General features: G+C 60.5%; 51 protein-coding genes and 1 pseudogene (2 of these 52 only partly in view). 27 read left to right on the forward strand and 25 right to left on the reverse strand.

Annotation, left to right across the window (positions count from 1 at the left end; genetic code table 11):
* Positions 1-1429, forward strand: the 3' portion of a protein-coding gene (locus tag ACA062_RS25025) for a TrkH family potassium uptake protein (protein ID WP_497453461.1). The gene continues 26 nt to the left of window position 1, outside the view; 1429 of the gene's 1455 nt are visible here — the last part of the coding sequence; the start codon falls outside the window, past its left edge; its stop codon occupies positions 1427-1429.
* On the opposite strand, the gene ACA062_RS25030 is transcribed toward ACA062_RS25025, so the two are convergent.
* Positions 1386-2447 (reverse strand): AraC family transcriptional regulator, encoded by a 1062-nt coding sequence (locus tag ACA062_RS25030; protein ID WP_497453462.1) that lies wholly within the window; start codon positions 2445-2447, stop codon positions 1386-1388. The genes ACA062_RS25025 and ACA062_RS25030 overlap by 44 nt on opposite strands.
* Positions 2448-2607: 160 nt before the next feature.
* Here ACA062_RS25030 and ACA062_RS25035 point away from each other — a divergent pair, with 160 nt between their 5' ends.
* The gene (locus ACA062_RS25035) at positions 2608-2919 is read left to right on the forward strand and encodes an Mpo1-like protein (RefSeq protein ID WP_128871755.1); all 312 of its coding nucleotides are present in this window, start codon (positions 2608-2610) and stop codon (positions 2917-2919) included.
* Between the two features lie 27 nt (positions 2920-2946).
* Positions 2947-3537, forward strand: coding sequence for an HD domain-containing protein (locus ACA062_RS25040; protein WP_497453463.1), 591 nt, complete (start codon positions 2947-2949; stop codon positions 3535-3537).
* 142 nt (positions 3538-3679) lie between these two features.
* On the opposite strand, the gene ACA062_RS25045 is transcribed toward ACA062_RS25040, so the two are convergent.
* Entirely contained in the window at positions 3680-4495 is an 816-nt protein-coding gene (locus ACA062_RS25045) for a UDP-2,3-diacylglucosamine diphosphatase (protein WP_497453464.1), read from the reverse strand.
* Between the two features lie 135 nt (positions 4496-4630).
* Between ACA062_RS25045 and ACA062_RS25050 the strand changes: the two genes are divergently transcribed.
* A complete protein-coding gene (locus tag ACA062_RS25050) occupies positions 4631-5395 on the forward strand; it encodes a helix-turn-helix transcriptional regulator (RefSeq protein WP_497453465.1) in 765 nt (254 codons plus the stop codon).
* Between the two features lie 208 nt (positions 5396-5603).
* Positions 5604-6497, forward strand: a complete 894-nt coding sequence (locus tag ACA062_RS25055; protein WP_497453466.1) for a DMT family transporter — start codon at positions 5604-5606, stop codon at positions 6495-6497.
* Here ACA062_RS25055 and ACA062_RS25060 read toward each other — a convergent pair.
* The 4 genes from ACA062_RS25060 to recQ form a co-directional block, all read right to left on the reverse strand.
* Positions 6491-6778, reverse strand: coding sequence for an Rdx family protein (locus ACA062_RS25060; RefSeq protein WP_150749203.1), 288 nt, complete (start codon positions 6776-6778; stop codon positions 6491-6493). The genes ACA062_RS25055 and ACA062_RS25060 overlap by 7 nt on opposite strands.
* A 160-nt stretch (positions 6779-6938) precedes the next feature.
* A complete protein-coding gene (locus tag ACA062_RS25065; protein ID WP_497453467.1) occupies positions 6939-8732 on the reverse strand; it encodes a motility hub landmark protein FimV in 1794 nt (597 codons plus the stop codon).
* 129 nt (positions 8733-8861) lie between these two features.
* Positions 8862-9296 (reverse strand): MarR family transcriptional regulator, encoded by a 435-nt coding sequence (locus ACA062_RS25070; RefSeq protein WP_497453468.1) that lies wholly within the window; start codon positions 9294-9296, stop codon positions 8862-8864.
* Positions 9297-9415: 119 nt separating this feature from the next.
* Positions 9416-11542, reverse strand: a complete 2127-nt coding sequence (gene recQ, locus ACA062_RS25075) for a DNA helicase RecQ (RefSeq protein WP_497453469.1) — start codon at positions 11540-11542, stop codon at positions 9416-9418.
* Between the two features lie 434 nt (positions 11543-11976).
* Between recQ and ACA062_RS25080 the strand changes: the two genes are divergently transcribed.
* From ACA062_RS25080 to lapD, 3 genes are all read left to right on the forward strand, one after another.
* Entirely contained in the window at positions 11977-12564 is a 588-nt protein-coding gene (locus tag ACA062_RS25080; RefSeq protein ID WP_497437953.1) for a UPF0149 family protein, read from the forward strand.
* A 10-nt stretch (positions 12565-12574) separates the two neighbouring features.
* On the forward strand, positions 12575-12970 hold the full coding sequence (locus tag ACA062_RS25085; protein WP_150799481.1) for a YbaN family protein: 396 nt from the start codon (positions 12575-12577) through the stop codon (positions 12968-12970).
* Between the two features lie 218 nt (positions 12971-13188).
* Entirely contained in the window at positions 13189-15129 is a 1941-nt protein-coding gene (gene lapD, locus ACA062_RS25090; protein WP_497453470.1) for a cyclic di-GMP receptor LapD, read from the forward strand.
* Between the two features lie 148 nt (positions 15130-15277).
* Here the strand turns inward: lapD and ACA062_RS25095 are convergent, their stop codons facing one another.
* The gene (locus ACA062_RS25095; protein WP_497453471.1) at positions 15278-15874 is read right to left on the reverse strand and encodes a tRNA-uridine aminocarboxypropyltransferase; all 597 of its coding nucleotides are present in this window, start codon (positions 15872-15874) and stop codon (positions 15278-15280) included.
* Positions 15875-15878: 4 nt separating this feature from the next.
* Positions 15879-16772, reverse strand: a complete 894-nt coding sequence (locus ACA062_RS25100; RefSeq protein WP_064679167.1) for a LysR family transcriptional regulator — start codon at positions 16770-16772, stop codon at positions 15879-15881.
* Positions 16773-17119: 347 nt separating this feature from the next.
* Here ACA062_RS25100 and speB point away from each other — a divergent pair, with 347 nt between their 5' ends.
* The 6 genes from speB (at position 17120) to ACA062_RS25130 (ending at position 22749) form a co-directional block, all read left to right on the forward strand.
* Positions 17120-18070 carry an agmatinase gene (gene speB / locus ACA062_RS25105; protein WP_128871766.1) on the forward strand — a complete coding sequence of 317 codons (951 nt, stop codon included), beginning with the start codon at positions 17120-17122 and terminating at the stop codon, positions 18068-18070.
* Between the two features lie 9 nt (positions 18071-18079).
* Positions 18080-18487, forward strand: a complete 408-nt coding sequence (locus tag ACA062_RS25110) for a YybH family protein (RefSeq protein WP_497453472.1) — start codon at positions 18080-18082, stop codon at positions 18485-18487.
* Between the two features lie 54 nt (positions 18488-18541).
* Entirely contained in the window at positions 18542-20053 is a 1512-nt protein-coding gene (locus ACA062_RS25115; protein WP_497453473.1) for a purine-cytosine permease family protein, read from the forward strand.
* Between the two features lie 192 nt (positions 20054-20245).
* Complete coding sequence (locus ACA062_RS25120; RefSeq protein WP_497453474.1) at positions 20246-21631, forward strand: sodium:solute symporter family protein; 1386 nt, start codon at positions 20246-20248, stop codon at positions 21629-21631.
* 86 nt (positions 21632-21717) lie between these two features.
* Positions 21718-22443 carry an MBL fold metallo-hydrolase gene (locus ACA062_RS25125; RefSeq protein WP_497453475.1) on the forward strand — a complete coding sequence of 242 codons (726 nt, stop codon included), beginning with the start codon at positions 21718-21720 and terminating at the stop codon, positions 22441-22443.
* 54 nt (positions 22444-22497) lie between these two features.
* Positions 22498-22749, forward strand: coding sequence for an acyl carrier protein (locus ACA062_RS25130; protein ID WP_497453476.1), 252 nt, complete (start codon positions 22498-22500; stop codon positions 22747-22749).
* A gap of 224 nt (positions 22750-22973) precedes the next feature.
* Here the strand turns inward: ACA062_RS25130 and ACA062_RS25135 are convergent, their stop codons facing one another.
* From ACA062_RS25135 to ACA062_RS25145, 3 genes are all read right to left on the reverse strand, one after another.
* Positions 22974-23102 (reverse strand): PA1414 family protein, encoded by a 129-nt coding sequence (locus ACA062_RS25135; RefSeq protein WP_007914492.1) that lies wholly within the window; start codon positions 23100-23102, stop codon positions 22974-22976.
* Between the two features lie 242 nt (positions 23103-23344).
* Entirely contained in the window at positions 23345-24277 is a 933-nt protein-coding gene (locus ACA062_RS25140; protein WP_497453477.1) for a DMT family transporter, read from the reverse strand.
* A 350-nt stretch (positions 24278-24627) separates the two neighbouring features.
* Positions 24628-25464: a CvfB family protein gene (locus ACA062_RS25145; RefSeq protein ID WP_497453478.1), complete on the reverse strand. Its 837-nt coding sequence runs from the start codon at positions 25462-25464 to the stop codon at positions 24628-24630.
* Between ACA062_RS25145 and ACA062_RS25150 the strand changes: the two genes are divergently transcribed.
* From ACA062_RS25150 to ACA062_RS25165, 4 genes are all read left to right on the forward strand, one after another.
* On the forward strand, positions 25463-25687 hold the full coding sequence (locus ACA062_RS25150; RefSeq protein WP_497453479.1) for a hypothetical protein: 225 nt from the start codon (positions 25463-25465) through the stop codon (positions 25685-25687). The genes ACA062_RS25145 and ACA062_RS25150 overlap by 2 nt on opposite strands.
* A gap of 127 nt (positions 25688-25814) precedes the next feature.
* Complete coding sequence (locus tag ACA062_RS25155) at positions 25815-26003, forward strand: PFL_1563 family small protein (protein ID WP_017337097.1); 189 nt, start codon at positions 25815-25817, stop codon at positions 26001-26003.
* Positions 26004-26216: 213 nt separating this feature from the next.
* Positions 26217-26933: a TorF family putative porin gene (locus tag ACA062_RS25160; protein ID WP_497453480.1), complete on the forward strand. Its 717-nt coding sequence runs from the start codon at positions 26217-26219 to the stop codon at positions 26931-26933.
* 65 nt (positions 26934-26998) lie between these two features.
* The gene (locus tag ACA062_RS25165; RefSeq protein WP_497453481.1) at positions 26999-27868 is read left to right on the forward strand and encodes a DUF6279 family lipoprotein; all 870 of its coding nucleotides are present in this window, start codon (positions 26999-27001) and stop codon (positions 27866-27868) included.
* Positions 27869-28027: 159 nt separating this feature from the next.
* Here ACA062_RS25165 and ACA062_RS25170 read toward each other — a convergent pair whose 3' ends face one another.
* On the reverse strand, positions 28028-28417 hold the full coding sequence (locus ACA062_RS25170) for a transcriptional regulator (protein ID WP_497453482.1): 390 nt from the start codon (positions 28415-28417) through the stop codon (positions 28028-28030).
* A 185-nt stretch (positions 28418-28602) separates the two neighbouring features.
* Here ACA062_RS25170 and ACA062_RS25175 point away from each other — a divergent pair, with 185 nt between their 5' ends.
* Positions 28603-29337: a DUF899 domain-containing protein gene (locus tag ACA062_RS25175; protein ID WP_497453483.1), complete on the forward strand. Its 735-nt coding sequence runs from the start codon at positions 28603-28605 to the stop codon at positions 29335-29337.
* A 157-nt stretch (positions 29338-29494) separates the two neighbouring features.
* Positions 29495-29770, forward strand: coding sequence for a hypothetical protein (locus tag ACA062_RS25180; RefSeq protein ID WP_497453484.1), 276 nt, complete (start codon positions 29495-29497; stop codon positions 29768-29770).
* Positions 29771-30075: 305 nt separating this feature from the next.
* Here the strand turns inward: ACA062_RS25180 and ACA062_RS25185 are convergent, their stop codons facing one another.
* Complete coding sequence (locus ACA062_RS25185; protein ID WP_128871778.1) at positions 30076-31422, reverse strand: DEAD/DEAH box helicase; 1347 nt, start codon at positions 31420-31422, stop codon at positions 30076-30078.
* A 193-nt stretch (positions 31423-31615) separates the two neighbouring features.
* On the opposite strand from ACA062_RS25185, the gene ACA062_RS25190 reads away from it, so the two are divergent.
* On the forward strand, positions 31616-32914 hold the full coding sequence (locus ACA062_RS25190; protein WP_497453485.1) for a mechanosensitive ion channel family protein: 1299 nt from the start codon (positions 31616-31618) through the stop codon (positions 32912-32914).
* Between the two features lie 82 nt (positions 32915-32996).
* Here ACA062_RS25190 and ACA062_RS25195 read toward each other — a convergent pair whose 3' ends face one another.
* The 3 genes from ACA062_RS25195 to ACA062_RS25205 all read right to left on the reverse strand — a co-directional run bounded on the left by ACA062_RS25195 (position 32997) and on the right by ACA062_RS25205 (position 35269).
* Complete coding sequence (locus ACA062_RS25195; RefSeq protein ID WP_497453486.1) at positions 32997-33863, reverse strand: carboxylate/amino acid/amine transporter; 867 nt, start codon at positions 33861-33863, stop codon at positions 32997-32999.
* A gap of 335 nt (positions 33864-34198) precedes the next feature.
* Entirely contained in the window at positions 34199-34798 is a 600-nt protein-coding gene (locus ACA062_RS25200; protein ID WP_497453487.1) for an FMN-dependent NADH-azoreductase, read from the reverse strand.
* Positions 34799-34939: 141 nt separating this feature from the next.
* Entirely contained in the window at positions 34940-35269 is a 330-nt protein-coding gene (locus tag ACA062_RS25205; protein WP_497453488.1) for a 3-phosphoglycerate kinase, read from the reverse strand.
* Between the two features lie 48 nt (positions 35270-35317).
* On the opposite strand from ACA062_RS25205, the gene ACA062_RS25210 reads away from it, so the two are divergent.
* From ACA062_RS25210 to ACA062_RS25225, 4 genes and pseudogenes are all read left to right on the forward strand, one after another.
* The gene (locus ACA062_RS25210; protein ID WP_497453489.1) at positions 35318-36241 is read left to right on the forward strand and encodes a PA3225 family LysR-type transcriptional regulator; all 924 of its coding nucleotides are present in this window, start codon (positions 35318-35320) and stop codon (positions 36239-36241) included.
* Between the two features lie 14 nt (positions 36242-36255).
* Positions 36256-37061, forward strand: a pseudogene (locus tag ACA062_RS25215) (alpha/beta fold hydrolase).
* Positions 37062-37064: 3 nt separating this feature from the next.
* Positions 37065-37625 (forward strand): peptidylprolyl isomerase, encoded by a 561-nt coding sequence (locus ACA062_RS25220; RefSeq protein WP_128872056.1) that lies wholly within the window; start codon positions 37065-37067, stop codon positions 37623-37625.
* 82 nt (positions 37626-37707) lie between these two features.
* Complete coding sequence (locus tag ACA062_RS25225) at positions 37708-39540, forward strand: ABC transporter ATP-binding protein (protein ID WP_497453490.1); 1833 nt, start codon at positions 37708-37710, stop codon at positions 39538-39540.
* Between the two features lie 94 nt (positions 39541-39634).
* On the opposite strand, the gene ACA062_RS25230 is transcribed toward ACA062_RS25225, so the two are convergent.
* A complete protein-coding gene (locus ACA062_RS25230) occupies positions 39635-40759 on the reverse strand; it encodes a GNAT family N-acetyltransferase (RefSeq protein ID WP_497453491.1) in 1125 nt (374 codons plus the stop codon).
* A 280-nt stretch (positions 40760-41039) separates the two neighbouring features.
* Here ACA062_RS25230 and ACA062_RS25235 point away from each other — a divergent pair, with 280 nt between their 5' ends.
* A complete protein-coding gene (locus tag ACA062_RS25235; protein WP_497453492.1) occupies positions 41040-42332 on the forward strand; it encodes a putative porin in 1293 nt (430 codons plus the stop codon).
* 160 nt (positions 42333-42492) lie between these two features.
* Here the strand turns inward: ACA062_RS25235 and ACA062_RS25240 are convergent, their stop codons facing one another.
* The 3 genes from ACA062_RS25240 to aceK all read right to left on the reverse strand — a co-directional run bounded on the left by ACA062_RS25240 (position 42493) and on the right by aceK (position 49825).
* Complete coding sequence (locus ACA062_RS25240; protein WP_497453493.1) at positions 42493-43614, reverse strand: beta-ketoacyl-ACP synthase III; 1122 nt, start codon at positions 43612-43614, stop codon at positions 42493-42495.
* Positions 43615-43954: 340 nt separating this feature from the next.
* Entirely contained in the window at positions 43955-47866 is a 3912-nt protein-coding gene (gene hrpA, locus ACA062_RS25245) for an ATP-dependent RNA helicase HrpA (protein WP_497453494.1), read from the reverse strand.
* 237 nt (positions 47867-48103) lie between these two features.
* Positions 48104-49825 (reverse strand): bifunctional isocitrate dehydrogenase kinase/phosphatase, encoded by a 1722-nt coding sequence (gene aceK, locus ACA062_RS25250; protein ID WP_497453495.1) that lies wholly within the window; start codon positions 49823-49825, stop codon positions 48104-48106.
* A gap of 130 nt (positions 49826-49955) precedes the next feature.
* Between aceK and ACA062_RS25255 the strand changes: the two genes are divergently transcribed.
* Positions 49956-50864, forward strand: a complete 909-nt coding sequence (locus ACA062_RS25255) for a DMT family transporter (RefSeq protein WP_497453496.1) — start codon at positions 49956-49958, stop codon at positions 50862-50864.
* Positions 50865-51026: 162 nt separating this feature from the next.
* On the opposite strand, the gene ACA062_RS25260 is transcribed toward ACA062_RS25255, so the two are convergent.
* The 5 genes from ACA062_RS25260 to ACA062_RS25280 all read right to left on the reverse strand — a co-directional run.
* Positions 51027-52607 carry an aldehyde dehydrogenase (NADP(+)) gene (locus tag ACA062_RS25260; protein ID WP_497453497.1) on the reverse strand — a complete coding sequence of 527 codons (1581 nt, stop codon included), beginning with the start codon at positions 52605-52607 and terminating at the stop codon, positions 51027-51029.
* 153 nt (positions 52608-52760) lie between these two features.
* Positions 52761-53756, reverse strand: a complete 996-nt coding sequence (gene araD1 / locus ACA062_RS25265) for an AraD1 family protein (protein WP_497453498.1) — start codon at positions 53754-53756, stop codon at positions 52761-52763.
* Between the two features lie 34 nt (positions 53757-53790).
* On the reverse strand, positions 53791-54966 hold the full coding sequence (locus ACA062_RS25270) for an L-rhamnonate dehydratase (protein WP_497453499.1): 1176 nt from the start codon (positions 54964-54966) through the stop codon (positions 53791-53793).
* Positions 54967-56236: 1270 nt separating this feature from the next.
* A complete protein-coding gene (locus ACA062_RS25275) occupies positions 56237-57241 on the reverse strand; it encodes a 4-hydroxythreonine-4-phosphate dehydrogenase PdxA (protein WP_497453500.1) in 1005 nt (334 codons plus the stop codon).
* Positions 57238-57671, reverse strand: partial view of an amidohydrolase family protein gene (locus ACA062_RS25280; protein ID WP_497453501.1) — the final stretch only. The gene runs 523 nt beyond the window's last position; 434 of the gene's 957 nt are visible here — the last part of the coding sequence; its start codon lies beyond the right edge, outside the window; it ends in the stop codon at positions 57238-57240. The genes ACA062_RS25275 and ACA062_RS25280 overlap by 4 nt, the downstream gene beginning before the upstream one ends.

Genomic DNA, 57671 nt, shown 5'->3' on the forward strand with positions numbered 1-57671 from the left:
TGGTTTCATCATCGGCATCTTCCTGATCACGCTGGCCATCGCCATGGTCGTGCCCATGGCCACACTGGTGATCTTCGAGCGCACCGGCGACCTGCCATCGTTCCTCTGGGCGAGCATGATCACCTTTGTCGCAGGTCTGGCCCTGGTCATCCCCGGGCGTCCCGAACACGTGCACCTGCGCCCGCGGGACATGTACCTGCTGACCGTCAGCAGCTGGCTGGTGGTCTGTATCTTCGCCGCGCTGCCGTTCCTGCTGACCCAGCACATCAGCTACACCGACTCGTTCTTCGAAAGCATGTCCGGCATCACTGCCACCGGCTCGACGGTGCTCAACCACTTGGACGACATGTCCCCCGGCATCCTGATGTGGCGCTCGTTGCTGCACTGGATCGGCGGCATCGGGTTTATCGGCATGGCGGTAGCGATTCTGCCACTGCTGCGCATCGGTGGCATGCGCCTGTTCCAGACCGAGTCGTCGGACCGTTCCGAAAAGATCATGCCGCGCTCGCACATGGTGGCGCGCCTGATCGTCGCGGCCTACGTCGGCATCACCATTTTCGGCAGCCTGGCGTTCTGGTGGGCCGGGATGAGCCCGTTCGATGCGATCAACCACGCAATGTCGGCGATCTCCACCGGTGGTTTCTCCACCTCCGACCAGTCCCTGGCCAAGTGGACGCAACCGGCAGTGCACTGGGTAGCCATCGTCATCATGATTCTTGGCAGCCTGCCGTTCACCCTGTACGTGGCGACCTTGCGCGGCAATCGCCGGGCCCTGATCAAGGATCAGCAGGTGCAAGGCTTGCTCGGCATGTTGCTGGTGACCTGGCTGGTGCTCGGCACCTGGTACTGGTGGACCACCCAGCTGCATTGGCTCGAGGCGTTGCGGCACGTGGCGCTGAACGTGACCTCGGTGGTAACGACGACAGGCTTCGCGCTTGGGGACTACAGCCTGTGGGGAAATTTCTCGCTGATGCTGTTCTTCTACCTGGGCTTTATCGGCGGCTGCTCGGGATCGACCGCTGGCGGGATCAAGATTTTCCGCTTCCAGGTCGCCTATATCCTGCTCAAGGCCAACCTTAACCAATTGATTCACCCGCGTGCGGTGATCAAGCAGAAGTACAACGGTCACCGTCTCGACGAAGAGATCGTGCGCTCGATCCTGACCTTTTCGTTCTTCTTCGCCATCACCATCTGCGTGATCGCCCTGCTGCTGTCGCTGCTCGGCGTGGACTGGATGACCGCCCTTACCGGCGCGGCCAGTACCGTGTCCGGTGTCGGTCCGGGACTGGGCGAGACCATCGGCCCGGCAGGTAACTTCGCGTCCCTGCCGGACGCCGCCAAATGGATTCTCTCGTTCGGCATGCTGCTCGGCCGACTGGAGATCATTACGGTATTTGTCCTGTGCATACCGGCGTTCTGGCGTCACTGACCGGGTTCGGCCTTTCCATCAGCCGCACCCGGTACTCGCCGGGGGTGGCATCGAACCAGCGTCGAAAAGCGCGGAAGAAGTTGCTCGGATCGGCGAAACCCAACAGGTAGGCAATCTCCAGCAGGGTCATGCCCGGTTGCGCCAGGTACTGCTCCGCCAGTTCGCGCCGGGTGTCGTCCAACAGCGTCTGAAAACTCGTGCCCTCTTCCTGCAGGCGTCGCTGCAAGGTCCGTTGCGACAGGTGCAGCGTCTGCGCCACGGTATCGCGCTTGGGTTCGCCCTGGGGCAGCAACCGGCACAACACCTGCCGCGCCTTGTGGGTCACCCGGCTTTCGGAGAACCGCGCCAGGTATTCGCCGGCAAACCGGTCATGCAGCAGCGCCATCGCCTCGTTGGCCGTAGGCAGCGGCGCTTCCATATCGGCGCGCTCGAAGATCAACGCGTCATACGGCGCGTTGAATGCCATCGGCGCGTGGAAGGCTTGTTTATAGGGTTCGAGATTGATGGGCTCATCGCCCTGCAACAACACCTTGCGCGGCTGCAGGACACGCCCGGTCAACCAGCCACACAGCGCCAGGGCACAGGCCAATGAAGCTTCGGCGCTCTGCCGGGTGGGCGGCAGATGGTCGCCATGGACCGTCAGAATCAGCGCGTAGCCTTCATCCAGCAACCGGAAACTCAGGTCGGCGCTTTCGGCGATGATCCGCTGATAACGCACCAGCCGCTGAAAACCTTCGGCCAGGGTCTGGCTGGACATCAGGGCATAGCCCGCCACATGGAAGGAGGCCGGCCGCACCACCTTGCCCATGTTCAGGCCAATCGCCGGGTTGCCGGACAGCTCGACCGCACGCTGCCACAGGCGTGTCATGGAATCTTGCGGGAAGCGCGCGTCCGGATCATCCAGCGCCGCGTAGTCGAGTCCCAGTTGCCTGAACAGAACCCGGCAATCCAGGCCATCCATTTCCAGTGCCTTGACAATCCCCATTGCCCAGCTTGCAGATGTCGTTCGTTCGCTCATGGCGTGTTCTTAAATGATGAGCCGCATGCTGCGGCCAATTTCCGAAGGATACTAAAGTGGCGCCCATAGTCACTGGCTGATGCCATTGTTCACTCTAGACTTAAATAAGCTACCCGCAGAACAACTTGCAGTCAGAACAATAACCACAGAGATCGCGGTCGTGGAAAACATCAGACGTTTCAACAGTTTCGCTGAGTTTTACCCGTATTACCTCAGCGAACACAGCAACAGTACCTGCCGACGACTGCACTTTATCGGCACGACGCTGGTGATCTTCATCCTGGCCCTGACCCTCGGCAAAGGCGCCTGGCTGATGTTGCTGACCTTGCCGCTGGCGGGTTACAGCTTCGCCTGGATCGGGCATTTCTTCTTCGAAAAAAACCGTCCCGCGACCTTCCAGCACCCGCTTTACAGCCTGCTCGGCGATTTCGTCATGTACCGGGACATGATCCTGGGTCGCGTGCCGTTCTAGGGGCAATCAGTCAACAGAGGACAGTCGATGAATGCCAACGCCCGTTTCACCCACATGAAGGACGGCACGCAGGAAGACTGGGCGATCATCGCCGCCGATTTCAGTGCCTACGCCCGACAACTGCCGACGCGGATTGTGGCGCACCTGAAATTGCTGGAGGGTGACTTCGGCGGCTTCCCGGTGGATCGCCTGACCCACTCCCTGCAAACCGCCACCCGCGCCTGGCGCGATGGTCGCGACGAAGAATACGTGGTCTGCGCCCTGCTTCACGACATCGGTGACACCCTGGGATCCTACAACCATCCGGACATCGCCGCGGCGATCCTCAAGCCGTTCGTCAGCGCCGAGAATCTGTGGATGGTGGAAAAGCACGGGATTTTCCAGGGTTATTACTTCTTTCATTACTTGGGCATGGATCGGCATTTGCGCGAGCAATTCAGCGGGCATCCGCAGTATCAGGCGACGATCGAATTCTGCGCCAAATATGATGCGGCGGCGTTTGATCCGGCGTACGACACACTGCCGTTGAGCTTCTTCGAGCCGATGATGGAGCGGTTGTTTGCGCAGCCGAAGCATTCGATTTACAAGGCGGCGATGCAAGAGCATTCGCCAGCCTGATGGATCTGGAGTGTTCGGGCTGGCCCCATCGCGAGCAAGCTCGCTCCCACAGTGAGCGAGGTGAACTCAAAATTTGTGAACGCCAGAAAACCCTGTGGGAGCGAGCTTGCTCGCGATGGGGCCAGCCTGGACACCCTGACTTTCAGGCCGGCTCCGCGATCTTCACCGCCTTCAACTGCGCCTCCCGCGCCTGGGCATCCGCCAACCGATACAACTCGATCGAGCCGTCCCAATGCTCGATCAACGCCGTGCACGACTCTACCCAATCCCCGCAATTGAGGTAATCCACCTCGCCCACCTTGCGGATCTCGGCATGGTGAATGTGCCCGCACACCACGCCATGCAGTCCGCGTTTAACGCATTCGTGGGCAATGGCTTCTTCAAAATCGCTGATGAAGCTGACCGCTGTCTTCACCTTGTGCTTGAGATACGCCGACAACGACCAGTAGCCATAGCCATAACGGGCGCGCCAATGATTGAGCCAGCGGTTGAGGGTCAGGGTGAGTTCGTAGGCGGAGTCGCCAAGAAAGGCCAGCCAGCGGTGGTAACGGGTGATCACATCGAACTGGTCGCCATGGATCACCAGCAAATGACGGCCATCGGCGGTGACGTGCACGGCTTCGTCCACCAACTGGATGTTGCCCAGGATCAGCTTCGAGTAACGGCGCAGAAACTCGTCATGGTTGCCGGTGACGTAAATCACCTCGGTCCCGCGTTTGCTCATGGTCAACAAACGACGAATCACGTTGGTGTGCGCCTGGGGCCAGTACATGCCGCCGCGCAGTTTCCAGCCGTCGATGATGTCGCCGACCAGGTAGATCTTGTCCGGATGGTAGCCCTTGAGAAACTGCGACAGGTGTTCGGCCTGGCAATCCCGGGTGCCCAGATGCACATCGGAAATCCACAGGGTCCGCACACGTTGCTTGCGACTGGGTTTGGCGAACTCGGCGCTGGTCATGGGCAACCCTCTGCGATTGTTTGGGCAAGCTTGCGCCGGCCGGATTAATGGCCCATGACAGTGGCAAGTCAGTCCCGTGACAGCGCTCGCGTACGCCCTCGGTGTAGAATGGCGACCTTATTCGGGAGACCTGCGATGAGACCGATCCTCACGCTACGCCAGTACAGCGACGAGCTGATCGTCCACAGCCACGACCACGCGCAACTGGTGTTCGGACTGTCTGGCGCGCTGGATTTCGAGGTCGACGGACGCGGCAGCCAGGTAGTCCAGCAGAGTTTCGTGGTGGTGCCGTCCGGTTTTCACCATGCCTGCGGCAGCGCCAATGGCAGCCGTTGCCTGGTGCTGGATGTGCCAGGCGATGAGTGGGTCTTGCAGTCACTGGGCGATCACGCGCAAGCCAGCCGTCGTTTGCTCGACAACGCCGGGCGCCTGCCGCTGGATGCCGGGCAAAGCCAACTGGTGAACTGGCTGGCGGCCAGTCAGGTCAGTGATCCTCTCATCGCGCAACAGGGTGCGGTGCTGTTGCTGGCCAGCCTCAACCATGCCAAACCGCAGGTCATGGGCGGTCGGCGCCTGCCCTATGCGGCGCTCAATGCACATATTGATCAGCATGCAGCCTACCCGCTGCAAGTCGCCGACCTGGCGCGTATCGCCGGATTGTCCAGCGCCCGGTTGCATGCGCGGTTCGTTGCCGAATGCGGTCAGACCCCGATGGACTATATCCGTAGCCGACGATTGCACATGGCCGTGGGTATGCTGCGGGATTCGGCGCTGCCCATCGGCGAGATTGCCAGTCGGGTCGGCTACAGCTCGCAGAGTGCCTTCGCGGCCGCGGTGTTGCGCGAATTTGGCGCCTCGCCCGGCACATTGCGGCGCGAGGCTGGCGACAAACAACGATAGTTTGCCGACAGACATACTGGGGTTATCACGGTTCAATGTAGGAGCTGCCGAAGGCTGCGATCTTTTGATCTTGATCTTGATCTTGATCTATTCGAGATCGCTGAGAAGCAAGATCAAAAGATCGCAGCCTGCGGCAGCTCCTACCGGGGACCGTGCTCACGTTGGTGAGCGTTGTCCGGCAGATTCGATACGCTCATCAAGGATTGCAATGACTCCCCGTACCGCCCTTGGCGCCCTGCATATCGGCGCACTGATGTTTGGCCTGACCGGCGTGTTCGGCAAACTCGCCGCCGCCTCCCCCGCCGTCATCGTTTTCGGGCGTGCCGCGTTTGCCGTGCTGGCGTTGGCGTTTTTTGCGCGGTTCGCCAGCTCTACGCGCTGGCGCAAGCTCGAGGCCGTGGACTGGCGCCGGTTGTTGCTCAGCGGCTTGCTGCTGGCCGGGCATTGGGTCAGTTTTTTCATTGCAGTGAAGGTGGCCGGCGTGGCGATCGCGACCCTGGGCTTTGCCAGTTTCCCGGCGTTTACCGTGATCCTCGAAGGGTTGATCTTCCGCGAGCGGATTCGCGCCAACGAAATCCTGCTGGTGGTGCTGGTGAGCGTCGGGCTGGTGCTGGTCACGCCGGACTTCGATCTGGCCAGTGGCGCCACCACCGGCCTGCTTTGGGCGGTGGCTTCCGGCTTGCTGTTCGCCCTGCTGTCGTTGACCAACCGCGCCAGCTCCGGGCGCATCCCGCCGGTGCAGGCGGCGCTGTGTCAGAACGTGGTGGTCGCGCTGTGCCTGCTGCCGGTGGCGGCACCGCAATTGAGCGAGGTGCGCGCCCTCGATTGGCTGTGGATCGGCCTGCTCGGGGTGTTCTGCACCGGCGTCGCTCACAGCCTGTTCGTCGCCAGCCTGGCGGTGATCAAGGCGCGAACCGCCGCGGTGGTGTTCGCCCTGGAGCCGGTTTACGGGATCACCATGGCCTGGCTGCTGTTCGATGAAAACCCGACGCTGCGCATGCTGTTCGGCGGTGCGCTGATCATCGTTGCGATTGTGGTGTCCAACTGGCTCTCGGGCGGTTCAAGCAACAAGACCGTTGCGGCACAAGCCCCGTCTCACTGAGTGCGGTCGTTGTGCCCCAGGTCACGGTCCGGATCGATCCGGTCGCGGACCCGCTGCTTGAGCACCTTGGCCTCGGGGAAACCGCCGTCGGTCTTGCGTTCCCAGATTTGCACCTCGTCACAAAAAATGTGAAAGACCCCGCCGGTGCCGGGCACCAGGGACACTTTGCCGAGGTCGTCGCCAAAGGTACTGAGCAGTTCCTGGGCCAGCCAGGCCGCACGCAACAGCCATTGGCATTGCGTGCAATAAGTGATGACGATTTCCGGTTTATGCGCGGTCATGATGGGTGGGATTCCTGAGTCGGCGGGCGTCGCTATCATAGCCGGCTTTATCGCGCGTCCTGTAGGAGCCGGCTTGCTGGCGATGGGATCACTGCGGTCTTTCAGATAGACCGCAGCGATGCCATCGCCAGCAAGCCGGCTCCTACAGATCTTTTGATCTTCAGCGGATGCCGGCCAATAAACTCCGGGCGGTTTGTTTGAGTGGCTCGTCGCCGTCCTTGAGCAGCTCGTTGAGCAGTTCGATGGCGCTGTCCAGGTCGCCGTCATCGATGCAGGTCTGGGCCTGTTCCAGTTTGCCTGCATGGCTCGATTCGGACAGCTCAAGATCCTCGGCACTCAACGGTTCAAGCTCCAATGACAAGCCGGCATCAGCGAATCCGTCGAGAAAGTCGTCATCCAGAGGCTGTGCGTCAGGTTCGGCCACCCACTCGAACGCGGGTTCGTCCAGCGTCGGTTCGTCAGGCATTTCGAACACATCGGGCAAGACGTGCAGATTCGAGGTGAATGCAGGCTCGTGGCTGCGTGATGCCTCATTTGGGGGGGCGGCGGGCGGTGACGTGTCGAAGGGGCTGATCAAGTCCCAGTTCGAATCCATCGACAGGTCATCCAGGTTCAACTGGAACTCATCGCTGGCGGCTGCCTGGGGCTGCGCAACCAAGGGCGGCGTGATGTTCGGTGCGATGCTCGGTGCGATGGCCAAGGCGGCGACAGTGCCCAGTTTCGGATAACGGTCACGCATCTCCTGAAGCTTGTGCGGGTCGAACCCCGCGTCACGCAGGCTGTTTTCCTGCGCGTCATAGGCGGACACGTCACCCTGCCTGCCCAGGACTTCCAGCAGCTGCACGGCCAGATCGGTGCGGTTCGGCTCCTTGACCAACGCCTCCCTCAACACACCGGCCGCTTCGGAAAAACGGCCATAGGCCAGATAAATGCCGACCCCTTCGAGCACATCGCCCGCCGACGACTCTTCGCCCTGGCCGGATGCCGGAGCAGGCGGCTGCGCTTGCCGACTCAGCACCGGCTCATGCCGTGACGGCAAAACGGCTAACGGTTCAGGGACTGCCTGAACCTGCTGCCGCTGACGGCGAATGAACACTCCGAGCAACGCCAGGGCCACCAGCAACAGCACGCCGTAGATCAGCAGCCAGTGAGTCGTCTCGATTTTTTCAACAGCAACCGGCGCTGGCGCCGCGACGTCTGGCGCAACAGGCTCCACCGCAGCCTGGGTGAGTTGCGCCAATTGAGCCTGCAATTCTGTGACCTGTTTTTTCTGACCGGCTATGTGCTCGTTTTGAGCCTGCAATTTTGCATTCAGCTCATCGATCGTGGTTTGCAACGCCTGGTTCTTCAGGACGCTGACGGCCAGTTGCTCGGCAACAGGATCAGTGACCGGCGCGGCAGCCGGTTGCTCGACAGGCGGGGTGAGCGGCTTTTTGCTCTTCACCGCAGGTGGCACTGCTACGGCCGGCTCGACGCTCGGGAATGCGGACGATTGCGTGCTGGCAACCGGTTCGTCAGCCACCGGCACAATCCCCGGTGAGCCCGGCGGGTCGATCAATACCGTGTACTCGCGCAGCACGCGTCCGTTGGGCTGATTGAGCTGCACCAGGAAATTGAGGAAGGGCTCATTGACCGGCTTGTTGGAGCTCACCCGGATCAGCCGGCGGTCGCCGCGCAGGATCGGCGTGAACTTCAGGTCGTTGAGAAAGAACGCCCGATCAACGCCGGCGCGGCTGAACTCTTCTGCCGTTGCCAGGCTGACCGACAACTCGCCCTCCTCCAGACCCGCGGCGTCCATCAGGGCGATGTCGGCACGCAGCGGTTGATTCAGTGCCGAATGCAGGGTGATTTCACCCAAGCCCAGCGCGGGGGCCAATGCCGAGTAGGCAACAGCACCACCGACCAGAAGCAGCCTGGCGCCACACCGCAATACCACGTGCAAACTCTCGAGCATGAGCATCCCTTGGATAACCGGAACCAACCTTGTACGTGTTCGCACATCCGGTACGAACACGATATTGCCGACTAGTTCTTTATAGTCTGCCCAACGGGGTATCTCAAAGGACCGGCACGCGGCTATGCCTCAAGATTTTTCCAGGTTGGCCAGTATGTGTCCGTGGACCCGCATACAGACTTTCAGATCCGCTTCATCAACGCCCTCGAACAGCTCCTGCCGCAACTGGGTGGCAATGGTTTCAATCTGGTCGATCAGGGGGCGGGCCGGGGCACAGAGGACGATCTTCTTTGCCCGGCGGTCTTCCAGCACCGATTGACGTTGCACCAGTCCCTGGCTTTCCAGGCTGTCGAGCAACCGGGCCAGGGTCGGCCCTTCTACGCCGACGCTTTGCGCCAGTTCGCGCTGGGTGGGTGCATCGTCGAAACGTGCCAGGTGCAGCAGCACCAGCCAGCGTGCCTGGGACAACCCGAGGCCGGCCAGGCGGCGGTCCAGTTCGGCCCGCCAGCCGCGCGACATCTGGGCCAGTTGCATGCCAAAGCGGTGTTGATCGGTGAACGGCATAAAACACTCATGATTAGGCTGAAATAGAGAAATACTAATTATTAGTCAGCTAAGCATGACCTTTGGCTATAGGCAAGAGGTGCTATGTACTGAATCGTTACATCTGTATGCCAGGGCCTTCAGATTTCGAATTCCGACTGCAGGGCGGCACGAACACAGTACAAAACACCTTCCGGGACTCGTCCGGCGAACAGCGCGGCAATCTCCGATACCGGTGGCAATTCACCCTCGCCGTCAAGAAATGCGTCCTGGATTTCGCCCATCAAGTCTTCGGGCAGATCCAGCGCCTGCTCCAGCGACAACTGCTGCTTGCCTATCGCTTCGGCGAGCATGGTGTAGACGTTCTTTTCCGAGCATTGCAGTTGACCGGCGATCTGCAGCGGGGTCATGCCGGCCCGCGCCAGGGTGATCAACTCATGACGTACGTCGGCTACCACTGGCGGCGCCTCGACCTGGCCGCCAAGCACTTCGAGGAAGGCCTGGCCATAACGCTCCAGCTTGCGTGCACCGACGCCGCTGACCGTGGCCATCTCCGCCAGCGAGGTCGGCTGGCTGCGCAGCATTTCCAGCAGCGTCGAGTCGGGGAAGATGACGTACGGCGGCACACCATGCTCTTCGGCGAGTTTGCGACGCAGGGCGCGCAAGGCTTCCCACTGTTCGCGTTCTTCGCCGCGAACCAGCTGGCTCGCCTGGCTCTTGCTGCTTTTGGCAGTGGTTTGCGGCTTGAGGTCGCGGCGCAGTTCCAGGGTCACTTCGCCCTTGAGCAATGGCCGGCAGCTGTCACTCAGGCGCAGGCCGCCGTAGCCTTCGAGGTCGATGTCGGCCAGGCCGCGGGCAACCAGCTGGCGGAACAGGGAGCGCCATTCACCTTCGGCCATCGCCTTGCCGACACCGTAGACCGACAGGTGCTGATGACCGATGCTGCGGATTTTCTCGTTGTCCTTGCCCAGCAGTACGTCCACCAGATGCCCGACGCCATAGCGCTGGCCGGTGCGGTAGATCGCCGAGAGCGCCTGGCGGGCCGGTTCGGTGGCGTCCCAGGTCTGTACGCCGTCGACGCAGTTGTCGCAATGGCCGCAGGGTTCGGGCATGTCTTCGTCGAAATAAGCCAGCAGCGTCTGGCGGCGGCAGCGGGTTTCTTCGCAGAGCGAGAGCATCGCGTCGAGCTTGTGCTGCTCCAGACGCTTGTGGCGTTCGTCGCCCTCGGAGTTCTGCAACATCTGCTTGAGCATCACCACGTCTTGCAGGCCGTAGGCCATCCAGGCATCCGCTGGCAGGCCATCTCGGCCGCCGCGACCGGTTTCCTGGTAATAAGCCTCCAGGGATTTGGGCAAATCGAGGTGAGCGACGAAACGCACGTTGGGTTTATCGATGCCCATGCCGAATGCCACCGTGGCGACCATGATCAGGCCTTCCTCGTTGAGGAAGCGTTTCTGGTGGTGTGCCCGGGTATCGTTGGGCAGGCCGGCGTGATAGGGCAGCGCCGGGAACCCTTGTTCGCTGAGGAACACCGCGACTTCGTCGACCTTCTTGCGCGACAGGCAATAGACGATGCCGGCATCGCTGCGCCGTTCAGCCAGGAACGCTAGCAATTGCTTGCGCGGCTGCTCCTTGGGCACGATGCGATAGAAAATGTTCGGGCGGTCGAAGCTCGAGAGGAAACGCTCGGCGTCCTGCAGATGCAGGCGATCGACGATTTCTTCCCGGGTGCGCTTGTCGGCGGTCGCGGTCAGGGCGATGCGCGGGACATGGGGGAACAGCTCCGCCAGCTGGCCCAGTTGCAGGTATTCGCGGCGGAAGTCGTGGCCCCACTGGGACACGCAATGCGCCTCATCAATGGCGAACAGGGCGATTTCAAGGCTTTGCAGGAATGCGAGCATCCGCGGCTGAACCAGGCGCTCGGGCGCCAGATAAAGCATCTTCACTTCACCGCGCTTGATCCGGGCGGCCAGATCGCGTTGCTGCTCGGCGCTCAGTGTGGAATTCAGTGCAGCCGCGGCCACGCCCAGCTCTTCGAGGGTCGCGACCTGATCGTCCATCAGCGCGATCAGCGGCGAGACCACCACCGCCAGGCCTTCGCGCAGCAGTGCCGGCACCTGGAAGCACAGGGACTTGCCGCCACCGGTAGGCATCAGCACCAGGGCGTCGCCGCCGCTGGCCACGCGCTCAATGATTGCACCCTGGCGGCCACGGAAACTGTCGTAGCCGAAGATGTCCTTGAGGACGCGTTGAGCCTGTTCGAGCATAAAAACTCCAGAAATCACCAAAAACATCCCTGCAAGACTGGTTCAGAACCACGCAGGCTGCACTGACAAATAGTAAGTGCGCATTGCATGACGCTTCACATCTCAGCCGTGGCGCCAGCAGGGCATCACAAAACGCGCGAGTATACCCGACGCCTGTCCGGCAAAGGGTGCCGCTGAGAAGACACACAATGACAAACACCTGCACAAACCTGTGGGAGCGAGCTTGCTCGCGATGGCGGCAGCACATTCACTATTTAAGTGACTGACAGACCGCTATCGCGAGCAAGCTCGCTCACACAGGGATTGAGCCCGACTGACGGTATTGGCAGCCACAGAATCCTGCGCATGGCTGCAAATATCCCGCGCGGCTGGCCCAAGCGCCCAAGAAGGCCTAGAATTCCCGCATCTGTTTAATTCCCCAAGGTAGCCCTTTAATGTCCTTCGCTGAGCAACTAACCCGTTTGCAAGTCTTCCTCGACGCCGACGAACTGCATGACGAGGCGCTGGACTACGTGGCCGCCCACGGCTACCTCACTGCGCTTTCGATCTGTTCCGAAGAGGTTCCGGATCGTGAATGGATCGACGCGCTCTTCGCCGAAGAGCCGCATTACGCCGACGACACCGAGCGTGAAGCGATCGAATCCACCCTGCTGGCCCTCAAGGCTCACATCGCCCGCCAACTGGCGGCCGATGAAGAGTTCGAGCTGCCCTGCGACCTGGACCTGGGCGAAGAGCCGGATGATTCCGACCTGCGCGGCTGGTGTATCGGTTTCATGGAAGGCGTGTTCCTGCGCGAAGCTGCCTGGTTCGAAACCGCCGAAGACGAAGTCAGCGAAATGCTGCTGCCGATTATGGTCGGTTCGGGTCTGTTCGACGAACAGCCTGAGTTCGAAGACATCGCCAAAGACGCCAACCTGATGGACGACATGATCGTCCAGATCCCGGAAGCCCTGACCGCGCTGTACCTGCTGTGCCAGGCGCCAGACGAAAAACCGGCGATCCTCAAGCCACGTCACCACTAAGGTCTTGCCTATGGACAACCCCATAGGCAACCGCTCCTTGATGTTGCGTTACGTGCTGCTGGCCATCGGCTGGCTGAGCGTAGCGCTGGGGGTGATCGGGATTTTCCTGCCGGTGTTGCCCACCACGCCCTTCCTGCTGCTGGCGGCGGCCTGTTTTGCCCGCAGCTCCCCGCGTTTTTACCATTGGCTGGTGGAGCACCCGCGGCTTGGGCCCTGGATTCGCAACTACCTCGACGGCAATGGCATCCCGCTCAAGGGCAAGGTGTATGCCATCGGATTGATGTGGGCGAGCATCCTGCTTTCCTGTTACCTGGTGCCCTTGCCTTGGGCACGCGCGTTCATGCTGACCAGTGCAGTGCTGGTGACGGTTTATATCCTCCGGCAGAAAACCTTGCACAAGTCTTGAGCCTCAAGCGTTTCCGGTAAAGATCGCAGCCTTCGGCAGCTCCTACGGGATTTTGTACATCCATATCAGTGGGGGTGGCCCGGCCGCAGGCTGCGATTTTTTGCGTAAAACGCCGACGATCCGCCCCTCCTCAATACGAACACCGCCTAGACTTCACGCATCTGCACCCGAGTAACCAGACATGCCCACGGCCAGTCGACACAGCAAGGAGCGTGTTCATGTCACTGCGCAAACAATTGTTTCTCGCCATTTGCCTGTTCCTGCTGGTGGCATTCAGCGGCAGTTTTTTTGTAAGCCTGGAAAGCTCCCGGGAGCAGATGCTCGGTCAGTTGCGCTCCCACGCCCAGGACACCGCCACGGCGCTGGGGTTATCGCTGACCGCGCAAATCCACGACCCGGCGATGATCCAGTTGATGGTCAGTTCGATTTTCGACAGCGGCTATTTCAGCAGCATCCGGATCATCGACATCGAGAATGAGCAGGTGCTGGTCGAACGCAGCGCAGCGGCATTGGCCGAGGACGTTCCCGGCTGGTTTGTCAGTCTGGTCAAGCTGCATCCACAGGGCGGCGACGCGTTGATCATGCGCGGCTGGGAACAGGTCGCGCGCGTTGAAGTGCTGAGCAATCCACAGTTCGCCCTGGCCAGACTCTGGGACAGCACACTGGGCAGCCTGATCTGGTTGTTGTTGTGCGGATTGCTCAGCGCCGTATTCGGTGGCTGGTTGTTGCGGCGGCAATTTCGTCCGCTCGAGGCCATGGTCAGACAGGCCGAAGCCATCAGCAAACGCGAGTTCCTCAGCCTGCCGAGACTGCCGCGTACGCCTGAACTGAAACGCGTGGTGCTGGCCATGAACCAGATGGTCGAGAAACTCAAGGCGCTGTTCACCGAAGAGGCCGCGCGCAGTGAAAAACTGCGGGCGCAATCCTATCAGGACAGCCTGACCGGCCTGGCCAACCGGCGTTTGCTGGATGAACAGCTGGCCGACCATTTGCTGGTCGGCGAGCAGAGCAGTGACGGCCATTTGCTGATGCTGCGGATCAACGATCTGGTCGGCCTCAACCAGCGCCTCGGCGGCCAGCGCACCGACGCCTTGATCAGCACCGTCGGTGACTTGCTGATGCGTCTGACTCAGGTACCGGAGCGTCGTACCTGGCTGGCGGCGCGTAATCGCGGTGGCGAATTCAGCCTGCTGACACCGGGTCTTGGCAGCCAGGATGCCGCACACCTGGCCGCCGAAATCAGCGCCACCCTGGAAAACCTGCGCCTGACCGGCGCCAGCGATTGCATGCCGGTGGCGCATTTGGGAATGGTCGCCTTCCAGCCCGGCGAGTCGGCCAGGGACGTGCTGCTGCGACTGGATCAGGCGCTGACTGAGGCCCAAGGCCATCCCGAGCGGCCGTGGAGACTGCTGAGCCACAGCGTCAGCGCGCCAAACCAGACCCAACACGATTGGCAAACCTGGATCGACGATGCCCTGACCGAAGGCAAGATGCGGCTGTATTTTCAACCGGTGGTGCAATGCGCCGACACCAGCCAGGTGCTGCATCACAAAGTCCTCGCGCGCCTGCTTGATCCTCGGGGCGAGGCGATTGCCGCCGGGCATTTCCTGCCGTGGATCGAACGTCTCGGCTGGTCGGCGCGGTTCGACCTGGCCATGCTCGAAGCCACCCTCGACTACCTCTTGGTCAACCGCTGGCCCCTGGCGTTGAGCCTGTCCGGCAGTACCCTGCGCGATCAGGCGCAACTGCACAAGATCCTTGAAATGCTTGAATCACTGCCTGAACTGGCCGCGCTGCTGACCCTGGAAATCGACGAACGCCAACTGCCTCCTCCAGAGCAGTTGCAGGGTTTGAGCCATAGTTTGCTCAACACCGGCTACCGCATCGGTTTGCAGCATTTTGGTGGCAGCTTCAGCCAGATCGGCAACCTCACGCAACTGGGGCTGGCTTACCTGAAGATCGATGGGGCCTATATTCGGGGCATCGATGAGCAGCCAGACAAGCGGCTGTTCATCGAGGCGATTTTTCGGGCGACGAACAGCATTGATTTGCCGCTGATTGCGGAAATGGTCGAGAGCAAAGCGGAGCTGGAAGTGATCAAGGCGTTGGGGGTATTGGGTGTGATGGGGCGGTTGATCGGGCCGCCGGAGCCGATGTGATTCGTCAGGTGGACCGAGTCATCGTTCATCGCGGGCAAGCCACGCTCCCACAGGGTTCTCGGCGTACACACAATCCAGGTTCTAGATCCCTGTGGGAGCGGGCTTGCTCCGGGCGGCGATCCGACGATGAGGCCCGCACAAGCGATGATCATCTCGGCCCATGATTACGCTGAAAAACCTCCTCCCCCATCGCCGCAATCTGCCCCTCGATCAACGCTTCGAACGGCTTTAACAACGGTTCAAAAGTGACGGGCGCTTCCAGCGTCTGCAACGCCTGAACAATCGCCTCCACCGTCGACAACGCCCCCGGCCCCGGAGCCTTGCGCAGCCGATATCGGGACACGCTCCCCTCAACCAGGGTCACTCTGGGCAACGCCGCCAGCAACGGATTGAGGTGCAGCATCTTGCGCGCCTTGCGCCAGGTGCCGTCCGGAACCACCAGCAACAGCGGCTCCTCGGTTTCGGTGTACGCCTGCAACGGCTGCGCATCGTCGGCAGGAAACAACAGACGCGCCTGGTAGCCCGGTTGATTCAACAACGCCGGCAACTCCTCGAACACCTCGCCCACGATCAATTCGGCATTGTTCAACCCCAACGCCGCCAACCGCGCGGTGTTCAGCGCATGGTTCACTTCACTCGGATGCTGAAGCAGCAATACCCGAGTGCGGCTATCGAGACTCGGGATCAGCGGGCACAGGCAATGACTGTGTGGGCGCAGGCAGCGCGGGCATTGGATTCTGGACATCTTCTCAAGCCTGATTCAGTTGTGCTTTAAGCAAGTCGCGAAAGGTCTGGATCAGCGGCTCGCGACTGCGGCCGCGGCGCACGATCATCGAAAACGGCGCCTGATAACCGAACGTCGCCGGCAGCAGCACCCGCAAGTCGCCCTTGTCGGCCCAGGCCTGGGCGTAGTGTTCCGGCAGGTAACCGATATAAGCGCCAGACAGCACCAGAATCAGCTGCGCTTCCATACTTTCCACCGTTGCCGCGCTGTGCTTGAAACCATGGCGCGCCAGTTCCGCCTGGCTCCAGTAACCCCGGCCGACCATGCGCTGCTGGGTGATGACCTGCTCGGGGATACGCCGTTCGGTGAACAGCGGATGCCGACTGCTGCAATACAACCAGTGCTGCTCACGGTACAGCGGCATGTAGACCAGCCCGCTCATGCGCGTGGAGAACGCGCCGATGGCCAGGTCGAGGCGATTGTCCTGCACGCCGAGCTGCAGTTCGTACGGGCTCATGACCGACAGGTGCAAATGCACCGCCGGATGCTCCTGGGTGTAGGCGCCGATGGCTTCGGCAAAGGGCAAGGCCTTGTCGCTGACGGTGGAGTCGATCACCCCCAGGTTCAGCGTACCGCGCAGTTCGCCCTTGAGGGCGGCGGCGTACTGCTCGAAACCTTCGAGCTCGCCGAGCAGACGCAAGGTTTCCTGATGGAACAATTCTCCCTTGCTGGTCAGGCTGAAGCCGCCGCGACCGCGATGGCACAGCACCAGGCCGAGGGCGGCCTCGAGCTGGCTCATGTAAGTGCTGATGGCCGAGGTCGAGAGGTTGAGCTCCTGCTGGGCGTTGGCGAATCCTTGATGGCGGACCACGCTGACGAAGATGCGCAACAGTTTCAGGTCGGGTAATGCGTTGGCCATGGGGGGCTCCGATCTCGGGGTGACGCGCAGTGCTCGTATCCATGCAAATCCTTGTGGGAGCGAGCTTGCTCGCGATAGCGGTGGGTCAATCAATGTTGATGTTGACTGTCACTCCCTCATCGCGAGCAAGCTCGCTCCCACAGGTACTGCACAATTCGACCCATCGCAGGATCATGGGAGAAGTCTATCTCCCCCTCCGCCATTAGTTTAGAAAAATCTGAACTAAGTATTTGCCCGTAGCGATTCTTCCCGGCCACTACATTTCGCAGAATCGGCCCACAGCGGTGCCCGTGTCTCCCAGACCGGCCAACCGACATAAATAAAACAACGACGATGAGGCCCTACCCGTGGACAAGATTCTTCACCAACCACTGGGCGGCAACGAAATGCCGCGCTTCGGCGGCATCGCCACCATGATGCGACTCCCCCATGTGCCTACCGCTGCCGGCCTCGACGCCGCCTTCGTTGGCGTGCCGCTGGACATTGGCACCTCCCTGCGTCCCGGCACCCGTTTCGGGCCACGTGAAATCCGCGCTGAATCGGTGATGATCCGCCCGTACAACATGGCCACCGGCGCTGCCCCGTTCGACTCGCTGTCGGTGGCCGACATCGGTGACGTGGCGATCAACACGTTCAACCTGCTGGACGCCGTACGGATCATCGAAGAGTCCTACGACGCCATCCTCGAACACAACGTGATCCCGCTGACGTTGGGCGGCGACCACACCATCACCCTGCCGATCCTGCGTGCCATCCACAAGAAGCACGGCAAGGTCGGCCTGGTGCACATCGACGCCCACGCCGATGTCAACGATCACATGTTCGGCGAGAAAGTCGCCCACGGCACCACCTTCCGTCGCGCCGCCGAAGAAGGCCTGATCGACTGTGATCGCGTGGTGCAAATCGGCTTGCGCGCTCAGGGTTACACCTCCGAAGACTTCAACTGGAGCCGTAAACAAGGCTTCCGTGTGGTTCAGGCTGAAGAGTGCTGGCACAAATCCCTGGCCCCGCTGATGGCCGAAGTTCGCGAGAAAGTCGGCGGCGGCCCGGTGTACCTGACTTTTGACATCGACGGCATCGACCCCGCATGGGCGCCAGGCACCGGCACCCCGGAAATCGGTGGTCTGACGACCATTCAGGCGATTGAGATCATTCGCGGCTGCCAAGGCCTCGACCTGATCGGCTGCGATCTGGTAGAAGTCTCGCCCGCTTACGACACCACCGGCAACACCTCGCTGCTGGCCGCCAACTTGCTGTACGAAATGCTCTGCGTACTGCCTGGCGTGGCCCACCGCTGAGGATCGGTCATGAACGAACGTGATCAGGTACTCCAGGCCGCTACCGATCTGGTAGCCGCCTTTGCCCGTAACGATCGCGAAGCCTACTTCGGCGGGTTCAGCGCCGATGCCAGCTTTGTCTTCTACACCCTCGAACAGCCTTTGCTGTCGCGCGATGCCTATCAGGCACTGTGGGACGGCTGGCGGACCAAGGATGGCTTCGAGGTGCTGTCATGCACCTCGAGCAACGCCTTCGTCAGCCTGCAGGGTGACGTGGCGATTTTTATCCATGACGTGGCCACCGAGCTGCGCATGCAAGGGGAGCAACACTTCAGCCAGGAGCGCGAGACGATTGTGTTTCGCCGACAACAACAAGGCCCATGGCTGGCCTGCCACGAACATTTGTCCGCGATGCCGCAAGGGCTGCCATCCCCTTAGCCAAACAGGTGACGCTCACGCACGATGAGCGCGCCTTTATGATCGGAGCTGATCATGAATAACAACAACAACGACCAACGCCTTACGCAGATTGAAACCCACGGGGTCGAACAGATCCCGGACAGCGAACGCACCGCAGGCCCGACGGACTTGTTCCGGATGATCTTCGGCGGTTCCAACACGTTTGCCACCGCCGTGCTCGGCAGTTTCCCGGTACTGTTCGGCCTGTCTTTCCAGGCGGGCGTCCTGGCGATTGTGCTCGGTGTGCTGCTGGGCTCGTTGATCCTCGCGCCCATGGGCCTGTTCGGCCCGCTCAATGGCACCAACAACGCCGTGTCTTCCGGTGCGCATTTCGGCGTGCACGGGCGGATCGTCGGGTCGTTTCTGTCGTTGCTGACCGCCATCGCTTTTTTCTCGCTCTCGGTGTGGAGCTCGGGGGATGCGCTGATCGGTGGTGCCAAGCGCCTGATCGGTCTTCCGGAAACCGACCTGACCCTGGGCCTGGCCTACGGCCTGTTCGCGATTCTGGTGCTGACCGTTTGCATCTATGGCTTTCGCTTCCTGCTGTGGGTCAACAAGATCGCGGTGTGGAGCGCCAGCCTGCTGTTCCTGCTGGGCATCTTCGCTTTTGCCGGTCCCTTCGATGTGAACTACGCCGGCACCGTCAGCCTGGGGCAACCGGGTTTCTGGGCGGCCTTCATCGGCGCGGCGCTGGTCGCCATGAGCAACCCGATTTCCTTCGGCGCGTTCCTCGGCGACTGGTCGCGCTACATCCCGCGTGACACCTCCAAGCGCCGGATCATGGCGGCCGTGGTGATCTCGCAGATCGCCACCTTCATCCCCTTCCTGTTCGGCCTGACCACCGCCACCATCGTGGCGATCAAGGCGCCGGACTACATCGCGGCCAACAACTATGTCGGCGGTCTGCTGGCGGTTTCGCCGAGCTGGTTCTTTCTGCCGGTGTGCCTGATCGCGGTGATCGGCGGCATGTCCACCGGCACCACTTCGCTCTATGGCACCGGGCTGGACATGTCCAGCGTGTTCCCACGGGTACTGTCGCGGGTCAAGGCGACGCTGCTGATCGGCGTGATGTCGATTGCCTTCATCTTCATCGGACGCTTCGCCGCGAACCTGGTGCAGAGCGTGTCGACCTTCGCCGTGCTGATCATTACCTGCACCACCCCGTGGATGGTGATCATGATCATCGGTCTGCTGGTGCGTCGCGGCTTCTACTGCCCGGATGACCTGCAAGTCTTCACCCGCGGCGAGAAAGGCGGTCGTTACTGGTTCACCCATGGCTGGAACTGGCGTGGGCTGGGGGCCTGGATCCCGAGCGCACTGGTCGGTCTGTGCTTTGTGAACCTGCCAGGGCAGTTTGTCGGACCGCTGGGTGATCTGGCGGGCGGCATCGATGTCAGCCTGCCGGTCACGCTGGGCCTGGCGTCGCTGGTGTACCTGGCGTTGCTGAGCCTGTTCCCGGAACCGGCGGCGGTGTTCGGCCCCAACGACTCACGCAGCAAGGGCACGGATTCGCTCGCTAAACCGGCGTTGCGACAAGCCGCCTGATTCAAAACGCATTACCTGTGGTCAACGCATTACCTGTGGGAGCGTGGCTTGCCCGCGATGAACGATAACGCGGTCTGCCTTGCGGACCGCGGCGCACCCATCGCGGGCAAGCCACGCTCCCACAGGAATTGATATATCCATAGGCATTGATTTTCGCCTCACCATAAAAAAGACAATCGGAGACACGCCATCATGGCTTTGGATTTATTCGTCGTTCTCATTTACGCCGCCGCGATGCTGGTACTCGGCTACTTCGGCATGCGCAAGGCCAAGACCAACGAAGACTACTTGGTGGCCGGTCGCAACCTCGGCCCGACCCTGTACATGGGCACCATGGCCGCGACCGTCCTGGGTGGCGCGTCCACCGTCGGCACCGTGCGCCTGGGCTACGTCCATGGCATTTCCGGTTTCTGGCTCTGCGCCGCACTCGGTTGCGGGATCGTGGCGCTGAACCTGTTCCTCGCCAAACCGCTGCTGAAGCTGAAAATCTATACCGTTACCCAGGTCCTGGAAAAACGCTACAACCCGATGGCCCGCTCGGCGAGCGCGGCGATCATGCTGGCGTACGCGCTGATGATCGGCGTGACCTCGATCCTGGCGATCGGCACCGTGCTGCAAGTGTTGTTCGGCCTGCCATTCTGGATCTCGGTACTGCTCGGCGGAGGTGTGGTGGTGGTCTACTCGGCCATCGGCGGCATGTGGTCCCTGACCCTCACCGACATCGTCCAGTTCGTGATCAAGACCGTCGGCCTGATGTTCATCCTGTTGCCGATCTGCCTGTACCGTGTCGGCGGCTGGGATGAGCTGGTGATGAAACTGCCGGAGGCTGCCTTCAGCTTCACCACCATCGGCTGGGACACCATCATCACCTACTTCATGATCTACTTCTTCGGGATCCTGATCGGCCAGGACATCTGGCAACGTGTGTTCACCGTCCGCACCGCCAAAGTCGCTCAGTACGCCGGTACCTTCGCCGGCATCTACTGCATCTTCTACGGCCTGGCCTGCGCCCTGATCGGCATGGCGGCTCATGTGCTGATTCCGGACCTGGACAATGTCAACAACGCCTTCGCCGCCATCGTCAAACTGTCGCTGCCGGACGGTATCCGTGGCCTGGTGATCGCTGCTGCACTGGCCGCCATGATGTCCACTGCCAGCGCCGGCCTGCTGGCTGCGTCCACCACCCTGACCGAAGACCTGCTGCCGAAACTGCGCGGCGGTAAACAGTCGAGCCTGCGCATCAACCGCCTGTTCACCCTGCTCACCGGTCTCGTCGTATTGGGTATCGCTCTGGTCGTCAATGACGTGATCAGCGCCCTGACCCTGGCCTACAACTTGTTGGTGGGCGGCATGCTGATCCCGCTGATCGGTGCGATCTTCTGGAAACGCGCCACCACCGCCGGCGCCATCGCCAGCATGGGCCTGGGTTTTGCCACCGCGCTGGTGTTCATGATCAAGGACGGCATGGACGCCAACACGCCGATCTACTACAGCCTCGGCGTCGGCCTGGTGAGTTTCGTCGTGGTCAGCCTGCTGTCCCGCCGTCCGGCACCAGCATCGGTAGCGAGCGCCATCTAAGCTGAAAAGAATGGATTAAGTTTTTTCTTCGGCGAGTGTGGCGTCGGTTGCCACACTCGTTTTTTTTCGCCTGAAGGAAACTGCCTATGAAGATCGTCAGCCGCGATCAGTGGTTCGAGGTCAAACAGCTCAGTGACGGCATCCGCCTGATCCACGAGCCCTACATCCGCCCCTTCTACCGCTGCAACCTCTGGCACATCCAGGGCCGCGACAAGGACTTGCTGCTGGACAGCGGTTCCGGGCTGGTGAGCCTGCGCGAGCAGCTGCCATGGATCACCGAGCGACCGCTGGTGGCAGTGGCCAGTCATTGCCATTTCGACCATATCGCCGGCCATCACGAGTTTCCCGAACGCCTGGTGCACCCGGCTGAAGCGCAGATCCTCGCCGCGCCGGACGGGGACAACACACTCAGCACGGCCTTTGTCGGTGACGAGATGTTCGAGGCTCACCCCGACTGCCCGTTGTGCTACGCCGAATACCGGGTCAAGGCCGCACCGGCCACGGGAATGATTGAAGAAGGCGACGTGCTGGACCTGGGCGATCGGGTCCTGCAGGTGCTGCACACCCCGGGGCACTCACCGGGCGGCATCAGCCTTTACGAGGCGGCGACCGAGACGCTGTTCAGTGGCGACATCATCTACGACGGGCCGCTGATCGAGGATGCTTATCACTCCAACCTCGACGACTACGCCCGCAGCCTGCAACGCCTGCGTGCGATGCCGATCCGCACGGTGCACGGCGGGCATTTCGGCAGTTTTTCCGGGGAGCATTTACGCACGATGATTGACCAGTGGCAGCGCTCGCACGGCTGAAGCCTGCTGTACTCAAGCGCAGGGACAACAACAATAACGCCCTCGAAGACAACCATGAAAAAAGCCGCCGTTCGTGCTGCCGTGCATCGCTTTATCAGTCGCCTGCTGGAGGGTCAGGATGACTTCGACGACAACACCAGCCTGGCGCAGTTGGGACTGGATAAGGAGGATATCGAAGAACTGATCTTCCATTTGGAAGATGAGCTGGATTTGACGGCGTTTACCGCCGAAGAAGACCAACTGCTCAAGACTGCCAGGACGGTGAATGACTTGAGCCGGTTTTTGCTGGAGATCGGGCAGCACTGAGAACAGTTGCCAGAGACAAGTGTACTGTGGCGAGGCAGTTTACGGTGGCGAGGGAGCTTGCTCCCGCTCGGCTGCGCAGCAGTCGCAAGTGCGTAATCTGACCGGCTTTGGTGGCAGAAATGGGGTCGCTGCTGTGGCAGTAATGGGGCCGCTACGCGGCCCAGCGGGAGCAAGCTCCCTCGCCACAGGCAAGCTCCCTCGTCACAGCTATGCCCCTGGCACAGTTACCGGCGACGCTGCTGGCGTCGGCGCTGTTCGTCGTCAGTACGAATAGGTACAGGTTGCAGAGGCGGTTCGATCAAACCGAGTGCGACACCCAGGTCATGCAGCCAGTTTTGGATTTTCTCTTTCATGGTGCCCCCTTCAGGGTAGTGCCGAGCGGCTGAAAATTCTGTAGCCCCTTCGCACTGATAATAGTCCGAAGTCCTGCGCAATGCTCGCCAAAAGTGGCAATGATCTGTTACTGAATTGATCCAAATACCTGACCATTAGTTCAAGCCATCAGCTGAACGCGAGTCGGGCCGCCGGATGGACCGTCTGTCGCCGCTTGATCCACGCATTCGCATGGGCCCGGGTGCCTGGCTACCCGCCACCGTCAGTGCTGCCCCAGGGCTTTGCGCAGACGACGGCGCACCCATTGCTCAGCACTGACAAAGGTGATGCCCAATAGCACCAACACCGCGCCGACAACGAAGTTGAGTCTCAATTCATCACCCAGCAGCACCACGCCGAACGTGACGCCAAACAATGGCGTCATGAAGGAAAATACCGCCAGGTTCGCTGCCAGATAACGGCGCAGCAGCCAGAACCAGGTCAGGTAACTGAAGAACGACACCACCAATCCCTGGAACAGCACGCTGGCTACCGCCACCGTGGTCAGGCTGACGTGGCCCACCTGGCCGCTGAGGATTGCGATCAGCAGCAGGCCGACGAAACCGACGATCAGTTGATAAAACAGGGTCAGGGTCACCGGCGCTTCCGACAGGCGCGAGGCGCGCACCACCACGGTAGTCGCGCCCCAGGACGCGCCGGCCAGCACCCCCAATGCATCGCCCAGCAGCATGCGCTGATCGAGATTGTCCCAAGACACTCCACCGGCAAATGCGATGGCAATCCCGACGAACGCCAGGAAAATGCCCAGCCACTGGACAGGTCTTAAACGTTCACTCGGCAACAGCCAGTTGACACCCAACGCGGTGAAGATCGGCGCGGTGTAAAGGAACACCGACATGTGTGCGGCCGTGGTCAGTTGCAGGCCTTCGGAAATGAAGAAAAACTCCAGACCGAACAGTGAACCGGCCAGCAAACCGCCGCGCCAGGTTCTGCCGACCTGATCCCAACCCCCCTTCCAGCACAGCAGAAGCCCTACGAGCAATGCGGAGATACCCGACCGCCCTACCGCTTGCATGACCGGGGCAATGTCGGGCGCCGCCCATTTGATCATCACTTGCTGAACGCCCCAGATCAGGCACAGCCCCATCATCACTTGCAGGGCAAACCCGTCGGCGCTACGCCGGGTGGCGCTCACCGGAACACCTCGACAACACAATCCATGGCAGTGACTCGACAGTAAAAGCAAAGCCCCGGTTTTTTGCTGATAAAGCGCCGGGGCGAAAAATTGTGCTGCCGATTATTAACCGTATGGCCAGAAAATGCCGTCTGCCAGAGACCTTGGGATTCCTGGTTGCGTCATTTTTTCGAAGTCAGTGCGGGGTGCCGACATTCCCGGCCACCTGGAGCTGCCGCGCCGTCCTGCGCACGCGTACCCCTGTAGGAGCGAGCTTGCTCGCGATAGTCGTCAATGATGACGCGGGTTTTCTGGTTGAACGCGGCGGCTTTAAGTCCATCGCGAGCAAGCTCGCTCCTACAGGGGGGCCGTCAGCTCAGTTCGATGCGGTCGGCATGAATGACGATCTGGCCGTTCTTGTACAATGCACCAATCGCCTTTTTGAAGTTGCCCTTGCTGACACCAAACATGCTGGTGATCACCGTTGGATCACTCTTGTCGCTCACCGGCAGTGTGCCGTTGTTGTCACGCAACCTGGCGAGAATCTTCGAATTGAGGCTGGTGGCCGCTTCTTCGCCGACCGGTTGCAGGCTCAGGCTGATCTTGCCATCGGCCCGGACTTCTTTGATAAAGCCCTTTTCTTCTTTACCGGCGCGCATGAACTTGAAGATTTCGTTCTTGTGGATCAGGCCCCAGTGCTTGTTGTTGATGATCGCCTTGAACCCCATGTCGGTGGCTTCGGCGACCAGCAAATCAACTTCCTGGCCAGGGGTGTAGTTGGCCGGGGTCTTGTCCAGGTAGCGGTCCAGACGCGCCGTCGCGGTGATGCGGCGGGTGTGTTTGTCGAGGTAGACGTGCACCACGACATACTCGCCAGCGGTCATCTGCCGCTTTTCTTCGGAGTACGGCAGCAACAGATCCTTCGGCAAGCCCCAATCCAGGAAAACCCCGATGCTGTTGACTTCAACGACTTTCAAACTGGCGAATTCACCGACCTGCACTTTCGGTTTTTCGGTAGTTGCGATGAGTTTGTCATCGCTGTCCAGATAAATAAAAACGTTGAGCCAGTCTTCATCTTCGCTGGGAATATCTTTGGGAATATAACGATTGGGCAGGAGGATTTCGCCGTCCGCGCCACCGTCCAGATATAAACCGAAGTTAGTGTGTTTAACCACTTGCAAACTGTTGTAACGCCCGACTAAAGCCATGTCCAATACCCTCATTGCGTGGGCGGCATTCTACCCGGTTTTGCGGGTCGCGTTCGGCGGCCAGCCCGATGGCGCAGGAAAATCCTCTGAAGCCCTTAATTTTCCTGATTTTTATCCTGCGCGCCTGGCCACTCGTCAGGCCACGCTGACGCTCCTCGCGCGTGTCAGCCAGGCAAAAATCACTAATATCCCACTGTTGTTTTTAGTTAAAACAGCAGCTTAGGGGCATTTTCCGAATGACAACTTGCGATTCATCACTCACCTGCGACCTGTATTTTGGGAGGATATTTACCAAGCAATTGTCAAGTATTTCCTGTACTATGCCTGGCCAAGTTAATTTCTACAGGTTAATGGCCGCCATGCGTGTAAAAGCATCCAACAGCAAAGCAAAGCCAGCTCCAGCCGTTGAAACCAGCGAATCTATCAACAACCAGATCGCTGCGTTCCTCAAGTCCGGCGGCGAGATCCAGCAAATTGCCAAAGGCGTCAGCGGCCAGACGTTCGGCCCGTCCAAGCAGATCACCCTGGGCAAAAAGTAACGCTACAGGATTTCTCCGCGATAACTGGTCCCTAAGCGCTTTGAGCTTTGAAGCGCTTGGACTGGAACCCTCCCGCAACATCCCGCCCAACACCCATCCATCAAAAATCGACGAACGGCCATCAATGCCGAGCATTCGCCGGTATCCTTGCACACGTCTAGATCAAGCGTTTCAGCAGGTTTTTTCCTGCCCTCGCTGTTCATGGAGTGACGCATGCTCAAACCCTCTCTGTTCCTGCTCGCCAGCCTGCTGGCGTGTCCGGTCGCCAATGCGCAAATCTTCCAGCGCGAGCTGGGCGACTTCGATCTCAAGCTGGGCACCACCCCCAGTCGCAGCATGGCCCAGGGCCTGGTCAAACCTTCCAGCACCGGCTCGTTCCACGGCGGTCTCGACCTGAGCCACGATAGCGGATTTTACGTGGGCCAATGGTCACCGAGCGCGGGCTTGAGTCCGGGCAACAACCTTGAAGTCGATTCCTACATGGGTTTTAAACAGCCCTTCGATCACAGCCTCGGCTACGAAGTCGGCATGATCCATTACAGCTACCCGACAGTGGAGACGCTCGACAGCCAGGAGCTGTTCGGTGGCCTGACCCTGCTGGGCAGTCGGTTTGGCGCGGCGCTCAGCAATGATCCGGACAAACGGAACAGCACGGTATTCGCCGACCTGAGCGGGAATCAGCCGTTCGGCATCGGGCTCAGCATGAAATACACCACTCATCGGTTCAACGCTCCGGTGTCCGTCGAGGGTGGCTATGTCGGCAGTTTCACCGATTGGTCAGTGACGCTCTCCCGTCCATTCATGGGCATCGACCTGGACCTGATCTACAGCGACTCCAGCCTCAGCGGCAGCGACTGTTCCGCCTATTCCGGGCACAACAGCCAGTGCGATGGCCTGGTCACCCTGAAAGCTCAACATGCCTTCTACTGATTGGCTGAACTGGCGGGCTCATCCCGCGTTCACATGAGAACCTACGCATTCGCAAGGACTTGCCCATGTCGCGCTGGTTGAAGTGCCTCGCTGTCGTTATCACCCTCAGTCTCGCCCTCGGCGCGTGCAGCCGCGTGGGCCTGGCCTATCGTAATCTCGACGTGATCATCCCGTGGTCGCTCGGCGATTACCTGAATATGAACGGCGAGCAGAAAGACTGGTTCAACGAACGCCTCCGCGAGCACCTGAGCTGGCACTGCAGCACGCAACTGCCAGACTACCTCGACTGGCTGGACCGCCTGGAGGACATGGTCAAGCGCAACCAGGTCACCGACGCTGCGTTGCAAGCCCGCACTCAGGAAGCCAAACAGGCCATCGCCCAGACAGCCAGGGAAATCACCCCGTCGGCCATCGAGTTGTTGCAGGGGCTGAATGACAAGCAAGTCGCGGACATGAACGACGCCTTCGCCAAGGACCAGCGCAAACGTCAGGAGCAATACCTAAAGCCGTCGCTTGATCAGCAAATCAAGGAGCGTGGCGAACGCATGGTAAAACGCTTGAATGACTGGCTCGGCCCGCTCAGCCCGACCCAACAGCAACGAGTAGTCGCCTGGTCGAATGCCTTGGGCGATCAGAACACTCAATGGATCGCTAACCGCGTCCATTGGCAAAAGCAATTCAGTGCGGCGGTTGCGCAGCGCCAGAGCCCGCAATTCCCACAGCGCATCGAGACGCTGCTGGTCAATCGAGAGACGTTGTGGACACCCGCCTATCGCCAGGCCTACGCCGACACCGAAGCCCAGGCGCGGTCGCTGTTCGTGGACTTGATGGCTGAGAGTACGCCGGAGCAACGGCAGCGATTGCTGAAGAAAATCGACGGGGTGCGCAAGGATTTCACTGATTTGAAGTGCTTGAAAGCGGCCAAACAAGGTTAAGCGACAAGCCCCCCTGTAGGAGCTGGCTTGCCAGCGAAGGCGATCTCAAGCCATGCAGCGCTCATGCAGGCGCCTTCGCCAGCAAGCCGGCTCCTACAGGGGTCGGCGTTTTCCACATTCATCGGTACGCAGGTGATCGTGTAAGAGCTGGCGTGGGGATCAGGCGATCTGCGCCTTCGACGCCACCTGATCAAACGTCACCTCGTCCAGCGCATCTTCCTGCTCATCCAGCACCTGCCGCGGATGGTCATTACCCGGAATGCTGCTGTCGATCAGGCTCAACAATCTCGAGCCCCGTGGCGTCAAAATGTAGTTCGAGCCCGTGCCACCTTGTTCCTCCGGCCGAGGCTCGATATAGCCGCGCTCCAGCAGTAACTTTTCGTACTCGCCGGCCACCGCCTTCAGGTGATCCAGGTTTTCCGTCGCCTCGCCCTCCGTCGCTTGCTCGGCAGCGTATTGTTCGGCATAGGGCCGTGGCGTGAAGCTGGGTGCCCCGTTCTGTACTTCGTGTAGCAAGCGTTCGATCAAATCCCAGTTATAAGTCGTCATCCTGATCAACCTCCAGCGCCCGTGAGTGAGATGGCTTACATAGTTGTGACCGACAGCGTGCGCAGCCGTTCAGCTGAGGTCTTGAATAGCTTTTGAACAGCACCGACCGGCGGTATGTCGAATTGGGCACAGGTCAAACGACTAGCTTTGTCAGTTACCTCCCCGCATCCCGCAGGAGAAAACCAATGAACATTCAGAATCATCCCGTCGTCTCCCGAGAAGAATGGCTCGCCGCACGCAAACAACACCTGGCCAACGAAAAAGCCTTCACCCGGGAACGGGACAAACTCAGCGCCGAACGCCGCGCCCTGCCCTGGGTGAAAATCGACAAGGATTATCGCTTCAAGGGCCCAGACGGCGAGTTGAAACTGGCCGATCTGTTCGGCGGCCGTAGCCAGTTGGTCATTTACCACTTCATGTTTGCCAAAGGCTGGGACGAAGGTTGTTCTGGCTGCTCGTTCCTGTCCGACCACATCGACGGCGCCAACCAGCACCTGGCCCACCATGACGTGGCGGTAGTGGCGGTTTCCCACGCACCGTTCGCCGAATTCCAGGCGTTCAAACGGCGCATGGGCTGGAAATTCGATTGGGCATCGTCAGAGGGCTGCGATTTCAACTACGACTTCGGCGTCTGCGCCCGAGCCGAAGACGTCGCCGCTGGCAAAGCCACCTACAACTACGAAAAATCCGACGGCACCGAAGAAGAACTCCCCGGCCTGAGCGTGTTTTATCGCAACGAAGACGGCGAAATCTTCCATACCTACTCCACCTACGCCCGCGGCCTTGACCTGTTGGTCGGCGCCTACAACTACCTGGACCTGACGCCCAAGGGCCGCAATGAAGAGCAAATCATGGAATGGGTGCAGCTTCATGATCGGTATGAAGACAAGGCCTCATCCAGCTGCTGTCATGGCGGATAGACCGCGCAGACCGAGTCGCGGCCATCGCGAGCAGGCTCGCTCCCACAGGTTCAGCTTGAACTGGGTAATCTGCAATCGCCCGTTGCCGTCGCTGAACTTTTTCCGCCATTCAACCCTCAACCGGATAACCCGCCTTAACCGGAACCGAGGCCTGCCTATGAAAACCCTGCTGAAACTCACCCTGGTTGCCACTTTCGCCTGCGCCCTTCCCGTTTGGGCTTGCACGCCCGAAGAAGCCACCGCCAAGCGCGAACAGCTGGCGAAGGAAGTCGCCAAGCTCACCGAGCAGAATCCGACCAAGGCCAAGGAGATCAATGACGAGTTGCAGAAGATGGATCTGGGGACTGCCAGCAAGGATTTGCCGGATAAGTGCCAGTTGATTGATCAGCGATTGAAGGAGTTGGGAACGGCTGAGAAGAAAACTGAGGGTTGAAGGCAAGATCAACGGATCGCAGCCTCGTTGCACTCGACAGCTCCTACAAGGTGTACGCCGATCCTTGTAATTGAATGGACTCGCCCAAGCCGAGGCGTCTATGCGCCACGGTGGCGTTGTTCCTGATGCACCGCGTCACCTGGTTCGCGAGCAAGCTTGCTCCTACAGGGGATCTGCATACACCTTGTAGGAGCTGTCGAGTGCAACGAGGCTGCGATCTTTTGATTTTAAAAAGGTCAAACAGATTTCCAAGCATAAAAAAACCCGGACACTGTCCGGGTTTTTTATGGGATCGCTACCGCACTTTACTCAGCAGCCGGCGCTTCCGGCTTGCGGCGCTTGAGCGGCGCCATGCCGTCCTTGCTGACCAGCGACAGGGCGTCGGTCTTCGGGCGGTTGGCGATCTTGCGCTTGGTCGGGGCCTTGGCGCCAGTTTTCTTCTTGTCGCCCTTGGCGTCGACCTTTTTCTTCTTCACGCCAACGGCTTTACCCGAGGCCTTGACCTTTTTCGGTCCTCCGTAGGTGCCTTTGACTTCCTTGATGGTGCGGCGCTCGAAACTCTGCTTGAGGTAGCGCTCGACGCTCGACATCAAGTTCCAGTCGCCGTGGCAGATCAGCGAGATGGCCAGGCCATCGTTGCCGGCGCGGCCGGTGCGACCGATGCGGTGCACGTACTCGTCGCCGCTGCGCGGCATGTCGAAGTTGATCACCAGGTCCAGGCCGTCAACGTCCAGGCCGCGAGCGGCGACGTCGGTGGCGACGAGGATTTTCACGCCGCCCTGCTTCAGGCGGTCGATCGCCAGTTTGCGATCTTTCTGGTCTTTGTCGCCGTGCAGCACGAACGCTTTGTAGTCCTGCGCCACCAGGCGGCCGTAGATACGGTCGGCCATGGCCCGGGTGTTGGTGAACACGATGGCCTTCTGATAGGTCTCGTTGGCCAGCAGCCAGTTCACGATCTGTTCTTTGTGCTGGTTGTGGTCAGCGGTGATGATCTGCTGACGGGTGGTCGCATTCAGGTCGCTGACGTTGTTCAGCTGCAGGTGCTCAGGGTCGTTCAGCACCTTGGCGACCATCTCGCGCAGGCCCGAGCCGCCGGTAGTGGCGGAGAACAGCATGGTCTGCTGGCGGTTGGTGCATTCCTGCACCAGACGCTGCACGTCTTCGGCAAAGCCCATGTCGAGCATGCGGTCGGCTTCGTCGAGCACCAGCACTTCGACTTCTTTCAAATCGAGGTTGCCGGCGTTCAGTTGCTCGATCATCCGCCCCGGCGTACCGATCAGGATGTCCGGCACCTTGCGCAGCATCGCGGCCTGGACCTTGAAGTCTTCACCGCCGGTGATCAGACCGGACTTGATGAAGGTGTACTGGGCGAAGCGCTCGACTTCCTTGATGGTCTGCTGGGCCAGCTCGCGGGTCGGCAGCAGGATCAGGGTCTTGATGCTGACGCGGACTTTCGCCGGGCCGATCAAGCGGTTGAGGATCGGCAAAACGAATGCAGCGGTTTTGCCGCTGCCGGTTTGCGCTGTCACCCGCAGGTCACGCCCTTGGAGCGCCAGCGGAATAGCCGCTGCTTGCACAGGCGTTGGCTCGACAAATTTAAGCTCGGCCACGGCTTTGAGCAGGCGTTCGTGCAGGGCGAATTGGGAAAACACGGGTGCTACCTCGAAGAAATACAAAAAAACAGCTGCATAGGGTAACGGTTTCGAGCGCGAAGGCCGAGTTTCTTTATACAAACGGCTGCAAACAGTGGTTTTTTTGTTGCCTGATTTGTCCCCAAACGTAATACGTAGCGTCTTAAATGCTCTAATCGCCCCGTCGCGTCCTACAGAAGAACCGTTTTTGCCCATGGATATCAAACAGCTCTGGCTCAACGTCCAAGACCTTTGGGGTGCCCTCGATCAGCACCCGCTCCTGCATTCCAGCCTCGGGCTGCTGTTGTTGCTGGTGGTGGCGCTGGCCCTCGGACGAGTGGCGCGTTACCTCATTCTACACGCGACCAAAATACTTGGCCGCCAACCGGCGCTGCACTGGATCAACGATTTTCGCCACAACAAGGTGTTTCATCGCCTGGCACAGATGACGCCGTCGCTGGTGATCCAGTTCGGCCTGCACCTGGTGCCGGAACTGGGCAAGACCAGCCTGGTCTTCCTCGGCAACGTGGCGCTGGCGTTCACCATTCTGTTCCTGGTGCTGGCCATCAGCGCCCTGCTCAACGCCCTGCTGGACATCTATGCCCGCACCGAACACGCCCGTACCCGTTCGATCAAGGGTTATGTGCAACTGGCGAAAATGGTGTTGTTCGTGTTCGGCGCGATCATCATCGTCGCCACCCTGATCGACCGTTCTCCGCTGTTGCTGCTGTCAGGTCTGGGCGCCATGTCGGCGGTGATTCTGCTGGTCTACAAGGACACCCTGCTGTCGTTCGTGGCCAGCGTGCAACTGACCAGCAACGACATGCTGCGGGTCGGCGACTGGATCGAGATGCCGCAAGTCGGCGCCGATGGCGATGTGGTGGACATCACGCTGCACACGGTGAAGGTGCAGAATTTCGACAAGACGATTGTGTCGATCCCGACCTGGCGCCTGATGTCCGAGTCGTTCAAGAACTGGCGCGGCATGCAGCAGTCCGGTGGACGACGGATCAAGCGCAGCCTGTTCATCGATGCCAGCGGCGTGCGTTTCATTCGCGACGACGAAGAACAGAAGCTGGCCCAGGTTCATCTGCTGACCGATTACATCAACCGCAAACAGGCCGAACTCAAGGCCTGGAACGAAGCCCAGGGCAACGTCGCGGCGATGTCGGCCAACCGGCGGCGGATGACCAATATCGGGACCTTCCGCGCCTATGCCCTGGCCTATCTGAAGAGCCACCCGGAAATCCAGCCGAACATGACCTGCATGGTTCGCCAGATGCAGACCACCGCCCAAGGCATTCCGCTGGAAATCTATTGTTTCACCCGCACCACGGTGTGGGCCGATTACGAGCGGATCCAGGGGGACATTTTCGATTACCTGCTGGCGGTGCTGCCGGAGTTTGGCTTGAGTCTTTATCAGCAGCCCAGTGGCGGGGATCTAAGGGCCGGATTGTTGCCGGCGGTGCTCGGCGCGAGCCATATTCCCCAGCCTGAAAAGCAAGTCATGTAGCACCACAAATCCCCTGTAGGAGCTGGCGCAGCCTGCGATCTCTTGATTTTGAAAATCAAAAGATCGCAGGCTGCGCCAGCTCCTACACGGGTTGCGCGTGTGGTCTGATACCTAGTCGACTGATCCAGACCGCTGCCAGAATCACCATCGCACCAAAGAACAACCGCCCCAGCGCTTCATCCTGATTCCAGATCAGCAAATTGATCAGCAGCCCCACTGGCACATGCAAATTGTTCATCACCGCCAGTGTCCCACCGTTCACCAGGCACGCCCCCTTGTTCCACCAGTACAAGCCCAATGCCGTCGAGACCAGGCCGAGGAATAGCAGCACGCCCCATTGCAGGGGTGCTTCAGGCAGGAAGTTCTGTTTGCCGAACAACAGAAACGCCGGCAATGCCACCGCCAGTGCGCCTAGGTAGAAGTAACCGAAGCGCCGGTAGTGCGGCAGGTCGCTCGGGTGACGGGCCACCAGGTGCTTGTAGAGCACCTGCCCGGCGGCGTAGGTGAAGTTGGCCAGTTGCAGCAGCAAAAAGCCCATGAAGAAATCCGGGTTGATCCGGTCGTAGCGGATCACCGCCGCGCCGAGCACGGCCACCAGAGCCGCCACCAGGGCCCAGGGATTGAAGCGCCGGTTCAGGGCGTCTTCGATCAGGGTCACGTGCAACGGCGTGAGGATGGTGAACAGCAACACTTCCGGCACCGTCAGCACCCGGAAGCTCAGGTACAGGCAGACGTACGTCACGCCGAACTGCAAGGCGCCGATCAACAGCATGCCGCGCATGAACGCCGGTTCCACCGAGCGCCAGCGCGTCAGCGGAATAAAGACCAGGCCGGCGAGCACGACTCGCACCAGTACCGCGAAGTAACTGTCGACATGCCCGGCCAGGTATTCGCCGATCAGGCTGAAGGAAAACGCCTGGATCAGCGTGACAAAAAGTAGATAGCCCATGCTCGCCTCATTTTCGGATGGCGGCGACGATAGCGGGTTTTGCCCATCACTGCGACTCGTCAACCAATACGAAACCCCCTGTAGGAGCTGGCTTGCCAGCGAAGGCGGCCTGGAGAGCGCTGCAAGACTTGAGGGCCCCTTCGCTGGCAAGCCAGCCCCTACAGGGGGTTGTGTGTGAGCCCAGCAAATTGTGGGCAAAAAAAAGCCCGATCTCGCTAAAGCGTTCAATCGGGCTACCGCACTCAGGAGCAACAAGTGCAAAGGGAGGTTTGATGCGCGTACAGGTGTTGCGTCAGGTCACTAGACCCTCCGGCGATTATCTGGTGATTAACGCCTCAGGCGACCAGGGAAAGTCTGGCGTTGGCCTGGTTCAGGCCTTTCTCCTGGAAGTCACCGCCCAGGTTCATGCCTTCGGCGTGAATGAAGGTCACGTCGTGGATCCCGATGAAGCCCATGACCTGGCGCAGGTAGGGTTCCTGGTGATCCGCCGGGCCGCCGGCATAGATCCCGCCACGAGCGGTCAGCACGTAGGCACGCTTGCCGCTGAGCAAGCCTTGCGGGCCGGTCTCGGTGTACTTGAAGGTCACGCCGGCACGCAGCACGTGGTCAAGCCAGGCCTTGAGGGTGCTCGGGATCGCGAAGTTGTACATGGGCGCCGCCATGACCAGCACGTCGGCAGCCAGCAGTTCGTCAGTCAATTGGTTGGAGCGTTCCAGCGCAGCCTGTTCGATGTCGTTGCGCTGTTCGGCGGGTTTCATCCAGCCGCCCAACAGGTTGATGTCCAGATGCGGCACCGGGTTGACGGCCAGGTCACGCACGGTGATCTGGTCGTCGGGGTGAGCGGCTTTCCACTGGCTGATGAACGTCTGGGTCAGTTGACGGGAAACCGAGTCTTGCTGACGGGCACTGCTTTCGATGATCAGAACGCGGGACATGGGCTGTAGCCTCCATCTGAGAATGCTGTAGGTCGATGGAGTGAAGGTTAAACAGAACCATATCGATGAAAAAGCGCAAATAACTGCTATAACCCATCAATAAATTCGTTTATAAACTGAGCATACCCTGTGGGAGCGATGCTATTTGGGGGTGCAACTCAGGTTGATGCGCATCTTGATGATGGTCCGGGTGAACTTCGCGGTGGCATTGGTGTGCTTGCCGGCAGGCACGTCGATCTTGCGGGTGCGCGGTGCTTCCGGGCCATTGTTGAACACCACCTTACAGATCGCATCGGTCGTGCCGTAGTTGTTGACCTGAATGGAAGCGATGTCGCTGTCGGTGTCGTAGGCGTTGTAGTCGATGCTCATGCCGTTCAGCTGTTTTTGCACATCGATCGGATAGGCAAACGCCGTCAGCGGCAGCAGCGCCAGCACGACACAACCCGACATCACACCACAAAGCTTTTTCATTCAGCAGTCTCCAATAAGGACTGCCAGCTTAGACAAGAGGAGCTGTTCATGAAAGCGCCCCGCGTGACCCTTGATCAATGGCGAACGCTACAGGCCGTGGTCGACCACGGCGGTTTCGCCCAGGCCGCCGAAGCGCTGCACCGCTCGCAATCGTCGGTCAGCTACACCGTGGCACGCATGCAGGACCAGCTCGGCGTCCCGCTGCTGCGCATCGACGGCCGCAAAGCGGTGCTGACCGAAGCCGGCGGGGTGCTGCTGCGTCGCTCCCGGCAACTGGTGAAACAGGCCAGTCAACTCGAAGACCTGGCCCACCACATGGAACAAGGCTGGGAAGCGGAAGTGCGACTGGTGGTCGACGCCGCGTACCCGAGCGCCCGTCTTGTGCGCGCCTTGACCGCGTTCATGCCGCAAAGCCGTGGCTGCCGGGTGCGTCTGCGCGAAGAAGTGTTGTCGGGCGTGGAGGAGGTATTGCTGGAGGGCGTGGCGGACCTGGCTATCACCGGCTTCAGCATTCCCGGTTACCTGGGCGCGGAATTGAGCGACGTCGAATTCGTCGCGGTCGCCCACCCCGACCATCCCCTGAACCGCCTCAATCGCGAACTGAATTTCCAGGACCTGGAAAGCCAGATGCAAGTAGTGATCCGCGACTCCGGTCGCCAGCAGCCACGGGATGTCGGCTGGCTCGGTGCCGAACAGCGCTGGACCGTCGGCAGCCTGGCCACCGCGGCGACTTTTGTCGGCAGCGGCCTGGGTTTTGCCTGGTTGCCCCGGCACATGATCGAACGGGAACTCAAGGAAGGTACGCTCAAGCTGCTACCGTTGGATCAGGGCGGCAGCCGCAACCCGAGCTTCTACCTGTATTCGAACAAGGACAAACCCCTGGGCCCGGCGACACAGATACTCATCGAATTGCTGCGCACGTTTGATACTGCGCCGCTGGATGCGCCTTTCGCCGCCCCTGAACCAGCCTGACACGGAGTGTGAACATGGCCTATTTCGAACATGAAGGTTGTAACCTGCACTATGAGGAATATGGCCACGGCGCGCCGTTGCTGCTGGTCCACGGCCTGGGTTCCAGCACCCTGGACTGGGAACAGCAGATCCCGGCCTTGTCGGCGCGCTACCGGGTGATCGTCCCGGATGTACGCGGCCACGGCCGCTCCGATAAACCCCGCGAGCGCTACAGCATCGCCGGGTTCAGCGCCGACCTGGTCGCGCTGATCGAGCATTTGAACCTTGGCCCGGTGCATTATGTCGGCCTGTCCATGGGGGGCATGATCGGTTTTCAATTGGCGGTGGACCAGCCACAGTTGCTCAAGAGCTTGTGCATCGTCAACAGTGCGCCCGAGGTCAAATTGCGCAGCCGCGACGATTACTGGCAGTGGTTCAAGCGCTGGAGCCTGATGCACGTGCTCGGTATGGGCGCCATCGGCAAAGCCTTGGGTGCCAAGCTGTTTCCCAATCCCGAGCAGGCTCAATTACGGCAAAAAATGGCCGAGCGCTGGGCAAAAAACGACAGGCGCGCTTATCTCGCCAGCTTCGATGCAATCATTGGCTGGGGGGTTCAGGAACGACTTTCCAGGGTTGCCTGTCCAACCCTCATCGTCAGCGCCGACCGTGACTACACACCGGTATCGTTGAAAGAGACGTACGTAAAACTGCTGCCCGATGCGCGGCTGGTGGTGGTCGCCGATTCGCGCCACGCCACTCCGCTGGATCAACCCGAACGCTTCAACCAAACCCTGCTCGAGTTTCTCACCGCAGTCGACACAAACCCAATCAGGATCACTGACCCATGCTGAAAAAAATCGCCCTCGTCGCCGGCTCCGTGCTGTTTGCCGCCAATCTGATGGCCGCAACGCCCGCCGCCAAGGCGCCGCACGTGCTGCTTGAAACCACCAACGGCCAGATCGAGATCGAACTGGACCCGGTCAAGGCGCCGATCAGTACCAAGAACTTCCTTGATTACGTCAACAGCGGCTTCTACAACAACACGATTTTTCACCGTGTGATTCCGGGCTTCATGGTCCAGGGTGGTGGTTTCACTCAACAAATGCAGCAGAAAGACACCAAGGCACCGATCAAGAACGAATCCAAAAACGGTCTGCATAACGTCCGTGGCACACTGTCCATGGCCCGTACTTCCGTGCCGGACTCGGCCACCAGCCAGTTCTTCGTCAACGTCAAGGACAACGACTTCCTGGACCAGGGCGACGGCTATGCCGTGTTCGGTAAAGTCGTCAAAGGCATGGACGTGGTGGACATCATCGTCAACACGCCAACCACCACCCGTGGCGGCATGAAAGATGTGCCGGCCGACCCGGTGTTCATCAAGTCGGCCAAAGTCATCGACTAAGCTACACGGCAAGTCTTGAGCGGCTGCCGGAGTGCGCCGCTCACATTGTTCAAAGGAGAGCCCGTGCGCGGGCGGAGAACTGATGCTTTATCGCCGTTTCGAGAAACTGATCGACATTTTCCGCGATGCACCGACGGCCGCTCCACCGGATCGGGTTCTCCCTTTTTATACCTATTACTTGAAGCAGGTCTGGCCGAGTTTCGCCGTGCTGCTGCTCGTCGGTCTGATCGGTGCGCTGATCGAAGTGGCGTTGTTCAGTTACCTGAGTCGCATCATCGACCTGACCCAAGGCACGCCTAACGTCGATTTCTTCAAGGAACACGGGATCGAGCTGGCCTGGATGGCGGTGGTAGCCCTGGTTTTTCGGCCGATTTTTGTTGGCCTGCATGACCTGCTGGTGCACCAGACCCTGAGCCCGAGCATGACCAGCCTGATCCGCTGGCAGAACCACAGTTATGTGCTCAAGCAGAGCCTGAATTTTTTCCAGAACGACTTCGCCGGACGCATCGCCCAACGCATCATGCAGACCGGCAACTCGTTGCGCGATTCAGCCGTGCAAGCGGTGGACGCGCTGTGGCATGTGCTGATCTACGCCATCAGCTCGCTGGTGCTGTTCGCCGAGGCCGACTGGCGCCTGATGATCCCGCTGCTGACCTGGATTGCCGCCTTCATCAGTGCCCTTTATTACTTCGTGCCGCGGGTCAAGGAGCGCTCGGTGGTGTCCTCCGACGCGCGCTCCAAACTCATGGGGCGAATTGTCGACGGCTACACCAACATCACCACCCTGAAGCTGTTCGCGCACACCAATTTCGAGCAGCAATACGCGCGCGAAGCGATCAAGGAACAAACCGAAAAAGCCCAACTGGCCGGCCGGGTGGTGACCAGCATGGACGTGGTCATCACCAGCATGAACGGCTTGCTGATCGTCTGCACCACCGGCCTGGCCCTGTGGCTGTGGACGCAGTCGCTGATCACGGTGGGGGCCATTGCGCTGGCCACCGGCCTGGTGATCCGAATCGTCAACATGTCCGGCTGGATCATGTGGGTGGTGACCGGCATTTTCGAAAACATCGGCATGGTCCAGGACGGTTTGCAGTCTATTTCCCAACCGGTCAGCGTCACCGACCGCGAGCAGGCCAAGCCGTTGGTGGTACCCCGTGGCGAAGTGCGTTTCGAGCAGGTGGATTTCCATTACGGGAAGAAGAGCGGGATCATCGGCGACCTCGACCTGACGATTAAAGCCGGCGAGAAAATCGGCCTGATCGGCCCGTCCGGCGCCGGTAAATCGACCCTGGTCAATCTGCTGCTGCGTCTGTATGACGTACAGGGTGGGCGGATTCTCATCGACGGCCAGAACATCGCCGAGGTGGGCCAGGAAAGCCTGCGCGAGCGTATCGGCATGATCACCCAGGATACGTCGCTGCTGCACCGCTCGATCCGCGACAATCTGCTGTACGGCAAGCCCGACGCCACCGACGCCGAGCTGTGGGAAGCGGTGCGCAAGGCCCGGGCCGACGAGTTCATCCCGTTGCTGTCGGACTCCGAAGGGCGTACCGGTTTCGATGCTCACGTCGGTGAGCGCGGGGTGAAACTCTCCGGCGGCCAGCGTCAGCGCATTGCGATTGCCCGGGTGCTGCTCAAGGACGCGCCGATCCTGATCATGGACGAAGCCACCTCGGCGCTGGATTCGGAGGTCGAAGCGGCGATCCAGGAAAGCCTCGAAACCCTGATGCAGGGCAAGACCGTGATCGCCATCGCCCACCGGCTCTCGACCATTGCCCGGATGGACCGGCTGGTGGTGCTGGAAAAAGGCACGATCGCCGAAACCGGCAGCCATGCCGAACTGCTGGCCCATGGCGGGTTATATGCGCGGTTGTGGCAGCACCAGACGGGTGGGTTTGTCGGGATCGATTGAGATCAAAAGATCAAAAGATCGCAGCCTTCGGCAGCTCCTACAGGGTGTACGCCATCCAATGTAGGAGCTGCCGAAGGCTGCGATCCTGGCGCCATCAGTCTTGTCGATAGGGCAAGGCGGTTCGTGCTTCCTCGGCATACGCCAGTACTCCGACGCGCTCCTGGCGCAGGAAGTCCTTGACCGCGGCCTTCAGGCCGGGGTGGCGCAGGTAGTGCCAGGAATGGGTGATCACCGGCTCAAACCCGCGAATCAACTTGTGCTCGCCCTGGGCCCCGGCGTCGAAACGCTGGAAGCCATTGGCAATGGCATAGTCCATGCCCTGGTAGAAACAGGTTTCGAAATGCAGCCGGTCAAACTCCGCCAGACACCCCCAGTAACGACCGTAAAAACTGTCACCACCCACCAGGCTGAATGCCATGGCCACCGGCCGTGAACCCTGTTTGGCCAACACCACGCGAATCGATTCCGGCATCCGCTCGGCCAACAGACTGAAGAACTCCCGGGTCAGGTAAGGCCGTTGCCGCCGCACTGCGTAGGTGTTGGCGTAGCAGGCATAGACGAAATCCCACTGCACCTGATCCAGCTGCCGACCTTCAAGCCATTCGAAATCAATCCCCTGCCCCGCCACTTGCTCGCGCTCTTTGCGCATCTGCTTGCGCTTGCGCGAACTGAGGACGTCGAGGAAATCCTGAAAGTCCCGATAGCCGCGATTTTGCCAATGGTACTGACAGCCGATGCGCTGCAACCAGCCCGGCTGCTCGGCCAAGGCGGCGTCGGTGAAGGGATCGGTAAAGTTGATGTGAGCACTTGAGAGCTGTTCGATCTCAAGGTAGCCGGGCAGGCTTTTCAACAGCTCGAAACCATCTTCGAGGGTGGCCGCCAGCAAGCGCGGGCCACTGACCGGGCTGAAGGGCACGGCGCTCAACAGTTTGGGGTAATAGTCGATGCCGGCGCGCTCGCAGGCATCGGCCCAGGCGTGATCGAACACGTACTCGCCATAGGAATGCCATTTGCGGTAACCGGGCAACGCGGCGATCAACCGGTCACTTTCCATGTGCAACAAATGCTCGGGCTGCCAGCCCGAGTGGGGGCCGACGCTGCCGCTGTCTTCCAGCGCGCAGAGAAAAGCATGGCGCAGAAACGGCTGGCTCTCCGGCACCAGGGCATCCCAGGTGTGCGCAGCAATTTCGGACAGATTTTCCAGACGTTGCAACGGCATCAACTTCCTCTCCACTTCTTTGCGTGAAAGCCCCGCGAGTATCGCTTATCGCGCAGCTCTGCACACGATCTATCCGACCGCAGCGCTCTGGAACAGGGTTTTCAGGTGCATCTGTACGGTCATCGAGACGCCATCATTTTGCCACTGCTTTGTCATAATCCATCGCGATACTGGCGCCAGTTTTTAGAGCGTCGGGTGCTACCCGGCCCCTGTTTCCGTCCTTCACGGTCGGTTGTGTTCTGGATGGCTCAGTCATCCTCTTACATCTTCGGAGATTGATATGCGTCTTGCTTCCACGAAAACTGCGGCCGCCCTGTGCGGTGGCCTGATGCTGACCATGAGTGTTCCGGCCAGCGCCGCAGTTGACGCCAAACTGCTCGACATGCTCAAGGCCAACGGTTCGATTTCCCAGGCGCAGTACGCTGAACTGCAGGCCGAACTGGCCAAGGATCAGAAGGACCAGCAGATTGCCCGTCAGGCTCAGCAAGAGACCAACGAACAAATCGCGGCGACGGCGAAGAAAACCAATGAGCTGAGCACCTTCGACCAGAAACTGGCGTGGGCGGCCAAGACCCAGTTCAAGGGCGACGTTCGTTTCCGTCAGGAAACGGTCAAGAACGATGGTGTTTCCAACAGCGGCGACCAGGATCGTCAACGTATTCGTGCGCGCCTGGGTGCCTACACCGAAATCAACCCGCAAGTGGACACCGGCATTCGTATCGCCACTGGCAACAACAACGATGCTCGCTCCACCAACCAGAGTCTGGAAGGCAACTTCTCCAAGAAAGATATCTGGCTGGACCAGGGCTACGTCGACTACCACCCGACTGCCATCAAGAATCTGCACTTGATCGGCGGCAAGATGCCGCAACCCTGGGTGAGCATGGGCGACATCATCTGGGATAACGACATCAGCCCCGAAGGTCTGGCCCTGACTTACAAATACCCGCTAGGCAGCACGGCCGAGCTGTTCGGTAGCGCCGGCCACTACACCCTCCAGGACAACGTCGACGGCGAAGGCAAGCAGTTCCGTCACGACCTGCGTCTGTACGCTGGCCAGTTGGGCGCGCGCTTCGCGATCACTGATAACCTGAAAATGACGCTAGGTGGCAGTGTCTACGCTTACGACAACGACGAGGACACCGCCACACTGGCCATCAACGGCAACAGCCCGGGCGAAGAGTTCAAAGTGTACGAAGGCTTTGGTCAGATCGATATCGGCGGCCTGCCAATGCCGCTCTCGTTGTACGGTCAAGTTGTCAACAACGACAGTGCGAGCAACGATCAGGACATGGGCTGGTTGGCCGGCGTCAAGACCAAGTTCTATGGCTTCGGCGTGGACTACAACTACCGCGACATCCAACGTAACGCCGTGGTCGGTGCTTTCACCGACTCCGACTTCGCCAACGGGTTCACCGGTTCGCGCGGCAGCAAGTTGAAAGTGAGCTACGAGATCGACAAGAACTTCGCCCTCGGTGCGACGTACTTCATGGCGGACTCCGACTACACCAACGCCAACCTGCGGGATTCGAAAATCAACACCTTGCAGCTGGATGCAGAAGCCAAGTTCTGATTCCTCGCTACATGGCTCGGGCAAGGAAGCCCGAGGCTGTTTTGTTGCGGCCAATACCCCCTGTAGGAGCGAGGCTTGCCCGCGAAGAACGATGACGCGGTTTGTCAGCAGGACCGCGGCGAATTCTTCGCGGGCAAGCCTCGCTCCTACAAGGGTGAACTCAACGCTTGCGCAAAATCACGCTACCAATCGAATAACCGGCGCCGAACGAGCTGAGCACCGCCAGCGAACCGGCCGCCAGATCATCCTGATGCTTGTGAAAGGCAATCACCGAACCGGCAGAGCTGGTGTTGGCATAGGTGTCGAGAATCACCGGTGCTTCTTCTTCGGTGGCTTCGCGGCCCAGCAGTTTCCTGACGATCAAGTGGTTCATGCTGAGGTTGGCCTGGTGCAGCCAGAAACGCTTCACGTCCGTGACGTTGAGCTGGTTTTCTTCCAGATGTTTGGCGATCAGTTCCGCGACCATCGGGCAGACATCCTTGAACACCTTGCGGCCTTCCTGGACGAACAGTTTGTCCTTGGCACCGATGCCTTCTTCCGCTGCGCGATTGAGGAAGCCGAAGTTGTTGCGGATGTTGTTGGAAAACGTGGTCAGCAGCTTTGTGCTGACGATGTCGAACTGGTACTGGGAGGTGGCCAGGTCGGCACGTTCGATGATCACCGCGGTCGCGGCGTCGCCGAAGATGAAATGGCTGTCGCGGTCGCGGAAATTCAGGTGGCCGGTGCAGACTTCCGGGTTGACCATCAGGATCGCCCGGGACTGGCCTAGTTGCACGCTGTTCGCCGCGGTCTGAATGCCGAAAGTCGCCGAGGAACAGGCGACGTTCATGTCGAAGCCGAAACCCTGAATGCCCAGCGCTTCCTGGACTTCGATGGCGATGGCCGGGTAGGCGCGCTGCAGGTTGGAACAGGCGACGATCACACCGTCAATGTCCGCGGCGGTCTTGCCCGCACGCTGCAGGGCTTGCTCGGCGGCACCGATGGCCATCTGGCAGAGCACCGACCACTCGTCATTCGAGCGCTCCGGCAGGCGTGGCGCCATGCGTTGCGGGTCGAGGATGCCGTCCTTGTCCATGACGAAGCGGCTTTTGATGCCAGAGGCTTTTTCGATAAACGCCGCGCTGGATTCGGTCAAGGCTTCGATGTCGCCGCGCGCAATGGCGTCGGCATTATCGGCGTTGAACTGCCCGACGTAAGCGTTGAAAGATTGCACCAGCTCTTCGTTGGAAATGCTGTTGGCCGGGGTGTACAAGCCGGTGCCGCTGATGACGACGTTATGCATGGTCGTTTCTCTGATCTGTTCAGGCAGAAAGTATTGGCACCGACGTACCAACACGCAAAGGGTCTATTCCAGGTCCGGACACAAACCTGACATCGCTTATTCCGATCCGCCCGGGCCCGCGAAGGGTCAAATCCGCGGGGTGGCGTTTATAGGCGCGAAGTTTGCCATAATCCTTGGGGTTTGGCGCCATTTTGCTGGATGACTCCCACTTGCAGGCAATACAAAAACCTGTGGGAGCGAGCTTGCTCGCGATGGGGGCCTGACATGCAACATAGATGTTGAATGTGATGGCCTCATCGCGAGCAAGCTCGCTCCCACAGGTATTGCACAAGCCTCGGGTTTACGGTTCGACCTGGGTCCATTGCTTGCTCAGGCGCTTGTCGGAGATTGGCACCTTGGTCCCCAACTGCTGGGCGAACAACGACACCCGGTATTCCTCCAGCCACCAGCGATAAAGCTCCAGCTGCGGGTCGCGCTTGCCTTCCTGGGCGTGCTTGTTGGCGCGGGTCTGGTATTGAGCCCAGAGGCCGGACAGCTCGCCGCTCCAGACCCGGTCCTTCTGCACCTGAGCGCCGAGTTTTTCAAAGCGCTGCTCGATGGCCTTGAGGTAGCGCGGCAGTTCCTTGAGCCACTGCATCGGCGTTTCACGCACAAAACCCGGATAGACCAGATGACTGAGCTGCTGCTTGATGTCGTTCAGGGCCACGGCTTGTGCCAGGTCGATCTTGCCCTTGAAGCGTTTTTGCAGACCGTGCCAGTGCTTGAGAATCTCCAGCGTCAGCTTCGCCAATCGCTCGGCGTGCTCGGTCCAGCCGCCACGTTTGCGCTCGGCCAGCGCCGCCAGTGCGGCGCCATCGCGCGGCAGCGGGTCTTCGCCGTCGAGGATGCAGCTGTCGAGGCTGGCCAGCAGGATGTCTTCCACCAGGCTGTCGATACGCCCCATGTCGCGGTACATCAGGCCCAGCTCGGTCAGCCCCGGCAACTTGCCGCGCAGGAACTTCGCCGGCTCGGCCAGTTGCTGCATCAGCAAGCGCTGCAAGGCCCGACGATGCTGGAACTCGGCTTCGGCCGGCGTCGAGAAACGCCCTTCCTTCACCGTTCCGGCTTCCTCCACCAGCGCCGGATAAACTGTCATCGACAGCCCGGCGATCTTCTGCTGGGTTTTTTCAGCGACGGCGGCAAACACTTTCGCCTCCACCGGCTGCTGGCTTTTCGCGGTTTGCGGCACGGCCAACGCGGCCTGGCTCGCCTCGGCAAAGCGCGCGGTCAACTCGGCCAGGTCCCGGCCTTCACCGAGAAACTTGCCCTGGCCATCGACGATTTCCAGGTTCATCCGCAAATGGCTGTCGACCTGTTGCGCCGCTTCGGCCCAGGCTTCATCGCTGACCCGCGCCCCCGTCATGCGCAGCAATTCACGACCCAACGCCTGCGGCAAAGAGCCCTCGGCGAAGGTCATGCGCTGCAACGCGGCTTTGACGAAGTCCGGCACCGGCACGAAGTTCTTGCGCAGCGCCTTGGGCAGGTTACGCACCAGCGCAATGCACTTGGCCTCGATCACGCCCGGCACCAGCCACTCCAGGCGTTCCGGCGGCAGCATCGGCAACAGCGGTGCCGGCACCCGCAGCGTTACGCCGTCGCGTGGATGGTTGGGCTCGAAGTGGTAACTCAGGGCCAGTTCCAGATCGCCGATGTGCAAGGTGTCCGGGTAATGCGCAGCGGTGACTTCACTGGCCTCGCGGGCCAGCACGTCTTCTTCGCGCATGATCAGCAGCTGCGGATCTTTCTGGCTGTTGACCCGGTACCAGCTGTCGAAAGTCGCGGTCTGGTGGATCTCGGCCGGCAGTCGCGCGTCATAGAAGGCGAACAGGGTTTCTTCGTCGGCCAGAATGTCCCGGCGACGCGCCTTGGCTTCGAGTTCGTCGAGCTGTTCCAACAGTTGTTGGTTAGCCGTCAGGCATCTGGCCCGGGATTGAATCTCGCCACGCACCAAGCCTTCACGAATGAACAACTCTCGGGACGTCACAGGATCGATCGGCCCATAGTGCACCGGCCGGCGACCGACCACGATCAGCCCGAACAAGGTGATCTGCTCGAACGCCACGACCTGGCCGCGCTTCTTCTCCCAATGGGATTCGAAGTGGTTTTTCTTGATCAGGTGCCCGGCGAGCGGCTCGATCCAGTCGGCATCGATCTTGGCCACCATCCGCGCATAAAGCTTGGTGGTTTCCACCAGTTCGGCAGCCATCAACCATTGCGGGCGCTTTTTACCCAGCCCGGAGGACGGGTGAATCCAGAAGCGTCGCTGACGGGCACCGAGGTAGTCGCCGTCTTCGGTTTTCTGACCGATCTGGCTGAGCAGGCCCGAGAGCACGGCTTTGTGCAGCTTCGGGTAATCCGCCGGCTCTTTATTGAGGCTCAGCTGCATGTCGCGGCAGATCAGGCTCAACTGCCGGTGAGAATCGCGCCACTCGCGCAGGCGCAGGTAATTGAGGAAATTCTTGCGGCACCAGTTGCGCAACGGACTCGCCGTCAGCGCCTGGCGCTGTTCTTCAAAACCACGCCACAGATTGACCAGCCCGGCGAAGTCCGAGTCCACGTCCTTCCATTGCGCGTGGGCCTGATCCGCCGCTTGCTGACGCTCCGGCGGACGTTCGCGCGGGTCCTGGATCGACATGGCGCTGGCGACGATCAGCACTTCCTGCAAGCTGCCGAGCTTCGCCGCTTCCAGCAGCATGCGGCCCATGCGCGGGTCCACCGGCAATCTCGCCAGTTGACGACCAAGCGGGGTCAGCTGGCTGTTGCGATCCACTGCCGAGAGTTCTTGCAGCAGGTTGAAACCGTCGCTGATGGCCTTGCCATCCGGTGGCTCGATAAACGGGAAATCGGTGATCTCGCCCAGGCGCAGGTGCAGCATCTGCAAGATCACCGCCGCGAGGTTGGTGCGCAGGATCTCCGGGTCGGTAAATTCTGGACGACCGATAAAGTCCTCTTCGCTGAACAGCCGCACGCAGATGCCCGGCTCGACCCGCCCGCAACGGCCTTTGCGCTGGTTGGCGCTGGCCTGGGAAATGGCTTCGATGGGCAGGCGCTGGACCTTGGCCCGGTAGCTGTAGCGACTGATGCGCGCGGTGCCACTGTCGATCACATAACGAATGCCCGGCACCGTCAGCGAGGTTTCGGCGACGTTCGTCGCCAGCACCACGCGCCGGCCTGGGTGCGACTGGAAAATCCGCTGCTGCTCGGCGGGCGAAAGCCGCGCGTACAGCGGCAGGATTTCAGTGTGCTTGAGCTGGGCCTTGCGCAACATGTCGGCGGCGTCGCGAATCTCGCGCTCACCGGGCAGGAACACCAGCACATCGCCCGGGCTCTTGCGCTCGCTGCGTTCGAACGCGGCGATTTCGTCGAGGGTGGCCAGAATGGCCTGATCCACGGTCAGGTCATCCTCGACGCGGTTGCCCTCCTCGTCCTGCTCCAGGGTCAGCGGGCGATACCAGGTCTCTACCGGGAAGGTGCGACCGGAGACTTCGACGATCGGCGCATCATCGAAGTGTTTGGAAAAACGCTCCAGGTCGATGGTCGCCGAGGTGATGATGACTTTCAGGTCCGGACGACGGGGCAGCAGGGTTTTCAGGTAACCGAGCAGGAAGTCGATGTTCAGGCTGCGTTCGTGGGCTTCGTCGACGATGATCGTGTCGTAGCGTTCGAGGTAGCGATCGTTCTGGGTTTCCGCCAGCAGGATGCCGTCGGTCATCAGCTTGATCAGGGTGTTGGCATCGCTCTGATCCTCGAACCGCACCTGGTAGCCGACCAGCGCGCCCAACGGCGTGCCCAGTTCTTCGGCGACCCGACTGGCCACGCTGCGCGCAGCGATCCGGCGGGGTTGGGTGTGGCCGATCAGGCCGTGTTGGCCGCGGCCGATTTCCAGGCAGATCTTCGGCAACTGGGTGGTTTTACCCGAACCGGTTTCGCCGGCGATGATCAGCACCTGATGCTTGAGTAACGCCGCCTTGATTTCATCGCGCTTGGCAGCGATCGGCAGGCTGTCGTCGTAACGCACCACCGGCAGGCTGGCACGCCGCGCCAGCACCTGATCACAGGACGCCTGCAGGCGCGCCGCCCACTGGGCCAGCTTGGCCTCGTCAGGGTTCTTGCGCAGCTCGAGCAACTGCCGCCGCAGCCGGTGGCGGTCGGCGAGCATGGCGTGATCGAGGTTTTTCAGCAGTTTGTCGATGGAAGGCGATTCGTCAGTCATCAGGTACGCAATAAGTCGTCTAGTGGCGCAGGGGTGCGATTGTCGCAGATTTGAAGGACGAACGAGATCCCTTGTAGGAGCCGGCTTGCCGGCGAAGGCGGTGTGTCAGTCACATCGTAGGTGTCTGTCAGGCCGCCTTCGCTGGCAAGCCAGCTCCTACAGGGGGTTGCGGTGGGGCAGTCACAGTGCGGGTGTCTGCCGGGCCGCCTTCGCTGGCAAGCCAGCTCCTACAAGGGGTTATTCGTTATCCCGGCCCTTGCGGCGGTATGGGAATACGTCGATCACTTTGCCGGCACGAATCGCCTCCTGCAGGCTTTTCCAGTAATCGGCGTTGTACAACTCGCCATGCAATTGATCGAACAACTTGCGCTGCCCGAAATCGGCGAACAGGAACGGCGGGAATTCTTCCGGGAACACATCCAGCGGTCCGATCGAATACCACGGCTCGGAGGCCATTTCGTCCTCCGGGGTGCGTGGTTGCGGGATATGCCGGAAGTTGGCCTCGGTCAGGTAGCAGATTTCGTCATAGTCATAGAACACCACACGCCCGTGGCGGGTGACGCCAAAGTTTTTCAGCAGCATGTCGCCGGGGAAGATGTTCGCCGCCGCCAGTTGCTTGATCGCCAGACCGTAATCTTCCAGCGCCTCGCGTACCTGCGCCGGGTTGGCGTGTTCCAGGTAAAGGTTCAGCGGCGTCATTCGCCGCTCGGTCCAGCAGTGACGAATCAGCACCGTGTCGTCCTCCACCGACACTGTGGACGCGGCCACTTCGAGCAACTCCTCCAGACACGCCGGCTCGAACTTGCTCAACGGGAAACGAAAGTCGGCAAATTCCTGGGTATCGGCCATGCGCCCGACCCGGTCGACGCTTTTCACCAGGCGGTACTTCTCGATCACCGTGGCGCGGTCGACGTTTTTCGACGGCGAGAAGCGGTCCTTGATGATTTTGAACACGGTATTGAAACCCGGCAGGGTGAACACGCTCATGACCATGCCGCGCACGCCGGGGGCCATGATGAACTGATCGTCGGTGTTGGCCAGGTGATTGATCAGTGCCCGGTAGAACTCGGATTTGCCGTGTTTGTAGAAGCCGATCGAGGTGTACAACTCCGCGATGTGTTTGCCCGGCAGGATGCGTTTGAGGAAACCGATGAACTCCGCCGGCACCGGCACATCCACCATGAAATACGAGCGGGTGAAGGAGAAGATGATCGACACGTCCGCTTCATCGGTGATCAACGCATCGATCTGAATCCCGCGGCCTTCGCGGTGCAGCAGCGGAATCACCAAGGGCCACTGCTCGTCCTGGGTGTAGATGCGCCCCACCAGGTACGCCCCCTTGTTGCGATAAAGCACCGAAGAGAACAGTTCGACGCTCAGCTCCGGATCCTTGCACACCCAGTCCGGCAGGTTCTCGCGCAATTGCGCTTCGAGACGGCGCAGGTCAGCGGGCAAGTCGGCGTAATCCTCGCTGAAGCGGTAATCGGCGAAAACGCTGGCGAGCATGCCCGACAGCTGGCCTTGAGGTTTATAGGTGCGGGTTTGCGCGGCACGCGCCCGGCGCAGGCTGGGCCGGGTGGTGTGGATGAACATGCAGCCATCGCTGATCAGGTCGTGGCTGAACAGCCCGCAGAAGATCGAGTTGTACCAGGTCTCGGATAACTCGTCGTCGAAGCGCAGGTCGATCAGCGTGATGTAGGCGCTCTTGACCAGCGGCCAGCAACTGTCGTCCATCAACGTGTCGCCTTCGAAGGAGGTGCGCAGAAGCGCCACGGTTTCGCCGACTTTTTCTTCGTACAGATTGATCCGCGCAGCCGACGCGATTTGCGCCTCCTGCCACTTGGCCTGTTCAAATCGGGCCCGGGCGCCGTCAGTGATCTGACGGAAATGCTCGCGGTAATCGTCAAAGCCGTCGAGGATCATTCGGGCGATGTCGGCGGCTGGCCAATGCTGCGGCATAGGTAAAACCTCGGCGGCTGATGCTGATCGTTGGAGCCTGAGCTTAGTGGCCCTGTGTGACGCAACGCAACCATTGCCTTGTGCCCTGACTGGCGCGACACTTGCGCGCCAATCATGGAAGGAAACCGCTGTGAACCTCGTCGATACTCTGCGTTTGCTGGCACTTGCCGCCATTTGGGGGGCGAGCTTCCTGTTCATGCGCATCATCGCCCCCGTGATCGGCACGGTTCCCACGGCTTTTTTCCGCGTGTCGATTGCGGCAGCCGGGTTGCTGGTGATCCTGGGCCTGATGCGCATCAGCTGGGACTTCAAGGGCAAACTCAAGACGGTGATGCTGCTGGGGATGATCAACTCCGGGATTCCCGCGACCCTTTATTCCGTCGCCGCCCAAGTGCTGCCGGCCGGTTATTCGGCGATTTTCAATGCCACGACGCCGCTGATGGGAGTGTTGATCGGCGGTCTGTTCTTTCATGAAAAACTCACCGCAGCCAAACTCGGCGGGGTAATGCTCGGCCTGTTCGGCGTCGGCATCCTGACCCGGGCCGGGCCGGTGGCGTTCGACATGGACCTGTTGATGGGCGCCCTCGCCTGCCTGCTCGCCACCACCTGCTACGGTTTCGCCGGGTTCCTTGCACGCCGCTGGCTCGACCAGGCCGGCGGTCTCGACAGTCGTCTTTCGGCGCTGGGCAGCATGCTGGGTGCGACGCTGTTGTTGCTGCCACTGTTTGGCTACAGCGTGATCAGCCAACCGCCGGCGAGCTGGGGCGGCTGGAGTGTCTGGCTGTCGTTGCTGGGGTTGGGGCTGGTATGTACCGCGTTGGCGTACATTGTTTACTTCCGCCTGCTCAGCTCGGTCGGGCCGGTGAAGTCGATGACCACGACCTTCCTGATTCCACCGTTCGGGGTGTTGTGGGGGGCGTTGTTGCTGGATGAGCCGTTGTCGATGGCGCATATCTATGGCGGGGTGTTGATTGCAGCGGCGTTGTGGTTGGTGTTGAAGCCGGCGGTGGTGAAGGTGGCTGAAGTGACTTCCCGGTAGTGATGTGGTGTTGCGAATGACGCCATCGCGGCGGTGCGGCGATCCGACAAGCCCGCTCCCACAGTGATTTGTGTCGTACACAAATTCTGTGAGCAATGCCCAACCCTGTGGGAGCGGGCTTGTCGGATCGCCGCACCGCCGCGATGGCGTCGGCCCAGACAACTACAAAGCCAGTTGGCTCACCTCCCCATCCACCAACCGCCGAATCCCCAGCGGATTAGCATCCTGCAACGCCTCCGGCAACAAGGCATCCGGATAATTCTGGAAGCACACTGGCCGCAGGAAGCGGTCGATCGCCAGGGTCCCCACCGACGTCCCGCGCGAATCCGACGTCGCCGGGTACGGCCCGCCATGCACCATCGCCTCGCACACCTCGACCCCGGTCGGATAACCATTGAGCAAAATCCGCCCGACCTTTTCCTGCAGCAACTCGGCCAGCCAGCGATACTCCAGCAGCTCCAAGGCTTCGCCAATCAGCGTCGCCGTCAGTTGCCCGCGCAAGCCACGCAGCGCCGCCGTCAGCTGCGTCCGGTCCGCGACTTCAACGATGATGGTGGTCGGTCCGAAAACCTCGTCCTGAAGCAGTTCATCGCCCTTGAGCAACAGACTGGCATCCGCCTGGAACACCTGCGGTTGAGCCTGATTGCCCAGTTGTGGCTTGCCCGCCAGATGCGTCAGCCCCGGATGTTCGTGCAGCTCGCCCAGGCCTTTGCCGTAGCTGACCAGCGCGCCGGCGTTGAGCATGGTCTGCGGCGGTTGCTGGTTCATGCTCGCGCAAAACGTTTCGACAAAGGTGCTGAACTGTGGAGAGCGCAGGCCGATCACCAGCCCCGGATTGGTGCAGAACTGACCGCAACCCAATGTCACCGAACCGGCCAGTTGCGCGGCGATCTGCTCGCCACGCACCGCGAGGGCTTCGGGCAGCAGGAACACCGGGTTGATGCTCGACATCTCGGCGAACACCGGGATTGGCTGCGGCCGGGACGCGGCCATCTGACTCAGGGCATCGCCGCCCTTGAGCGAGCCGGTAAAACCCACGGCCTGAATCGCCGGGTGCTTGACCAGCCATTCGCCGACGCCAGCGCCGTAGATCATGTTGAATACGCCGGCCGGCATTTCGCTGCGCTCGGCAGCGCGGATGATCGCATCCGCCACCCATTCGGCAGTAGCCATGTGGCCGCTGTGCGCCTTGAACACCACCGGGCAACCGGCGGCCAGCGCGGAAGCGGTATCACCGCCGGCGGTGGAAAATGCCAGCGGAAAGTTACTCGCGCCGAACACCGCGACCGGCCCTAGAGCGATGCGGTACTGACGCAGATCCGGACGCGGCAACGGCTGACGATCCGGCAGTGCCCGATCAATCCGCGCGCCGTAGAAATCGCCACGACGCAGAACCTTGGCGAACAGGCGCATCTGGCTGCTGGTGCGTGCGCGCTCACCCTGAATGCGCCCGGCCGGCAACGCGGTTTCGCGGCATACGGTCGCGACGAAATCATCGCCCAAGGCATCGATTTCATCGGCAATGGTGTCGAGGAACAGCGCACGTTTTTCCGCGCTGAGGTTGCGGTAGATCGGGTAGGCAGCCGCGGCGGCGTTGGCGGCCGCATCGACTTCGGCCTCGGTCGCCTGGAAGAAGATACCGGGCAGCGGCTCACTGGTAGTCGCATCGAGACTTTGCAATTGCACCGTGCCGTTGGCGCTGCGCTTGCCGCCTATGTAGTTGTGTCCAAGTAGCGTGGTCATGAGGCGTTTCCTGATCGATTGTGTAGAAACGGGTATGCGACCTGTAGGAGCGGCTTACTGGCGATAGCGTCCACCAGGATGGCGCAAGGCTTGGAGGCCAATCGCTGGCAAGCCAGCTCCTACAGGTTCGTCGGTGTTTCCCGATCCCTTGCTTTAGAGCGCACGAACCTGGCCGATGGCCAACGGCTGGGCGCTTTCGCCGATGCCGTTTTCCAGCGCTGCGCCGAACTCATCGAGGCTGATCTGGAAGCGATCCCCCGGCTGGGTTTTCACCCCGTCGGCAAACGACAGCGTGGCGGTGCCGAAGTAATGCACGTGGACATCGCCCGGGCGCAGGAACTGCGCGTATTTGAAGTGGTGGAATTCGAGGTTCGCGAGGCTGTGGCACATGTTGTCTTCGCCGCTGAGAAACTCCTGTTCCCAGAGGGTTTCGCCGTTGCGCGTGATGCGGCTGGTGCCCGCCAGGTGCCTGGGCAATTCACCGACGCGCAGCTCCGGGCCATAGGCGCAATAGCGCAGTTTCGAATGGGCGAGGTACAGGTAATTGCGCCGCTCCATTACATGGTCGGAGAACTCGTTGCCCAGGGCAAAACCGAGGCGATACGGCTGGCTGTCGTCGCCGATCACGTAGAGCCCGGTGAGCTCCGGTTCTTCGCCGGCATCTTCGGCAAACGGCGGCACCGGAAAGTCCGCGCCGGGGCGCACGACGATGCTGCCGTCGCCCTTGTAGAACCATTCCGGCTGCGCACCGACCTGACCGGCCGCTGGTTTTCCGCCCTCCAGGCCCCATTTGAAGATGCGCATGGTGTCGGTCATACCGGCTTCGACCGCACCGTCCTGCTGGTGCATCTTGTCCCGTGCCGAGGCGCTGCCCAGGTGAGTCAGGCCGGTGCCGCTGATCAGGCAATGGGCCGGGTCTTCATGGTCCAGCGGCGGCAGGACGTGGCCCTGTTGTAGCAACTGCGCGTAATCCGGGCCCGGCGCGGTGCCGCGCAGGGCGACTTGTTCTTGCAGGCTGTGCCCGGCGCGAATGGCCGCGAGTGCCAGTTCACGGGTGCTGCGGGTGGCGCGCACTACCTGGACCTGGGAACCCTCGACGAGACCGACCTGGCGCTCCCCGGCAGTGTTTTCAAATTGAATCAGGCGCATGTCCGGCCCTCCAGAAAGTCGTGGATTTGTGGGATCACTCGATGATGTTGAAGTCGCTCAAGTACTCATCGGAGATTTCCAGGCCCAGGCCCGGCGTGTTGTCGTCGAGCTGGATGTAGCCGTTGACCGGTTGTGGCTCGCCCTTGAACACGTAGTAGAAGAGTTCGTTGCCGACTTCGACGTCGTACACCGGGAAGAACTCGGCCATTGGCGAGGCGGTGGTGGACATGGTCAGGTGGTAGTTGTGCATCTGCCCGGCGTGCGGGATCACCGGCACCGACCAGGCTTCGGCCATGGCGTTGATCTTGCGCGCGGCGGTGATGCCGCCGACGCGGTTGGTGTCGTACTGGATCACGTCGATGGCGCGACGTTCCAGCAGGTCCTTGAAGCCGTAGGAGGTGAATTCATGTTCGCCGCCGGAGATCGGCATGATCCCCATTTTTTTCAGCTCGATGTAGCCCTCGATGTCATCGGCGATCACCGGTTCTTCGAGCCAGCGTGGTTCGAACTCGGCGAGTTTGGGCAACATGCGCCGGGCGTACTCCAGGGTCCAGCCCATGTAGCATTCGAGCATGATGTCGATGTCCGGGCCGGCCAGCTCACGCAGCGCCCGCACTTGTTCGATGTTTTTGCGCATGCCCGCCGGGCCGTCTTTCGGTCCATAGCCGAAACGCATTTTCAGCGCGGTGAAACCCTGGTTCAGATAGCCCTGGGCTTCTTCGAGGAACAGGTCGAGGTTGTCGTTGGCGTAGAGCTTGGAGGCGTAGGTCCAGATCTTTTCCTTGGTGCGCCCGCCAAGCAGTTTGAACACCGGCTTGTTCACGGCTTTGCCCATGATGTCCCAGATGGCGATGTCGATCGCCGAGATCGCCGCCATGCCGATGCCTTTGCGGCCCCAAGCGTGGCTCTGACGGTACATTTTCTGCCAGATGTATTCGTTGTCGAACGGGTCTTCGCCAATGGCGATCGGTGCCAGGTAGGTGTCGATGATTTCCTTGGCCACACGCGGCGCCAGGGCGCAGTTACCGATGCCGACCAGACCGGTGTCGGTCTCGACTTCCACCACCAGCCAGCCATGAAAACGGAACGAGCCCATGGCGTCGCCGCGCTCGAACAGGATGTCGCTGGCGTTGGTGCAGAAGTGCGCTTGAGGGGGGACGACTTTGCCTTTCCACTCGAAAACGCGGGTACGGATGGCTTTGATTTTCATGAATACAGTTCCTTGCGCTGCCGGCTTTTTGTAGTTGTCGGGTCGCTGCGCAGAGCCGCTCGTGTGGGCCGGTCCGGGCATTCGATGGAGCGACTTTAGCCAGCGCCGAGGGGCTGCGGATAATCACTTATGCACATCCATCGATAACCAGGGGTGATAGCAAAAACCGGTTATCAGGTAGATCGGGTTATCAGGTATCACACAAAAAAACAGGAGCTGGCTTGCCAGCGAAAGCGGTCTGACAGCCACCCCATGTGTGTCTGTCAGGCCGTCTTCGCTGGCAAGCCAGCTCCTACAAGGTTTTGCATTGATCACAAAATCGAGCAACACCATCAATCCCTGTGGGAGCGAGCTTGCTCGCGATAGCGGTCTGACAGCCACCTCATGTGTGTCTGTCAGGCCGTCTTCGCTGGCAAGCCAGCTCCTACAAGGTTTTGCGTTGATCACAAAAATCGAGTGACACCATCAATCTCTGTGGGAGCGAGCTTGCTCGCGATAGCGGTCTGACAGCCACCTCATGTGTGTCTGTCAGGCCGTCTTCGCTGGCAAGCCAGCTCCTACAAGGTTTTGCATTGATCAAAAAATCGAGCAACACCATCAATCCCTGTGGGAGCGAGCTTGCTCGCGATAGCGGTCTGACAGCCACCCCATGTGTGTCTGTCAGGCCGTCTTCGCTGGCAAGCCAGCTCCTACAAGGTTTTGCATTGATCACAAAATCGAGCAACACCATCAATCCCTGTGGGAGCGAGCTTGCTCGCGATAGCGGTCTGACAGCCACCTCATGTGTGTCTGTCAGGCCGTCTTCGCTGGCAAGCCAGCTCCTACAAGGTTTTGCGTTGATCACAAAATCGAGCAACACCATCAATCCCTGTGGGAGCGAGCTTGCTCGCGATAGCGGTGTGACAGTCACCTCATGTGTGTCTGTCAGGCCGTCTTCGCTGGCAAGCCAGCTCCTACAGGGTTTTGCGTTGATCACAAAAATCGAGTGACACCATCAATCCCTGTGGGAGCGAGCTTGCTCGCGATAGCGGTGTGACAGTCACCTCATGTGTGTCTGTCAGGCCGTCTTCGCTGGCAAGCCAGCTCCTACAGGGTTTTGCGTTGATCACAAAAATCGAGTGACACCATCAATCTCTGTGGGAGCGAGCTTGCTCGCGATAGCGGTCTGACAGTCACTATCAATGTGACTGAACTACCGCCATCGCGGGCAAGCCCGCTCCCACAGGGTCCATGGTGGACAAAGGATTTATGTTTTTTCAGAGGCCGGGTTTCAGTAGCTATTGGCCCCCATCCGGCAGGCGATTTCGAATGCCTGGCGGATGGCGCCGACGTTGGCCTTGCCCTGCCCCGCGATATCGAACGCGGTGCCGTGGGCCGGCGTGGTAATCGGAATCGGCAACCCGCCCTGCACCGTCACCCCACGGGAGAAGCCCATCAGCTTGATCGCGATCTGTCCCTGGTCGTGATACATGGTCACCACCGCGTCGAAGGCACTGGAGTCGCCCTGCACTTTGAGGAAAATCGTGTCGCCCGGATACGGCCCTTCGGCTGCAATCCCCAACGCCTGAGCCAAGCGCACTGCAGGGCCGATGATGTCCAGCTCTTCGCGACCGAACGAGCCGTTGTCGCCGTTGTGCGGATTCAACCCACACACACCGATGCGCGGTTTTGTCAGGCCGTTACGCTTGAGAGCCGTGTCGATCAACTGGATCGCCTCCACCACCCGCGTTTGAGTGAGCATGCCTGGTACATCTGCCAGGGCCACGTGGGACGTCACCCGGGACGTCCAGAGATTGTCGAGCACGTTGAATTCGCAGAATGGCCCGTGGAAATCCAGCAGCTCGGCGAACCAGTGCAGCTCGTCGCTATGGGCCATGCCGGCCATGTGCAGCGAAGTCTTGTTCAGCGGGCCGAACAGCACCGCATCGGTAGTACCGGCTTCGGTCAGGCGCAGGGCTTTTTCCAGGGTATCGAGACTGTATCGGCCACCGATGACACTGGCTTCACTGCGCGCAAATTCGCCAATGGTGTCACCGCGAAAGTCATAGAACAGCGGCGTGTCATCGCGAAAATCCAGCTGATCCAGGGATTCAACACGACGGTAAGGAAATTCTTTCCCGGCAATGCGCATGCCGCGCCGCATCTCCGCCTCCTCAGCGATCAAAATCACATTGGCCTGGCTGCGCACCTCGGGTTCGCCGAGCAGGCGCGCGATCAGTTCCGGGCCGATGCCCGCCGGGTCACCCAGGACCATGGCGATGGTTGTCTTGTTCATACTTCACTCCTCATTGGTTCAGGCGATGGCCGGTCGATGGCGCCAGGCTCGCAACGATAAACCCGCTGCGCGTTGCTGTAGAACAGTCGCTCCTGGTCCGCCAGTGGCAGATCAGCAACGATGGATTTGAAACCGTTGTAGATGTCATTGAACGAGCCGCACAGGCTGTCCACTGGAAAGTTGCTGGCGAACATCACTCGAGCGGGGCCGAACATCGCGATCACTTCGCGCACGATCCAGGTATTGTCCTTGGTACGCCACGCTTGTCCCGCCTGACCGAGGCCAGAGATTTTCACTTGCACGTTAGGCCATTGCGCCAGGCGCGCCATCGCCAGGCGCCAGCCGGCGAGGCCTTCAGCGCTGCGGTCGCTCGGCAGCCCGGCGTGGTTGAGAATCAGCGTGGTACCAGGAAAATCCCGGGCCAGCCTTT

Source organism: Pseudomonas sp. LBUM1679, from assembly GCF_059695565.1.

Excerpts from the sequence above, each read along its gene's own strand:
- ACA062_RS25030 (WP_497453462.1), bottom strand. The coding sequence starts at position 2,447 with ATGAGCGAACGAACGACATCTGCAAGCTGGGCAATGGGGATTGTCAAG.
- ACA062_RS25040 (WP_497453463.1), top strand. The coding sequence starts at position 2,947 with ATGAATGCCAACGCCCGTTTCACCCACATGAAGGACGGCACGCAGGAA.
- ACA062_RS25045 (WP_497453464.1), bottom strand. The coding sequence starts at position 4,495 with ATGACCAGCGCCGAGTTCGCCAAACCCAGTCGCAAGCAACGTGTGCGG.
- ACA062_RS25050 (WP_497453465.1), top strand. The coding sequence starts at position 4,631 with ATGAGACCGATCCTCACGCTACGCCAGTACAGCGACGAGCTGATCGTC.
- ACA062_RS25055 (WP_497453466.1), top strand. The coding sequence starts at position 5,604 with ATGACTCCCCGTACCGCCCTTGGCGCCCTGCATATCGGCGCACTGATG.
- ACA062_RS25060 (WP_150749203.1), bottom strand. The coding sequence starts at position 6,778 with ATGACCGCGCATAAACCGGAAATCGTCATCACTTATTGCACGCAATGC.
- ACA062_RS25065 (WP_497453467.1), bottom strand. The coding sequence starts at position 8,732 with ATGCTCGAGAGTTTGCACGTGGTATTGCGGTGTGGCGCCAGGCTGCTT.
- ACA062_RS25070 (WP_497453468.1), bottom strand. The coding sequence starts at position 9,296 with ATGCCGTTCACCGATCAACACCGCTTTGGCATGCAACTGGCCCAGATG.
- recQ (WP_497453469.1), bottom strand. The coding sequence starts at position 11,542 with ATGCTCGAACAGGCTCAACGCGTCCTCAAGGACATCTTCGGCTACGAC.
- ACA062_RS25080 (WP_497437953.1), top strand. The coding sequence starts at position 11,977 with ATGTCCTTCGCTGAGCAACTAACCCGTTTGCAAGTCTTCCTCGACGCC.
- ACA062_RS25085 (WP_150799481.1), top strand. The coding sequence starts at position 12,575 with ATGGACAACCCCATAGGCAACCGCTCCTTGATGTTGCGTTACGTGCTG.
- lapD (WP_497453470.1), top strand. The coding sequence starts at position 13,189 with ATGTCACTGCGCAAACAATTGTTTCTCGCCATTTGCCTGTTCCTGCTG.
- ACA062_RS25095 (WP_497453471.1), bottom strand. The coding sequence starts at position 15,874 with ATGTCCAGAATCCAATGCCCGCGCTGCCTGCGCCCACACAGTCATTGC.
- ACA062_RS25100 (WP_064679167.1), bottom strand. The coding sequence starts at position 16,772 with ATGGCCAACGCATTACCCGACCTGAAACTGTTGCGCATCTTCGTCAGC.
- ACA062_RS25110 (WP_497453472.1), top strand. The coding sequence starts at position 18,080 with ATGAACGAACGTGATCAGGTACTCCAGGCCGCTACCGATCTGGTAGCC.
- ACA062_RS25115 (WP_497453473.1), top strand. The coding sequence starts at position 18,542 with ATGAATAACAACAACAACGACCAACGCCTTACGCAGATTGAAACCCAC.
- ACA062_RS25120 (WP_497453474.1), top strand. The coding sequence starts at position 20,246 with ATGGCTTTGGATTTATTCGTCGTTCTCATTTACGCCGCCGCGATGCTG.
- ACA062_RS25125 (WP_497453475.1), top strand. The coding sequence starts at position 21,718 with ATGAAGATCGTCAGCCGCGATCAGTGGTTCGAGGTCAAACAGCTCAGT.
- ACA062_RS25130 (WP_497453476.1), top strand. The coding sequence starts at position 22,498 with ATGAAAAAAGCCGCCGTTCGTGCTGCCGTGCATCGCTTTATCAGTCGC.
- ACA062_RS25135 (WP_007914492.1), bottom strand. The coding sequence starts at position 23,102 with ATGAAAGAGAAAATCCAAAACTGGCTGCATGACCTGGGTGTCGCACTC.
- ACA062_RS25150 (WP_497453479.1), top strand. The coding sequence starts at position 25,463 with ATGTCCAATACCCTCATTGCGTGGGCGGCATTCTACCCGGTTTTGCGG.
- ACA062_RS25145 (WP_497453478.1), bottom strand. The coding sequence starts at position 25,464 with ATGGCTTTAGTCGGGCGTTACAACAGTTTGCAAGTGGTTAAACACACT.
- ACA062_RS25155 (WP_017337097.1), top strand. The coding sequence starts at position 25,815 with ATGGCCGCCATGCGTGTAAAAGCATCCAACAGCAAAGCAAAGCCAGCT.
- ACA062_RS25160 (WP_497453480.1), top strand. The coding sequence starts at position 26,217 with ATGCTCAAACCCTCTCTGTTCCTGCTCGCCAGCCTGCTGGCGTGTCCG.
- ACA062_RS25165 (WP_497453481.1), top strand. The coding sequence starts at position 26,999 with ATGTCGCGCTGGTTGAAGTGCCTCGCTGTCGTTATCACCCTCAGTCTC.
- ACA062_RS25170 (WP_497453482.1), bottom strand. The coding sequence starts at position 28,417 with ATGACGACTTATAACTGGGATTTGATCGAACGCTTGCTACACGAAGTA.
- ACA062_RS25175 (WP_497453483.1), top strand. The coding sequence starts at position 28,603 with ATGAACATTCAGAATCATCCCGTCGTCTCCCGAGAAGAATGGCTCGCC.
- ACA062_RS25180 (WP_497453484.1), top strand. The coding sequence starts at position 29,495 with ATGAAAACCCTGCTGAAACTCACCCTGGTTGCCACTTTCGCCTGCGCC.
- ACA062_RS25190 (WP_497453485.1), top strand. The coding sequence starts at position 31,616 with ATGGATATCAAACAGCTCTGGCTCAACGTCCAAGACCTTTGGGGTGCC.
- ACA062_RS25195 (WP_497453486.1), bottom strand. The coding sequence starts at position 33,863 with ATGGGCTATCTACTTTTTGTCACGCTGATCCAGGCGTTTTCCTTCAGC.
- ACA062_RS25200 (WP_497453487.1), bottom strand. The coding sequence starts at position 34,798 with ATGTCCCGCGTTCTGATCATCGAAAGCAGTGCCCGTCAGCAAGACTCG.
- ACA062_RS25205 (WP_497453488.1), bottom strand. The coding sequence starts at position 35,269 with ATGAAAAAGCTTTGTGGTGTGATGTCGGGTTGTGTCGTGCTGGCGCTG.
- ACA062_RS25210 (WP_497453489.1), top strand. The coding sequence starts at position 35,318 with ATGAAAGCGCCCCGCGTGACCCTTGATCAATGGCGAACGCTACAGGCC.
- ACA062_RS25220 (WP_128872056.1), top strand. The coding sequence starts at position 37,065 with ATGCTGAAAAAAATCGCCCTCGTCGCCGGCTCCGTGCTGTTTGCCGCC.
- ACA062_RS25225 (WP_497453490.1), top strand. The coding sequence starts at position 37,708 with ATGCTTTATCGCCGTTTCGAGAAACTGATCGACATTTTCCGCGATGCA.
- ACA062_RS25230 (WP_497453491.1), bottom strand. The coding sequence starts at position 40,759 with ATGCCGTTGCAACGTCTGGAAAATCTGTCCGAAATTGCTGCGCACACC.
- ACA062_RS25235 (WP_497453492.1), top strand. The coding sequence starts at position 41,040 with ATGCGTCTTGCTTCCACGAAAACTGCGGCCGCCCTGTGCGGTGGCCTG.
- ACA062_RS25240 (WP_497453493.1), bottom strand. The coding sequence starts at position 43,614 with ATGCATAACGTCGTCATCAGCGGCACCGGCTTGTACACCCCGGCCAAC.
- hrpA (WP_497453494.1), bottom strand. The coding sequence starts at position 47,866 with ATGACTGACGAATCGCCTTCCATCGACAAACTGCTGAAAAACCTCGAT.
- aceK (WP_497453495.1), bottom strand. The coding sequence starts at position 49,825 with ATGCCGCAGCATTGGCCAGCCGCCGACATCGCCCGAATGATCCTCGAC.
- ACA062_RS25260 (WP_497453497.1), bottom strand. The coding sequence starts at position 52,607 with ATGACCACGCTACTTGGACACAACTACATAGGCGGCAAGCGCAGCGCC.
- araD1 (WP_497453498.1), bottom strand. The coding sequence starts at position 53,756 with ATGCGCCTGATTCAATTTGAAAACACTGCCGGGGAGCGCCAGGTCGGT.
- ACA062_RS25270 (WP_497453499.1), bottom strand. The coding sequence starts at position 54,966 with ATGAAAATCAAAGCCATCCGTACCCGCGTTTTCGAGTGGAAAGGCAAA.
- ACA062_RS25275 (WP_497453500.1), bottom strand. The coding sequence starts at position 57,241 with ATGAACAAGACAACCATCGCCATGGTCCTGGGTGACCCGGCGGGCATC.